The organism is Peribacillus sp. TH14, from assembly GCF_016651145.1.
GTDB classification, from domain to species: domain Bacteria; phylum Bacillota; class Bacilli; order Bacillales; family DSM-1321; genus Peribacillus; species Peribacillus butanolivorans.
The window spans coordinates 2035001-2092671 of sequence record NZ_JAEKEK010000001.1 but is presented as its reverse complement, the minus strand read 5'-3'; the positions used below and the strand labels follow the sequence as shown (position 1 = coordinate 2092671).

Below are 57671 nucleotides of genomic sequence, written 5' to 3'. Positions count from 1 at the left end.
TCCGTAGGGGATAACGGCTATGGAATTTATGACGGATACGATTTGGGTGAATTCGACCAAAAAGGATCCGTTCGAACCAAATACGGAACAAAAGAGGAATTGCTTCAAGCAATAGCTACATGTCATAACTACGGGCTTTGCGTGTATATCGATCTAGTTATGAACCATAAGGCTGGAGCTGATGGAACTGAAAAATTTGAAGTCATTGAAGTCAACCCGGACAACCGGATGGAAGACATTTCAGAACCGTTTGAAATTGAAGGTTGGACAACATTCGATTTTCCAGGCCGTAATAATCAATACTCTGATTTTAAATGGAATCATACTCATTTTAATGGAACGGACTATGATGCCGGAAACGACAAAATGGGTGTGTACCGGATAACAGGGGAAAATAAACATTGGAATAAGCATGTTATTGATGAATTTGGTAATTACGATTACTTAATGTTTGCGAACATCGATTACAGTCAGCCAAAAGTTCGCCAGGAGATGATTAGCTGGGGAAAATGGATGGTCGACACGTTAAAATGCGATGGTTTTCGATTGGACGCTGTAAAACATATTGATTATGATTTTATTAATGATTTTTTAAAGGAACTCCTCCCTTATACAAAGGAACATTTCTTCATGGTCGGAGAATTTTGGAAGGCCGATGTGAAGGCTTGCCAAACTTACTTAGAACAAACAAATCATGACCTCAGCTTGTTCGATGTTTCTCTGCATTATAAATTTCATGAAGCCTCAAAAGCAGGCTCTAAGTTCGACCTCTCAACCATCTTTGATCATACCCTCGTTAAAACCAATCCGGCACAGGCCGTTACTTTTGTCGACAACCATGACTCCCAGCCACATGAATCACTAGAATCTTGGGTAAAGGACTGGTTTAAACCATCAGCATATGCCCTTATCTTGCTGAGACTTTGCGGTTACCCCTGTGTCTTTTACGGAGACTATTACGGAATCGGCGGACCTTATCCAGTTCCTGGAAAAAAAGATATTTTAGACCGCCTCTTATTTGCTCGATATGAAAAAGCCTATGGAAAACAAGAAGACTATTTCGATGATCCAAACACGATAGGCTGGGTCCGACTTGGAGTCGAAGAACTAGAAGGGTCTGGATGTGCTGTCATTGTTTCCAATGGAGACCACAACAGTGAAAAAAGGATGTTCGTCGGTGAACATCGTGCTGGTGAAATCTGGATTGACCTGACCTTTCATAGAGATGATCATATCACCATTGAAGAAGATGGTTTCGCAACCTTTCCTGTTCATGGTAAAAGTGTATCTGTTTGGGCGTTGAATATGTAAAAGTACATGCCCTTAGACCATACCTTCAAAAAACAACAGCAAAGAAGAGCATGTGGGGTAATAACATGCTCTTCTTTGCTGTTTTATACAAAATCATATTTTAAAGTTCACACCCTAAAAACGATAGAAGGACGAATCATTCATCCACTAGAACAAAGTTGATTTTTTCATCCTAATCAAACATGGTAAGATAAGGGAAAAAGGAGCTGAGGGAAAAATGAAAAATGAAATTATTAAAAGATTTACTTCCTATGTAAAGGTGGATACGCAATCCAATGAGGAAAATCCCACATGTCCTTCTACAACCGGACAGTTAACTTTGGCAAATACATTAGTAGAGGAATTACAAGCAATCGGGATGACAGAAGTGACAATTGATAAAAATGGCTATGTTATGGCGACTTTGCCTGCCAATTCAGAAAAGAAAGTACCGACTATCGGATTTTTGGCTCATATTGATACGGCGACGGATTTTACTGGGAAAGATGTAAAACCGCAAATTGTTGAAAGTTATGATGGTAGTGATCTTACTTTACATGAAGAATTGAATGTCATCCTATCACCTAATGATTTTCCTTCGCTTAACGACTATAAAGGGCATACCTTAATCACAACGGATGGAACAACCCTACTCGGCGCAGATAATAAGGCTGGCATTGCCGAAATTATGACAGCTATGGATTATTTAATTCATCATCCAGAAATCAAACATGGAAAAGTCCGCGTGGCCTTTACTCCAGATGAAGAAATCGGCAGAGGACCACATAAGTTTGATGTAGCTGCTTTCGATGCTCAATTTGCCTATACAGTAGATGGCGGTCCACTTGGTGAACTTGAATATGAAAGCTTTAATGCGGCATCAGCCAAGATCACTATCAAAGGGACGAATATACACCCTGGTACTGCCAAAGGGAAGATGATCAACTCAGCTAAGATTGCCATGGAGCTCCACAGCAAACTCCCTCGAGAAGAAGCACCGGAATATACAGAAGGTTACGAAGGATTTTATCATCTCCTTTCATTTCACGGAGATGTTGAGGAAACCAAGCTTTCCTACATTATTCGAGATTTTGACCGCCAACAATTTAACAACCGTAAGAACTATATAGCGAAAGTCACCGAAGAATTAAGAGAAAAATATGGTCAAAATCAAATCCTTCTTGAATTGAATGATCAATACTACAACATGAAGGAAAAAATCAAGCCGGTCAAAGAAATCGTCGACATTGCCTATGAAGCGATGGAGAAACTCGGAATCAAACCAAAAATCTCACCAATCCGCGGTGGTACGGACGGTTCTCAACTATCGTATATGGGCCTACCAACACCAAATATTTTTACAGGCGGCGAGAACTTTCATGGCAAATACGAATTCATTTCCGTCGATAATATGATGAAGGCCACCAACGTGATTGTTGGAATTGTCTCTCTCTTTGAGGAAAAAGCATATTAAAGATGTGGAGAGTTATTACAATAATAATTTCTAAATCACACTAAAAACCCAGACTCCTTAAAGTCTGGGTTTTTACATTCAAGAATTAAGAACGTGCCCAATGACGGTGCTTAGCAATCGCATCGATAAAGGCAGCAGTAGATTCACTATTTGTATCCGAAACGGCTATAATGCCTCCGTTTGGATCAAGTGAAGTTATGCCTACCTTCGTTAGAATTTCGGCTCCTTCTTTTCCTGTTCCAATCGCTTTGAAATGGTTGTAAGCTTCTTCGACAAAGTAAATCGGATCCTTCAAAGTCTTTAATGAATCGACACTCTGCTGTCCTCCTGCCACATACACAGCATCGAATAAAACCGAGTCAGCTGTCAGGAATGTTTGATCGACCTCGAGTTGCTGGCCTTCAGCACTTGTAATCCAACCACGATTATTACTGATGATTTCTGCGATAATACTAGCCGATTTAAGTGATTCCAGGACTTGATAAACTTCAGATCCGTTAAATCCATCTGCAGCCAACACAGCCACTTTTCTTGTCGCCGCAGTGTTGGCTTTCATTTTCTCTTGGCTTAATGCTGAAGAAGACAGATCCATTTTGACCTCACGCGTATTTGTAGGAGGATCCACTCCGACTCCAATTGCAATTATTTTAGCCAGCTCCACATCTACATTGCTGAACATCTCTACGATCTGCTGCTGAACGTCCTTACTTTTCACTTTTCCCACTTCAAAGTGGAAAGCCTGAATAATATGCTCTTTCTCCACATCTGTCATACTATTCCAGAATAATTTTGCCTGACTGTAATGATCATTGAAGCTTTCACTGCGTTGACGCACCTTCCTGCCATCCACTTTTTCCTGATAATGAGCATAGCCGCCTTCTGCATTTGAGGCAGGTTCTGGAGAGTTATCGGCTAGTGAATTCTTATAGTAGCTTACAGGACCAGGGTTTATTGCCATACGGTGCATGCCATCCCGTTGATTATTGTTCACGGGTGCAACCGTTCGGTTAATCGGAAGCTCATGGAAGTTAGGACCACCTAATCTGGATAGCTGGGTATCTGTGTATGAGAATAATCGTCCCTGTAGCAACGGATCATTGGAAAAATCAATACCCGGTACGACATGCCCCGGATGGAAAGCTATCTGTTCCGTCTCTGCAAAAAAGTTATCCGTATTTTGATTCAAAACCATTTTCCCGATAATTTTCACTGGGATCTGTTCTTCTGGCCATAGTTTAGTAGGATCGAGGATATCAAAGTCAAATTTGAATTCGTCTTCCTCCTTAATCAATTGCACGCCAAATTCAAATTCCGGATAATTCCCTGTTTCAATGGCTTCCCATAGATCTTGACGGTGAAAATCGGGGTTTTTCCCAGCAATTTTCTGTGCTTCATCCCAGACAAGGGATTTAACACCAAGTACCGGCTTCCAATGGAATTTAACGAAATGGGCAACACCTTCATCATTAACAAAACGGAATGTGTGGACACCAAACCCTTCCATCATCCTGAAACTTCTTGGTATGGCTCTGTCCGACAGATGCCACATAATCATATGGGCAGTTTCTTCATTATTGGCAACAAAATCCCAAAATGTATCATGTGCAGACGCCGCTTGAGGTATTTCATTATGAGGTTCCGGCTTAACCGCATGAATTAAATCAGGAAATTTAATGGCATCTTGGATAAAAAATACTGGGATATTATTTCCGACCAAGTCATAGTTCCCTTCCTCAGTATAGAACTTAGTAGAAAATCCCCTAACATCACGGACCGAATCTGCTGATCCTCGGGAACCTGCTACGGTTGAGTATCGAACAAATACCGGTGTCTTAACTGATGGGTTTTGAAGAAACTTTGCCTTTGTATATTCAGCCATCGGCTCATGTACCTGAAAATATCCATGTGCCCCGAACCCGCGCGCATGTACAATCCGCTCGGGAATACGCTCATGGTCAAAATGGGTCATTTTTTCACGAAAATGAAAGTCCTCCATCAATGTTGGACCCCGGTCACCCGCCTTCAAGGAATGCTCATCCTCCGAAACACGCAAACCTTGGTTAGTAGTCATCTTTTTCCCGTTATCGTCCACTCGATATTGATCCAACTGTTGATTTTTGCTTTGTTCATTTACTTTTCCGTGTTCGTTTTCATTCGTCATCCTTGTCATTCCCCTCCATGTCTTTAAATTTCAGGCAAATTCATGGTGTATGTATTTTCTTTATCAAGCTTTTCACTTCTTTTATATTTCAAATAAGTTACTATCTTTCCTCATATACCACCCGATTTTGACAATTAAACAGATCCCGAAAAAGAATATTTGGTTTTATTTTTCAACTAGCCAGACAAAAATGGATTTCTTCCTTCTTTAATAACAAAAAATACCCAAGTAGATTCACTGGATGATTACTATAAATTATTGGAACAAAATGGTGTGGGGGAACTTTACTGTAGCAAACGCAGTACTTGCTATACAATCGGAGTAGAGTCCATTTAATCATTCTTGTAAATCCATAAAACTATAGCAACATGCTCTTTCCTGAACAGGAAGCCATCGAACTATCCTAAATAAGAAAAGGTAAGGGAGGACATGTTGATCTCCGTTACCTTTTGGAAGATTTTCAAATTACATCATTATACATCGCCTTCAGCAAGCCAAGGGAAGAATCCATTCAGAAACCTTTCCGTTGCTGGCATAAAATAAGAGCCATAATGGTAATCAGGGTCAAGAGTCATAACTACCCAAGTACCTTTTGTACTGACTTTATCAATATAAAGAACAGCTCCACCATCCTCAGTAGAAACAAGGATATCTGAACCTTTAGGCGGCCAATATACGCCATGCTGATGCCAAGTCGAATCAGCAAGTGTTAGATAGCGGCTGAATAAATCATGGTCAGGCTTTTGGAGGACTAAACCACTTTTAGGATCCTTTTCAAGCCACCACCAAAAATTCGTTTCCCTGAACTCCCAATTATGGCCTGGAATCCATTCATTCAGCTGTGGACCAAAGGACACAATGATCCCACCCCTATTAGCGAATTCATATATTTTATCCATGGACTTCATGAGAAGGCCCATATGTAGTTGGGAAGGAAGGAGCAGGACATCAAATTCATCAATTGACGTTTCAACTAGATCAGGAAGATAAATTAGTGTATCAATATATTTACGATATTTCGGCTCGGTATATGTCCGATGGTGTTGTGAACTACCACCGTCAATTACTGCAATTTTCCTCATTTCACTTCACTCTTCTCTTGAAGTATTTGGTATTCATTCCGTACCCACTGCATGAGTTGGAAGCTAATACGGACTGTTGTTTTTTTCACATTCATCGAACCAAATAAATCGTTTCCTGAATGAACAAGAATTGTTCCTTTTGTGCTGTGCCTATCAATATATGTGATTGGTTCTCCACCAGGCAACGTCAACAAAACCTCAGCTTTATCAGGAATTGGATGATGACCTCTTGCAAAAAAGCCTGAAACCCCTTTATTATAGGTCATATCATCCTCTTCCACCCCTTCAAAAATCGGGTGGGGTTGGTGGACTGATACAACATAGTCTTGAAAACTGTGTATCGTTTTAGGGATAAAGTTCGATCCCCCTGGTAGCCAATCCATAAATATGTTGCCACAAAAAACGATGACTTTTTTATCATTTAAAAATTCATGAATTAACTCTTTATGTTTATATAAAAATTTCTGATCTATTAAACCCTGGATGACCAGGCATTTAAAAGGTTTTAAATCAATATCTGGTAGTTCGTAAGTATCAATAAATGTAAAATCCTCCTGATACTTAGGGTCGTTCACCCTTGCTTTTCCAAAATAGCTTCCTGTATCAAGCATCAGAAAGTCGTTTTTTTTCTCATTCATTTTTTTCCTCCTCAACAATGCATCTATCAAACTTTGCATAAAACAGATGTTGGCGATATCTTCATAGCTTCCTTCTACATCCTTAATTATCAGAATCACCTTTGTGTAATCTCAAACTACCAAAATTGATAATGATTATCAATATCGATTATTCTGCTTTTTTAATGATAATCCTTAGTTTCATTGCCGCCATATTCCTTTTGTGATATTTATGAATGGCACTATTCATTTTCTTAATACAAAGGTTAGTTATACAAATAAAAAAAATCCTCTCGATGAGGATCTTAAACGAATTGAAGGAAATGTTGCTTTAACTTATTACAAAAATCCTGTTCATAATCTGTAAGCTGAGTATTCTTACGGATTACTAATCCGTTTTTCCGCTTAATTGATAGCCCTGATACCGGCCTTGAAACTAACTCTCCTTTACTTAATTCCTCCGCAACAGCAAAGCTAGGTAGAAAGGCAATCCCATGTCCAGCTTTTACAGCATTTTTGATTAATTCAAAGTTGCTCATTTGTAAATACCTCACCTTAACTTGTCGACTACGTAAATGACTCTTGATATATTGCTGTAAGTAATGACTCTTTGGCAAGAGGACGGTTTGGTTATGTAAATCACGGCAGTAAAGTGTTTTTCTTGTATCCCATAAATAATCGTTTGGGAAAATCAGGGATAGTTCATCCTCGAATAAAACTGACGTGTCATAGTGGTCCATTAAATAGTAGTCTTCAGGATAGATTGGCATGATTGCAAAATTGGTCAAGTTATCTTGAAGGCTTTTCTTTAAATCATCGTAACAAAAACTATTGATTTCAATGCACTTCTTTCGTGAAATCTCCTTGTATTGATGGAGAAGATCCGCAAAGAAGTAATCCGCAATATAATTGCTGACGAACACCGAGAGTGTCTGTTCAAAGTAGTCTACTTTTTTCATCGTTACTGAAGCCTCATCCACAAGACTCAGAATCTGTTTTGCATAAGTCAAGAGAACTTCCCCTTGCTTCGTTAACTCTACTTTCCTACCAGTACGATGAAAAAGTCTTGAATCAAAGTCTTGTTCTAAGTGATTGATATGATGACTAATAGTAGGTTGTGAGCAATAAAGTCGGCGGGCAGCCTCTGTGAAAGAGCGACACTCGGCAAGTACGATAAACGTCTCCATTTTCTCCAGTGTATTCATGTGTGTTTTCCCCCTCAAGACCGTCCTTTTGTGAAAATGATAATCATTATCATTTATATACTATCAGGACATGCTCATCCTGTCCATGTCAAAAATGCATCTATACTTTCTCTTTCATATGCTGTTCCTTAAAATTCAACTTAAAGGAATATTTCTATGTAGCTTCCTTTACACTCCTGTCGCTATGAGCCTTTGTATAATGAAAGATGTTAGACATCCCTTAAATGAAGTTACTTTTCTAGCATGTGATTGCCCTATCTACCGCTATATAACGGAGTAAAAATTTCTCATAAATAATCAATAACAAAAATAAAGAAGCGGCAAAGACCAATCATTCATCTTTACCGCTTCTTTATTTATCATTCCCTTTTAGTTCTTAAAGGCCTCTGAAACCTTTAAAAGCTTGCCTTTGACTTTCGTATTTTTCATCACTTTCAAAACAAGAGGTCCCTTTTCATTCAATATTTCCACATAGGAAACATTGTCCTGAATGGTGATAATTCCAATATCTTCGGCTTTAACACCATCAATTTTCGCAATTGTACCCACGAAATCAACGGCTCTGATTTTCTTTTTCTTACCGCCATTAAAATATAGCTTCATGATTTGTTTATTCAATTGTTCACTTTTATCTTTTTTTATTTTGGGACGAGCCTCTAGTTTCGCTTCAAAATCATTCATCTTATTCGAGACATCTTCTTCTGATGGAGGAGAGATTTTAGGGATGTCAAATCCGATATAGCTTTGAATCTCTTTAAGGAACTTATCTTCGTACGGTGTCACGAAAGTAATAGCTTTCCCTTTTTTACCAGCTCGACCTGTTCTTCCAGTTCGATGTACATAGCTTTCTTTTTCTAGTGGAAGATCATAATTAATAACATGAGTAATATTATCAATGTCAATTCCCCTTGCAGCTACATCTGTAGCAACTAAATAGCGGAATTCACCTCTTCTGTACTCGTTCATCACAGCAAGACGATCTTCTTGAAGCATACCTCCATGAATCATATCGCAAGGATAATCTAAATCCATTAACTTTTCACAGACTTCGTCCACCCGATCTTTCGTCCGACAAAAAATGATGCAGCTATCAGGATTCTCAGTGATTGTAACGTCTTTAAGCAAGGAAAACTTATCATCTTCCTTCACTTCGATTAGGGCATGTTCAATCTTTTCAGTCGTTATGCCCGTTGCCTTAATCTCAATATCTAAAGGATCGTTCATATATTTTTGACAAAGTTTCTTTATACTCTCTGGTAAAGTAGCAGAAAACAACATGGTAACTCGGTTTTTTGGAAGCTCTTTAATAATGGCTTCCACTTGTTCGATGAACCCCATATTTAACATTTCATCCGCCTCATCAATAACCAAATGTGTTAAGCGCTCCAAAACAAACGTACCTTTTTCAATATGATCGAGTACTCGTCCTGGCGTTCCTACAACTACATGACTTTTTTGTTTAAGTTCTGCTTTTTGTAGAGCAAATGGAGATTTTCCATAAACCGCTGTTGCTTTAATTCGTTTAAATCTACCTATATTCGTAATATCCTCTTTCACCTGTACAGCAAGCTCTCGCGTAGGTGTTAAAATAAGTGCCTGCGGCTTATTCTCCTGCCAATCAACCATATCGCAGATCGGAATGCCAAATGCTGCTGTCTTACCACTCCCTGTTTGCGACTTCACGACAAGATCCTTTCTTTTCAATGCAACAGGAATCACTTCACGTTGAACTTCCGTTGGTTGCTGATAACCCAGACTCTCCAATGCCCTTACAATTTCATCACTTAATGTATAATCAGTAAAACTTAATTCAGTCATATAATAGCCTCTTTTGTTGTTTATTATCTTACTTTATTGTTTCCACAATCGTTATTTCCTTATACTGATTTCTATTATACGCGATATGAAGTGATAAACCTCGTAATAACCAAACTACTAGATGCTTTTTTCATGTGATCTATTCTTCTATTTTTAAAAGACATGTCTTTTAAAAAATAATAAAATGAAGCTCCTTTACCTATTTTTTAGTGAAAGGTTGCCTTCCGAAAAATTTATTTCTTTCAAACTTCTTTAACCTTGCTTTGATTAATCAAAATATCCTGCTTATATGCTAAAATATGTATGATACAAGAGAGTTAAAAAAAGGTAAAAACCATTAAATTCTATCTAAAAGGAGCGTTGATTTATGATAATCGTAACGAATAGAATTAGAGTTAAAAAAGGGATGGGTGCAGTTATGGCCCCAGGATTTACTGCACCAGGCCCACTTGATACAACAGAAGGCTTCGTAAAAGTAGAAGTATTATTAACACAAAACTTAACAGATCATGATGAACTAAACGTAAATATGTACTGGGAAAACCTTGATAACTTTACTGCTTGGAGAAATAGTGATGCGTTTAAAGCTGCACATAAACGACCTGAACCTAGTTCCGATGAAGCAAAAAAAGAATCACCTATTCTAGGCAGTGAACTTACTACTTATGAAGTTGCCTCAGTAAAAGAAATAGCTAAATAGGAAACTTCAAAAAGAGTTTTATACGAAATTCGTCCGTTGGAGGTATTATTTCGACCGTGGCCAGGAATAATTCGACCTTCAAAGAGATTATTCGTCCGTCGACACAATTAAATCGACCTTCCATCATTTAATAAATCAGAAAAAACAGTATGTGTTCAATAACATACTGTTTTTTCTGTTGGATTTTGGCTTTTATTCATCAAATTATTATTGAACTTCAGCCTTTTTAATTTGTTTACTTCTTAACTGTCCGCAGGCCGCATCAATATCCGTTCCATGTTCTTGGCGGATTTTACAATTTACGCCTCTCTTTTTCAACGTATCATAAAACGAGAGAACTGACTCTTTCTCACTTCTTTGATATTGACTATGTTCATCTACAGGATTATATGGAATTAAGTTAACATAAAGCCGATGTTTTTTGTCATCAAGAAGATTGGCAAGTTGCTCGGCTTCTTCTTGATGATCATTTACATCTTTCAATAGGATATACTCAATAGTAATTCTTCTGTTTGTTTTTTCTAAATAATAATCAAGCGATTTCATTAATTTTTCTATTGGAATACCTCGGTTTATTTTCATTATCCGGGTTCTAAGTTCATTATTCGGTGCATGCAATGATATTGCCAGGTTTACCTGTAATTGAGTATCTGTGAATTCATAAATCTTGTTGGCAAGTCCACTAGTCGATACAGTGATACGCCTTGCAGCGATAGCAAGCCCTTTATGGTCCATAATTACCTTTAAAAAGTCTATCATATTTTCAAAGTTGTCAAACGGCTCGCCAATTCCCATTACAACTACATGACTAACAATGTCTTCTTGTTCCAATTTATCTAGATGCAGTTGAACGTTCATAATCTGTTCTACAATTTCCCCACTAGATAAATCACGACTTTTGGCTAATAGACCACTTGCACAGAAACTGCAACCAATATTACATCCTACCTGTGTGGTGACACAAACCGAAATCCCGTATTTATGCCTCATCATAACCGTTTCGATGAGGTTTCCATCCTGTAATTTAAACAAGAACTTAATCGTTCCATCCGCTGACTCTTGCTTAACATGCTCAGTTAAAGTTTGGATGAAAAAGTTATCTTTCAGTAATTGAATGCACTCTTTATTTACATCTGTCATTTCAGAGAAATCTGTTACGCGCTTCCTATAAAGCCACTCCCAGACTTGTGAAGCTCTAAACTTTTTATGACCATGTTCCAAAAGCCACGCTGTCAATTGATCGAATGTTAAACCATAAATGGACTCTTTATTCATACGTTACCCTCTTTTCATAACATTAAAATTTAATTCTACAACTCCAAAAACCTTATAAGCAATTCCTCTGAATTGGCAAATTTATTTATGATACGGTTCATTTCTATTTATTCTAAACGCTCGATATATTTGCTCCAACAGAACCAACTTCATTAGCTGATGCGGAAAGGTCATTTTAGAAAAGGAAAGTGCATAATCACTTCTTGAAATCACCTCTGAGCTAAGCCCCAGAGAACCACCAATAATAAAAGCAATTTTGCTTTTTCCATAAGTAGCTAGCTGGTCAATATGAGATGCTAGCTGCTCAGAGGTGAGCTGTTTTCCATTGATTTCAAGTGTAATAACGTAGGTGTCTTGGCTGATTTTAGCTAAGATTCGCTCACCTTCCTTTTGTTTTACAATGTCCATATCCGCTGCACTAAGGTTCTCCGGGGCTTTTTCATCTGGTACTTCAATAAGTTCTATATTAGCATAGGCACTTAAACGTTTTGTATATTCAGCAATTCCTTGCTTTAAGTATTTTTCTTTTAGCTTGCCAACAGTAATAATCGTTATTTTCATATATATCCTCTAACTTTCATTATGTTTTAGTATCATTTGTTGGATTTGCCTACCTATTATCATACCTTAGAGGGACCTATAAGCAAAACAAGCATATCCTTTCCAGTTTTGGATAAGTCCATTACATTTATAACCACTATAAATAATGATTCAACTATCATCTTTATATTAAAAAGCCGCTTCCTCCTTAAAAAAGTGGCAACGGCTTCCTTCATTCATAAGTGAATAATGTACATTTGTTTCTTTTCTAGAATAACTCAAGAGTAATGTAACCAAAAGTAGAACCAACAAAAAATGAAAATAAAAAACCAAACCTATTGAACTAGAATGCCTTAATATAACAGTAATCCAGTCATCATTATTCCAATAATGACTATTATTGATGCTTTATATAATTTTGTCCCTGATAAACTATGAAATTCCTTCATAATATAATCCCATTAAATCTTGATATGAATTTTATCGACAAATTTTGTATAAAACTAAGGTTGCCTAGATAGGCAGAGCTGATTACTTTAATAAGAATTCGCTACCCTAACTTTATTTTGCGACCTTAATACTCTTTTTTTTGTTCTAATGACCTTTATCTCATATAAAGCACCAACGGCTTAAATATACGGCAATTCCATGCTCTAGTTTCTACTTTATAAAATGTTAAGAACATGTTAAGAACAGGTTACAAACATGTTATCCACAAAAGTTATCCACATATCCACATTTTCTATCCACATCTTGTATGAGAATATTAGTTCCCTACTAGATATATTGCCACGTTTCGACAATATTCACAGGTTGTTGATAACTGTTTTTCTTCAGAAATGAATGTTAAAACAGGGTAGGTTTCACACTCATATACCACTTCATCCAACGCCATATCTACGTGTTCCTGACAGCAATATAATTCCATCATACATCCTCCTCTTCTTTATTCAGTTTTACTAATAATGATGTACCTATTTATCCACACTTTGATTGGTATCTTTATCTTTTAGCAAATATCCACAAGTAATCGTATCAAAAAACAAGAAAATCGCAAGCAAAATAAAAGACAGGAAGTAGTCGCTCCCTGTCCTTTTTTTCTTTAGATTTCGCTGTTTGAAAGCGTGACTTCCGTGGTTTCTTTCTTTCCATCACGGTAATAGATAATTTTAACCTTATCACCGATTTTCTTATCATTGTAAAGATACTTTCTTAATTCTACTACGTCATGGATTTCTTCATTATCCATTCCAACGATGACGTCAAATTCTGCTAGACCTGCTTTATCTGCTGGAGAGTTACTTTGAACACCTGTTATTGCCACACCTGCAGTAACCTTCTTAGGCAATTTCAATGTATTTTGTTGATGATATTGCGAAATTTCTTCTACAGATGCTAAATTCACACCTAAGAAAGCACGTTTAACTTCACCAAATTCCTCGATATCATTAATAATTGGAATAACCGAATCAATCGGAATGGAAAGTCCGATTCCTTCCACTGCATTTTCTGCTATCTTCATCGAATTGATTCCGATGACCTGCCCGGACATATTAACAAGTGCCCCTCCACTGTTTCCTGGGTTAATCGCCGCATCTGTTTGAATAACCTCTGCATTCCAATCCACCTGTCCGTCTTCATTGATATCCACTTCAATTGTACGTTCCAAACCGGAAATGATCCCTTGTGTAATGGATCCAGAGAATTGAAGACCTAGCGGATTACCAATGGCAATGACAGGCTCTCCAGGTTTCAATTTTCCAGATTTCCCGAACTCGGCAATGGTCTTAATTTTATCTCCATCTACTACAATGACGGCAAGGTCTGTCCATGGGTCGCTACCTTGTAGTTCAGCTGGTAATTTAGTTCCATCACTTAACGTGACTTCCAATTCATTTGCGCCTTCAATGACGTGATTGTTTGTAACAATATAGGCTTTACCGCCATCTTTCTTATAAACGACACCAGAACCAGTACCCGCTTCAGCAGAACTGCTCTCGTTTCTTCCCTGCTGGCCCCAGAAGGTTGTTTCCTGAATATTTGTGATGCCGACTACCGCGTCGCTGGCCTTATCAACAGCATCAGTGACGGCACTTGTCACATCTACAGACAGGCTTTGCTGTGTCTGCTTCATCGATTCACTATCAGTTGATTTCTCTGTTGTATTTTCGCTGCTTTCGTTAACCAACAGTCCACTTCCCGGAAAAGCTAATAAAATAAGTAATGCCCCAATGATGGCGCCTCCCAAGCCTGAAAGAAAATAGCTCGTATGGCTCCCCTTTCTCTTTTTGTTTTGGTTCTCATCATTCTGATCATAATAACCCAAGACAGCTCCATCCTCTCATTTTAGGAATGAATTATAGCAACTACTATTGTTTGGTATCCTCCCTTAATTATACTCATTTAACCGAATTTTTCTAAAAAAATGTACGCCCTTATTTAAGGGTAAACTTAAAATTGAATAATATGTAGCAACTTTTCTATTTTCCTATACAGTTCTAACCAAACGATACCCCTTTTAATCCGGTTAGTAACTTATATATTTTATAAATAAAAAGGAATGAACAAGGTTTCCCTCATCCATTCCCTTTATTTATAACGTTACAAGCTCTGTCGGTTTTTTCGGATCCGTATCATACAGAGAAAATTGTTCACCGACGATGATTCCTTTTGTCTTTAAAGTTTGTTCTACCGACATTCTTGCTAGGTCCTTCATATTGTTATCAAGGCTCAAGTGGGCCAGGTAAATCCGCTTTGTCTTATCTCCGGCCACTTCACTCATGGCAAGAGCAGCGTCTTCATTACAAACATGTCCAACATCACTTAAAATTCTGCGCTTAATGCTCCACGGATATTTTCCCATCCTCAACATAGATACATCATGATTACTTTCAAATACATAAGCATCAGCATTCGAGATAATACCTTTCATCCGATCACTTACGTATCCTGTATCAGTAATAACCACAAGCTTCTTATCTTCATGATGAAACACGTAAAACATTGGTTCTGCAGCATCATGCGATACACCAAAGGATTCTATATTAAGACTGCCGAACGTTTTGACTTGTTCCATTTCAAATGTGAATTTTTGTTCGACAGAAATTTCACCGATTGAACGCTCCATGGCACTCCATGTCTTTGCATTCGCATATATCGGGAGTTTATGTTTTCTAGCAACCACGCCAAGACCTTTAATATGGTCACTGTGTTCATGGGTAACAAGGATTCCGGATAGCTTCGACATATCACGGCCTATATCCTGAAACAACGCTTCTAAGGCTTTACCGCTTAAACCGGCATCGACAAGAAAAGATTGATCCTCCGTTTCCACGAAAAAGGCATTTCCTGTACTCCCGCTTGCGAGAACACTAAAATGCATAGTCATCTATACTCACTCCAGTATTTTTTCTTCTGTATTTAATTCAATGACCTCTCCATCAAAAGCATTCACAAATAGATCCGTTTCGTCATCCAAGACCACCCACCATGTTGGCACAAGTAAATGTGACACAGATGTCGTCTGCAGGGAATTATAAAAACCTAGTTGTACATTAGTCACTTTGCTTTTAGGATCAATATCACCATGATTATATAAAGCTCCAATAGCATTTAGGGCAGATTCCAACTCTTTTGGTTTGTTGAACTTCTCTATTCCCTCTAAATACATCTGTTCATAGGAGACAACTTCCCCCTTCTTGTTCAGATATAAAGTGACCTTTCCCTTACTATTATTATAAAACATCTTTTTGTCTGCTACTTGATAGCAGATAATGGTCTGGTTGATCTCGTCATAGCTCCAAAAACGATAATCATTACCATTCAAGATATACTCCTTCAAGAATATCTCAACATCGGCAGCCTGAATTTTATCATTCATACTTACCGGCGTTTTAAATGTACCGACAAGGTTCTTATCGTCTATAATTTTCGCTTTTTGATTTTTCAGGTACTGTAAATCTTTCTTCTCGAAATTTTTACTATTAGCAATCAAGAATTGATCCTTCACCTTTTGTTTTGGAAGTGGAACGGCTATTGTAATCTCATCTTCTTTTAAAAGTTCTTCCGTTGTGGACTCTGTGATATTTTCGTATGTGTAGTCATTTATTTTCTCCAAAAATTGATAAAGCAAAAAAATGTTCAAAATGAAGAAAACCATAATGAAAATTGACTTTGTATTATTCCAATCCACTTTGATCGCCTCCCGAGTCTTCATCAAAAGGCACAATAAACCATTTATCGCCGATACGATAATACCAAGTGGGTTCAAGTGTAACAAGAGTGACAAGCTTGGAATCTAACGACTTATGCAGCTTATAACCAACCGAGATGTCCTCCACACTCTTGAAATCAATACTTTCCTTAGATTTCAACTGATTCAGTACTTCCCTGCCACTTTGTAAAGTGGCTACCGATCCTTCTGAAGGAAGTACAGAAGCAAGTGAAAAGTAGGGACGCTCATAGCTATAAATTTCTTCTTTCCCCCAAATTTGTTCGATTTCGGTCATTCCATATTCATTGAAGGCCGGATATCCATTTACGAATAGGCGGAATACCACACGTTGCTCATTCTCCGACATATAAGCAAAGCGGTAATTGCTATCTTCCCAGCCGGCATGATCATTAATAAAATCAATGCTTTTTCCCAAAAGGTCACTGGAACTGCCCTTGCGCTTTTGTGCCGGATTAATATAGGAAATTATATAATTCTCTTTATTGATCGTCATCAGTCTTGTACCATCCGTGTATTCCTCACCGACTGAAACTGATTCCTGTCGTACATACTTGGGATAATTAAATAACGCATCTTTCAGATTTCCAATATCAAAGTAGTCAATATAATATTGAAATCTGTTAATCTTTATAGAATTTTCCGGAACAAACAGTGTCCTTTTACTGTTTATGGTTTGGGCTGTGTATTCAGGATATTTTTTGTGTGAATCATTATAAAAATCATCCATGAAATCTTTAAGTCTTTTAGAACTGACCATGCTTTGATAGATTTTCTCTTGTTCATAAGAGACAAAATAAACCGCAGATTCATTACCACTGATATCTTTTTGTTTAATGATGATGCGATCAAAAGAAAAGCTAGGCAATTCCTTATCCGAAATATCCAATACCGTTTTATAGAGAGAGATTGGAACATCATCGGAAAATTCGATTTCCATCGATCCCTCTTCATGAACAAAATCATCAAATTTCCTTTGAAGCCTTTTCATGGATAACTCTTTTACGCCGGTAAAACTCCATTGAGAAAATTCTTTCTCCATTTTATCTATTTCTACAGGATCGGAGGTTTGAAAATGTTGACCATTGCTGTGAAAAAGGATACTAACCGGTTTAATGACATCACTGACAATCTGCACATCACTTTTAATCCTTATAAGATCATCTGATTGGTCAAACTGATCATATTCAGGCTCGTACGTCCAAATACTCCAAGTCAAAAAAATACTAGTCCCAACTAAAATAATCAGTATTATACTTTTCGCACGTTCAAAATTCATGACCAATCATCCTCTTCTTCCTGTTCGTAAGGAAGTGTAAAGAACACCGTAGTTCCTTTTCCATCCACACTTTCCGCCCAAATTTTCCCGCCATGCGCCACGACCATTTCTTTCGCAATCGCTAAACCAAGTCCAGTCCCACCAAGGTTTCGTGACCTTGCTTTATCCACACGGTAAAATCGGTCAAATATTTTATCGATGACATTTTTCGGAATTCCCACTCCTTGATCAGTAATACTGACAACGATAAAGCTTTCAGCTGCCCTGACACGGAAGGTCACTTGACCACCTTCAGGAGAGTACTTTAATGAGTTGGATATTACATTATAGAGAACCTGGGTGATTTTATCTTCATCAATATCCACAAAATAAGCATCCTTAGGCAGATCACGCTTAAATGTGATATCATCATTTTTCGTCATTTCAAATCGATCGATAATATGGTCATAGAATTTATTGAAATTCACCCAGCCCGTTTTAAGCCGATAGTCTTTACTGTCCATTTTTGAAAGCTGTAACAGGTCATTTACAAGCCTGATCATTCGCTCTGTTTCATTTTGCGTGACACTTAAAAAGGCAGGAGCGATCTCCTCTTCCTTCCAAGCCCCATCCGCCAATGCCTCCAGGTAGCTCCTCATCGTTGTAAGCGGTGTTCTTAGCTCATGCGACACGTTGGCAACAAATTCCCTACGCTCACCCTCAATTTTCTCTTGCTCTGTGATATCATGCAAAACAGTGATCAATCCATTAACGAATCCCGTTTCCTTTTGAATAACTGAAAAGTTACCCCTCAAAATGAACGGCCTATCCTTTTTGCTGTAATCAAGGATTACGGACTCCCGTTCTTCCAGTAAATCCTCAAATTTATATTCTTCTTCAAGACCCAAAACCTCAATGATAGGTTGGTTCATGACGGTTTCATGTGAGACATTCAGTAATCGTGCAGCCGGTTCATTAATCAAGTTCACTCTACCGCGTCTATCAGTTGAAATAACACCGTCTGTCATATTGGTGAGGACAGATGAAAGTTTACGTCGTTCTCCCTCTGTGCTAGATTGCGATTCTTGAAGCTTTTTAGTCAAATTATTGAAAGTAACAGCAAGCTGACCTATTTCGTCATCGCCATATACTCTAACTTTTCTAGAGAAATTCCCTTTCGCCATCACCAATGCCTGTTTTCTCATATCCGACATGGGCCGAGTGATAGTCCGTGCCAGCAGAATTCCTAAGATAGCCGTAATGACCAGGGCAATAGCCGTACCCGTCATAAAGATACTATTGATTTCATCCATCTGTTCAAAGACGTTCTCCATCTCAGCTATGACATAGACAGCTCCAATGACCTCACCTTTTGCTTCAATGGGTGTCGAAAGAACCCAGACCCGTCTGCTGCCTGTTTTCGGATCCCGGTACACTTCACTATCTTCTTTCCCATAAATCAACGTATTCTTTATAAGGACCTGTGTCGTTTTCTTCCCTACGATTTCCTGGTTACCCGGGGCGGAGGTTCCAATTACCCGTCTGCTGCGTGTGTCGATAACACGTACTTCCGAAATATCGTTCGATGAATTATCGCGATCCTTCAGTATCGTATTAATCGCTTCTTCGAGGGTTGGGTCTTCCTCTCCCCTCTCTTTTTCCATTTCTTCGCCAATACTGTAGGTAAGCAGGTTAACGTGGCCTTTTATCGATTTCGTGAAGTTCCCGACAAGATTTTCTTCCAATTCCCCAACAAAATATACCCCGATTATTTGCATCGCTACGAAGATAAGCAACACATAAATCAGAACAAATTTAAAATGAATTGAGCGAAAAAAACCAACCTTTTTCATAAGAACTACTCCTGTTCAGGGTTACGCAGGTAATAACCGACCCCTCTTCTAGTTACAATCCAACCAGGATGGCTTGGATTATCTTCAATCTTCTCACGAAGACGTCTTACCGTTACATCGACTGTCCGTACATCTCCAAAGTAATCATATCCCCAAACGGTTTGTAATAAGTGCTCCCTTGTCATAACCTGGCCGATATGCTTTGCTAAATAATGGAGCAATTCGAATTCGCGATGAGTTAATTCAATCGTATCGCCACGCTTAGAAACGACATAGGCATCAGGATGGATAGTAAGAGTGCCTATTGTAATTTCCTTCGGTTCATTTTCTTGATCCGGAACCGGGACAGCTTGCTGGCGTCTTAAGTTCGCCTTAACACGGGCGATTATTTCCCGGGTACTAAATGGCTTTGTCACATAGTCATCTGCACCAAGCTCTAACCCTAATACTTTATCTATCTCAGAATCCTTAGCCGTTAACATGATGATTGGCGTTTCATATTTCTTTCTTACTTCTCTACAAACTTCCATCCCATCACGCTGTGGTAGCATTATATCAAGCAAAATCAAATCAGGCTGCCGTTCTTCTACCATTTTAAGAGCTTCGTTGCCATCATAAGCACAAAAAACCTCATAACCCTCTTTTTTCAAATTGAATTGTAAAATATCCGCGATTGGCTTTTCATCATCGACTACCAAAATTTTCTTATCCATGTACTTATCTCCTTTTTAATAACTAAACTAAATCTATTAAAAACCTTGTCCTTATCCGGGACCTTTTTTCATATTTTCCTACTGATTACACCGACCTATCATCTTAGTCCAACAAAGTTCACTATATATACCCTATTAAAAGGTCTAAACACCTAAATGTAAGCAAATTGTATCTATTATACTTTATCATTTTACAGGCATTAAATCACCTTTTTCCTATTATTCTCATCTATGTATGTAGCAGAAGAAGAAGTCTTCGAATATTTTTCGAAGACTTCTCTCAATTACTGACTTATATAATTTAGCGGATTTGCAAGAGACCCGTTTTTATATACTTCAAAATGAAGGTGGACACCGGTGGAATGGCCTGTTGAGCCCATCATCCCAATTTTCATTCCTTTTCCAACCTTTTGTCCTGCTTTTACATCTATTGAATCTAAATGGGCATACAACGTTTTAAATCCATTATTATGATTGATTATTATTTTATTACCATAACCTCCGGAATCTCCTGCGAATTCGACTATTCCATGATCGGCTGCCGTGATGGTCCTTGTTGTTGGTCGGGCAATATCTATTCCTTTATGTAGTTTCCCCCAGCGCTGGCCCTGCTTACTGGAAATATAGCCCCCGTCTGCAGGCCACGAATAGGTCCCGCTTCCGTTTGAAGGAATGACCTTTGTTCCTTTTCTAGTGATCTCTGTGATCGCTTTTTCCGTAACTTCTTTTTTTACGATAGTTTCACTGATTTTTTTACCATTTGTTTCTTCAACTGTATAGGTGAATGCCTGAACGCCATCGTTACCCTCTTGTTCAATAACGAGCTCGTCCTTCAGAAGATCATCATCCTTTTTTACTTTCTTTTCAAAAGGAATCCCCTCTTCTTTCAAAACTTCTCTTTCTACCATTACGTTCACATAGGGTGTAGCTTGGGTCACATAGACGCTCTCACCTGCTTTAAGCCCATTACCCTTATTAAGGTCCGGGTTTAGCTCCAACAGCTGAATTAGGTCCATATCATGATTATTAGCAACCTCTTCAAGTTCCTCATCTTCCTTTACCACATAGATAGCCTTTTCTTCTTTTCCTTCTTCTATCATGGAAAGGGTCTTGTTAACCGTCATAATCTTTTCAGGATCAACCGCGGTTTCATTAAACGTAATTGGATGCGAAAATTCGATATTTAGAATTCTGCTTCCTGGTTTTTTTAACGTTTCAACCGTATCCGATTCACTTTCTCTCTTGCTGGATTCATATTCAGCGTATTCTTCCTCATCTACATATAATAAGGTGATGTTTCTCACAACTTCCTCAGCATCTTCCTTAGAAGGAACATAAGCGACCACCTGATTATCAATGTTAATCTCATACGCGTCTGCCTTTACATCCAACTGATCGTCAATCTCCTTTAAGACTTGGTCCTCTTTTACTTCTTCACTAAATACTTCCTCGCCCACAAATGCTAACTGCGTCTCACTATCAAATGTATAGTCAGGATAATCCGCCTCTGCTTCTGCAATTTTATCCGCTACAATCTTTTCTATTTCCGCTTCATCCGTTACACTTCCCACGAATTCATTGTTGAGATAAACATGCTGAATGGTTTTAATTTCCGATACACCTGCTGCTGTTGCTCGATTTCCTGCAAGCAATAGCATTACGGATATCACGAACAGAAAGATTCCTTTATTTTTTGAGATAAACATATATTGTCCTCCTTAAACGGCCCAGTCACCAATTAAGAAACTAATCAAATTTATATGAGATATATTAGTTCAATTTCAATATTTCAATATTTACGCGTACATGACTAATTTCTATAACCATTTTTTCACTCATAACTCTATCATAATAATAAAAAAATCAAGAAATAGACTTCATAATGTAATAGAACTGTATAAATGGTGACAACAAGTACCAATAAATATGTTTTTAGAAAAGGTATCTTTCGAAATAAAAAAGGAGGTAGACGTAAGCCTGATAAGGAATAGCGAACCATTTATATAAATGGTTAAAATTGGATTGTTACAAATCAATAACAATCTATTAACAGGATTTAACCCGTTTGTAAATTAATATATAACAAAAAAAGCGCCCGAAAGGCGCTTTTCAAAAGGATGGCTCAGGACGGAATCGAACCGCCGACACAAGGATTTTCAGTCCTTTGCTCTACCGACTGAGCTACTGAGCCAAATATTCTATTTCAAATGAAAAAATCATGTAAAAAATAAAATGGCGGTCCCGACGGGAATCGAACCCGCGATCTCCTGCGTGACAGGCAGGCATGTTAACCGCTACACCACGGGACCAGCATATAAATTATATAAAGAAGTGACCCATACGGGATTCGAACCCGTGTTACCGCCGTGAAAGGGCGGTGTCTTAACCGCTTGACCAATGGGCCGGAAAAATGGTGAGCCATGAAGGATTCGAACCTTCGACCCTCTGATTAAAAGTCAGATGCTCTACCAACTGAGCTAATGGCTCGTTCTAATAAATTTTCGCCACATAATTTCCGGATTTTCCGTTTACCTTCTGCAAGATGTAAACTCCGCTACTCGCGCTACTCGTGGAAGCTTTGCTTGTTGCTCTACCGTGTTATTGGCTTGTTCTATTGTGACGACGCTTTTGATAATATCATAGTTTTTATTGTTTATGCAATAGTTTTTTAAAATAAAATTTATTTTATTTTATATTTTTTCCTTTTCACTACTGTTTTAAATAAAATTTACCCTTTAAAAACATCATTTCCTTGTTAGTATCTCAGTACATATTGTTTAATCATAATTGTACAAACTGACATACTAGCCACTTGTAAACCTTACACCACCAAGGAGTAGTTTTAAATAAAAAAGGAGCTGGCAAAAAAGCCAGCTCCTTTTTTCATGAATTACGCTAGACGCCAAGGGCTTCTTACGATGTTTGTTTGGTTACGGTCAGGACCGACAGAGAAAGTAGTCAAAGGAATGCCTACTAATTGAGATACGCGCTCTACATAGTGACGAGCGTTCTCTGGTAGTTCATCCAATGATTTGCATCCCGTGATGTCTTCTGGCCAGCCTGGCAGCTCTTCATAGACTGGTGTACATTCGCCAATCGCTTTCAAAGTCGCTGGAACCTCATGAATGATTTCGCCTTTGTATTCATAAGCCACACAAATTTTGACCGTATCAAGACCTGATAACACGTCAATTGAGTTTAAAGATAAATCGGTAATCCCGCTAACACGGCGTGCATGGCGAACAACAACAGCGTCAAACCAGCCGACACGGCGCGGTCTGCCTGTAGTAGTACCATATTCACGGCCTACTTCACGGATTTGATGACCGATTTCATCATGTAATTCTGTAGGGAAAGGACCATCACCCACACGGCTTGTATATGCTTTACATACTCCAACCACATGGTTAATTTTCGTAGGTCCAACACCTGAACCAATCGTTACGCCGCCTGCAACTGGGTTAGATGAAGTAACAAATGGGTATGTTCCTTGATCGATATCAAGCATAACCCCTTGAGCCCCTTCAAATAATACGCGTTTTCCTTCATCAAGTGCGTCATTCAATACAACGGATGTATCGCAAACATATTTCTGCACTTGTTGTCCGTACTCATAGTATTCTTCTAAGATATCTTCGATTTTAAAACCTTCTGTTTCATAAAAACGTTCAAACATGCGGTTTTTTTCGACAAGATTTTGGGACAATTTTTCTTCAAAAATTTCACGGTCCAAAAGATCTGCCATACGGATGCCGTTACGAGCAGCTTTGTCCATATAAGCAGGGCCGATTCCTTTTTTCGTCGTACCAATTTTATTAGCACCTTTACGATCTTCTTCAACTTCATCCAATTTAATATGGTAAGGAAGAATGACATGTGCACGGTTAGAGATACGAAGATTATCCGTGCTCACTCCGTGACTATGTAAATATGCAAGCTCTTCTACAAGCGCTTTTGGATCAACTACCATTCCATTTCCAATAACACAAATTTTATCACTATAAAAAATCCCTGACGGAATTAAATGCAGTTTATAAGTAACACCGTTAAATTTAATCGTATGCCCTGCATTATTCCCACCTTGATAACGAGCAATGGCTTCCGCATTCTGGGATAGAAAATCTGTTATTTTACCTTTACCTTCGTCTCCCCATTGTGTACCGACTACTACAACTGATGACATCTGAATAAAGCACCTCCAAAGGATCACGTAATACCGGTTATTAACCGGTTCTTATCAAACAAACCTATTTTATCAATAATTCAAAGAGGAAGTCAATACAAAATCCGAACATTATATAAATTAATAAATAATTCGTTCGTAAATATGCATTTTACCTACTTTCCTACAGTGTAAATATAAGGTATTAACCTTCTGTAGCGTTTTTCATACTGATAATTCTGAAAAATAAAAAGATTATCACTTGGTAATAATTGGATTATATTCTCACCTTTTTGCTGATAGGGAATGAAGCAACTAAGATGAAAATAGCGTTTTTAAGGTATTTATAGCGGCTTTCTTTTTCTCATTTCGATTTAGATTATTCTCTTCAATATTTCAATATCATATATTTTACCCATGGAAATCCTTTATTATTTACGGTGGCTTTTCTTTTTTATCATTTTCTCCATAAAAACGGCCCGCCACTTCAAAAGTGGCGGGCCGTTTTCTATGAATAACATTAAATCTATTTAAGCCCCGGGAGACATCGAGTCATCATCGAAGCGCCGTTCCAGGTTAACGAATTTATTGTATTCTTTAACGAATGCAAGCGAAACCGTCCCAACAGGGCCATTACGCTGTTTGGCAATAATGATTTCGATAATATTTTTATTCTCAGATTCTTTATCATAATAATCATCACGATATAAGAATGCCACGATATCAGCATCTTGCTCAATACTCCCTGATTCCCGGATATCTGACATCATGGGGCGCTTGTCTTGGCGCTGCTCCACTCCACGGGAGAGCTGGGAAAGGGCGATAACAGGTACTTCTAGTTCACGAGCAAGCGCTTTGAGTGAACGAGAAATTTCCGATACTTCTTGCTGACGATTGTCGCCTGAACGGCCATCTCCTTGAATCAATTGAAGGTAATCAATCAATATCATGCCAAGTCCATGTTCCTGCTTCAAACGACGGCATTTTGAACGAATTTCACCAATCCGGACTCCTGGCGTATCATCAATATAAATACCGGCATTCGACAAGCTTCCCATCGCCATTGTTAGCTTGCGCCAGTCCTCATCTGTTAAGGATCCTGTCCGCAAATTTTGAGCGTTAATGTTTCCTTCCGCGCAAAGCATACGCATAACAAGCTGCTCGGCACCCATCTCAAGACTAAAAATCGCAACGTTCTCTTCTGTTTTCGTTGCAACATTTTGAGCGATGTTCAAAGCAAAAGCGGTCTTACCAACAGAGGGACGAGCACCCACGATAATAAGGTCATTACGTTGAAAACCAGCTGTCATTCGGTCCAGTTCAGCAAATCCGGTCGGAATTCCTGTGACATCACCTTTACGGGTGGTCAATACCTCGATATTATCGTAAGTCCGTACTAATACATCCTTAATATTTTGAAAGGACCCGGAATTTTTCCGCTGGGCTACTTCCATGATCGTTTTTTCTGCTTCCCCGAGCAGCTCCTCGACCTCATCCTCGCGGCTGTATCCTTCCTGAGCAATATTCGTTGCTGTCCTGATCAATCGACGTAGTAACGACTTCTCTTCTACGATGCGGGCATAATATTCAATATTAGCTGCGGTAGGTACCGACCCGGCCAATTCACTTAAATATGAAACGCCACCCACTTCTTCAAGGTTCTTTGCAGCGGCTAGTTCTTCAGTCACCGTAATCAAATCGACAGCTTTTCCTTCGTCATTCAACTTAATCATCACATTAAAGATTTTTTGATGCGAGCTTCTGTAGAAATCCTCTGGAATCAAAACTTCCGATGTAACAGTTAGTGAAGAAGGCTCTAGAAAAATGGCCCCTAGCACAGCTTGTTCTGCTTCTATATTTTGAGGGGGAACTCTATCTTGAAATTGTTCTATCAAATCTTAAAACCTCCCATTCTAAGAGGATACTTTTTGCTTATTTATATGTTTCTAGTTAAAAAGAAAAAAGTGAAAGGACAACATGCCCAATCACATTTTTTTCGTCTATCTCTATTTTATCAATTTTTCACAGATATGAAACCACTAAAATTAGTTAATTTCTTTCACTTGCACTGTGAGTGTTGCTGTAACCTCAGGATGCAGCTTTACAGGGAGCTTCGTATGTCCTAAAGAACGAATTCCGTCAGCAAGCTCCATTTTACGTTTATCAATCTTAATGCCATGTTTTTTCTGAAGCTCTGAGGCAATTTGTTTCGTCGTGATAGAACCGAATAAACGCCCGCCTTCCCCAGCTTTAGCGGATAATTCAACAGTTAACTTCTCCAATTGTACTTTCAGTTCTTCTGCATGTTGAAGTTCTTCGGCAGCAAGCGATTCTTCTTTATTCTTCTGCGCTTCCAAAGTTTTCACATTTGTATTATTTGCTTCTACAGCCAATCCTTGTTTAATCAGGAAATTATGTGCATAACCATCTGCAACATTTTTGACTTCCCCTTTTTTTCCTTTACCTTTAACATCTTTTAGAAATATAACTCTCATTCTTTTTGTCCCCCTTCTAAATAATCATCAATTGCTGCTTTTAATCGACTTTCGGCTTCTTCAATGGAACATGCCTGTTGAGTAGCGGCATTTGTTAAATGTCCGCCTCCATTCAACATTTCCATTATCACCTGGACATTGATATCACCGAGAGAACGTGCACTTATGCCAACTGTATCATCAGATCTCTTAGCCATTACAAAGGAAGCGACAACGCCGTCCATGGTCAAAAGCGTGTCGGCTGCCTGAGCAATGAGCACCTGATTATGGACCTGATCAGTTTTTGCCGAAGCAATTGCAATACCCTTTTTATAGAAGACAACCTCTTCAATCAGCTTCGACCGTTTAATATAGGTGTCTACGTCTTCCTTTAAGAATTTCTGAACAAGTACCGTATCTGCTCCATGAGCCCTTAAATAAGAGGCTGCATCGAATGTTCGTGAACCAGTTCTTAAAGTAAAACTTTTCGTATCGACAATAATCCCGGCAAGCAGTGCCGTAGACTCAAGCATATCAATTTTGCTGCGTTTTGGCTGATATTCAAGCAATTCAGTTACAAGTTCAGCTGTTGAGGATGCATATGGCTCCATATAAACGAGCAATGAGTTTTTGATAAACTCCTCACCTCGGCGATGGTGGTCAATGACAACTACCTTATCAATCCTATTTAATAATCGCTCTTCAATCACCATTGAAGGTTTATGCGTATCAACTACAACGAGCAACGTTTCATCCGTAATCATTTCAAATGCTTCTTCGGGAGTTATAAACCGTGCATACAAATCCTCTTTATTTTTAATTTCTTCCATTAAACGAAGGACACTGCTATCAAGTTGCTGTGTGTTTATGACAATATATCCGTCACGTTCATTCATTTGAGCCACTTTTAAAATACCGATGGCTGAACCTATTGCATCCATATCCGGATTTTTATGGCCCATGACAATGACTTTATCGCTATCCAAGACTATATCCTTTAATGCATGCGAAATGACGCGTGCGCGGACCCTCGTGCGTTTTTCCATTGGATTGGTTTTACCACCATAAAATTTCACTTTTCCGTTTGCCTGCTTAATAGCAACTTGATCTCCGCCCCGTCCCAAAGCTAGATCTAAGCTAGACTGGGCAAGTGATCCCAATTCCGGTAAGGAAGATACAGCCGAGCCAACCCCAATGCTCAAGGTAAGTGGTACATTTTGCTTGGCTGTCGTTTCCCTAATTTCATCTAAAATAGTGAATTTACCCTTTTCAAGTTGATGAAGGATATGTTCATTAAACACAGCGATAAACCGTTCCGAGGAAACCCGTTTAAAGAAAACGCCATTATCCCTTGCCCATTTATCAAGAAGTGAGGTAACCAAACTGTTTATACTACTTTTACGCTGATCATCCATTCCCTGCGTCAAATCATCATAATTATCAAGCAGAATAATGGCGATTGCTGTCCGCTCATCTTCATATAATTTTTCAATTTCAACTTGCTCTGTTACATCAAAAAAGTAAAGAAGTCGTTCCTCACGCTTATGGACCACTTTAAATTTCCGGTCATGGAGTGTAAGCGTCTCTGTCTCAATCTCTTGCTTAATTAACGGTACAATCGAATCAGCGACATCGTAGAGAGATCTTCCTGCCAATGAATCTTCACTAAAACATGAAGCCAGAAATGGATTGGTCCATTCAATGTAAAAATCGTCATTAAAGAGCATAATCCCAATTGGCATTTCCAGTAACGCTTCTTCACCCACCTTCTTTAGACGGTAGGATAACGTTGTTATATATTCTTCTGTCTTACGCTGTTTTTTTTCTTCCACTTTTAATGTTAAATAAAATAAACCGGCAAGAATCAATAATCCAACAAGTGCAACAACCCAATTATAATAAGCCAGTACGCCCAAAAGTAACAAGCCTGCAGCCAGCACCCCATATAACGGGGACTTAATCGAGTACTCTTTCAAATAAGATGGCATAGTTTCAGCTCCTAAAAGCATCTGTTTTACAAGGACTATTCCTTTTTCTTGATTGTCTCCCTAAAAGGAAATCCTAAATCTATTATACCTAAAAATCGAATGATGGTTATGAAAATCGGATGTAAAAGCGAAGCAACCACGATTAAAATAAGTATAGCTTTAGTCCAAGACTTCACATGACTGATATAAAATACCAGCGAATATCCTTGTATCAAAATGAAAAACTGCAGGATAAAAAATAGGTTTGTTATGGCCATATATACAAAACTATTCTTGTCCGTATTCACAAAAAGAGCCAGAAGCATCGTAATTAAATAATACCATAAAAGGCTTTTCGGGAGTCGCAGATCTCGAAAATGTGGCCACTTTAAAGTTTTATCGCTGAACCTCTTCAAAATAGGATGGGCCGCAAAGAAAATCAGTAAAACCATGATGACAGAAGTGACAACGAACAAACTTGGCATAAGCGTGTTCAGCAAATCTATTGATTCATGCATTCTCTTTTCGATTCGCTCTGTCGGTGCCTGATCAAACGATTCCATGATCCCAACAGAAGAATCAATGGACTCCTCAAGCATGACCATCGATTTTTCTATGTAGTTTACATCTAATACCAATACCGTTGCCGCATATATTAATAATGTACCCCCTAGGAAAACAAGGACAGTGCTAATAAACATAGGTGCCATCGGTTTATCCTTTTTTAAAAAATAACCAATGGTAATACCCGTTGCCCCCATAAGTAAGGTCATCGGAACGGATAATATTGTTGAGATAAGTATCGACAATAATGAAGCAACAAATAAATACCCCAGAGCCCATGATATCTTTTGTTTGGTTGTCACCAGAATAAAAGGAATGGGTAAAAAGAAAAGAGTGAAGGTACCCACTATTGGGATATGAACTGTGATGAACAATAAAATGCAATATAGTGCCAAAAGGGCCCCGCCCTCAGCAATTCGTCTCCCGCTATTCATTTATTTTCACCCCCGTTTTTATAAAACTAAAAATAATGTCTCCAGTCTCCATCTTTATATTGTATCCGTTAAGCATAGGATATTTCAAACATCACAATCTTTTTTCATGATATAGAATTTTTTCTTTGGAAAGAGACTATTTTCGTTTATAAAAATCCTTTCAAAAAACAAAAAAAACCGCATTTTAGCGGATTTTTAATAAAAGGGCTATTTTTATACGTCACTCCTATTGCATAAAAAAAAGCACATTAAGGACTGCTCCTCAATGTGCCTATTAATTATTCACCAGATACGTATGGTAGTAATGCCATAGTACGTGAGCGTTTAATAGCAATCGTTAATTTACGTTGATATTTAGCGCTTGTGCCAGTTACACGACGTGGTAAAATTTTACCGCGTTCTGAGACGAATTTTTTAAGAAGATCTGTATCTTTGTAATCAATTTTAGTGATTCCGTTAGATGTGAAATAACAAACCTTTTTACGCTTACCGCGTCCTTTACGTCCACCCATTGCCATAATAAATTTCCCTCCCTGCTTGTTGAATTTTCATTTTAAACGGCTGTTTAAAACGGAAGATCATCATCTGAAATGTCGATTGTTTTACCGTCATTTGCAAATGGATCATCATCTACACGAGTGTAGTTGTTGTTGCTCCGTTGATTCTGATTAGGATTTTGTCCATACGAATTGTTGTCATTTCCGTTATTATTGTTGCTATAACTTTTTTGACCTCCACCGTAAGAACCGCCTTCATTTCTTTCACCCGCTGAACTGCTTCGTGGTTCAAGGAATTGAACGCTCTCAGCCAGAATCTCCGTCACATATACTCGTTTGCCGTCTTGTCCTTCATAATTACGTGTTTGGACACGTCCATCCACGCCAGCTAAACTGCCTTTTTTCAAGAAGTTAGCTACATTTTCTGCCGGTTTACGCCAAACTACACAGTTAATGAAATCTGCTTCACGTTCACCCGACTGATTCGTAAAACTACGGTTCACAGCCAAAGTAAAGGTAGCCACAGGAACTCCATTAGGTGTATATCGTAATTCAGGATCTTTAGTTAAGCGTCCTACCAAAACTACGCGATTCATCATCAGAATCAACCCCTAGGTTTCAAACTTGTTTCACGTGAAACAAGATTAGAATTTATATTAAATATCGGATTATACTTCTTCTCTAGTAGCCATGTGGCGAATAATGTCTTCACTGATTTTAGCAAGACGATCGAATTCTAGAATCGCAGCACTTTCAGCGTTAACTTTAAGAAGCATGTAGTAACCATCACGGAAATCATTGATTTCGTATGCAAGACGGCGTTTACCCCATTCTTTTGCTTCTACTTCCGCACCATTATCAGAAAGGATTGTGTTGAAACGTTCAACTAAAGCTTTTTTAGCTTCTTCCTCAATGTTTGGACGGATGATATACATAATTTCGTATTTTCTCATCACTGTCACCTCCTTTTGGTCTAAGCGGCCCAATTGGGCAAGGAGCAATTATTTATAATTACTCACAAGAAGAAATTATAGCATAGTTAAAGGGGCTTTGCAACGAACGGTTAGACATATTACAATTTATTGAAATCAAATGTTATAGACTTAAACTATACCGAGAAAAAAGACTCTACAGATTGGGTCTGTAGAGTCTCTCTATGCCTTATACGTTAAAACGGAAATGGATTACGTCGCCGTCGTTAACGATATATTCTTTACCTTCTAATCGTACTTTACCCGCGTCCTTTGCAGCGCTATGGCTTCCTGCTTCAAGTAGGTCATTATACGAAACGATTTCGGCACGGATGAAACCGCGTTCGAAGTCTGTGTGAATGACACCTGCACATTGAGGCGCTTTCATACCTTTACGGAACGTCCAAGCACGTACCTCCTGAACTCCAGCTGTAAAGTATGTTGCCAACCCGAGCAGGTTGTATGAAGCACGGATCAATTGATCAAGACCGGATTCCTCGATGCCGAGTTCAGATAGGAACATTTCCTTTTCTTCACCTTCAAGCTCCGCAATTTCTTCTTCAATTTTTGCACAAATTACGATAACTTCTGCGTTTTCTTTCGCAGCATATTCACGAACTTGTTGAACATATTCATTATCAGCAGCATTAGCCACTTCGTCCTCACTTACATTCGCTACATAAAGAGTCGGCTTCGCTGTAAGCAAGTGCATGCCCTTCACGATTTTTTGCTGTTCTTCAGTAAATTCAACTGAACGAGCTGGTTTTTCTTCTTCCAATGCTTCTTTCAAAGCGACAAGGATTTCATGCTCAGCCACTGCGCCTTTATCTTTCTGCTTGGCCATTTTTCCAACGCGGTCGATTCGTTTATCAACAGATTCCAAATCAGCAAGAATCAATTCAAGATTGATGACTTCAATATCATCTATTGGATTTACTTTTCCAGAAACGTGAGTAATGTTATCGTCAGAGAAGCAACGAACGACTTGACAAATTGCATCAACTTGACGAATATGAGAAAGGAATTTATTTCCAAGACCTTCCCCTTTACTAGCTCCTTTTACAATCCCGGCAATATCCGTGAATTCAAATGCTGTCGGAACTGTCTTTTTCGGCTGCACCAATTCAGTCAATTTTTGTAAACGATGATCAGGCACTTCTACAATCCCAACGTTTGGATCAATTGTACAAAAAGGATAGTTGGCAGATTCCGCACCTGCCTGAGTTATTGCATTAAATAAAGTGGATTTACCTACGTTAGGCAAACCAACTATACCAGCTGTTAAAGCCATTTATATTTCACTCCTTTAAGATAATTCGTACATATAGGAAAAAGACTGATCTTCTATAAAGACCATCCAATTACCTAAACCTTTCCCAATTATAGATTTCGCTTCCTAAAAAGACAAGTAAATCATTGAGATAGTAGGACCGCTTTCTTTCCATGAAAAAAGCATGATCATTCCTCATGCTTTTGTAGAACCTTTTTCATTTTCTTCGCAAACTCACGTCGGGGCAACATCACGCTATGACCGCACCCTTCACATTTTATCCGGATATCCATGCCCAGCCGGATAATTCTCCACTTATTCACTCCACATGGATGTGGTTTTTTCATTTCGACAATATCTTTAAGTGCAAATTCCTTTTCATCCATAACCATGAGCCCCCCTAGTTCCTACGACTCGCTGCCTTTGTATGTAGATGTAATTCCACTTAAATCAAGAGCAGCACTTAATTCTTTTCTTATTATTCTGCTCATTTCGACATGACGCATCGGTTTTGTTTCAGCTGTGACCCGAAAGACAACTTCATCAGGACTTATCATTTCAATTCCTAAAAATTCAGGTGCTTTGACTAAGAAGTCATATTTACCTTCCATATTATTCAAAGTTTGAATAAGTACCCTCTCAGCAAGTTCTACTGATCCATCATTAGGTATAGCTACATCCACCACTGCTTTACTGTTTAATATGGAGTAATTTGTAACTTGAACAATACTACCATTAGGTATGAGGTGCAATTCTCCTGAGCTACTTTTAATTTTTGTTGTACGAAGCCCAATTTCGAGAACTTCACCCTCAAATGTATTAATCTTAATATAGTCCCCAACCGAGAAGTGATCTTCAAAAATCACAAAGAATCCTGTGATAATATCTTTGACCAAACTTTGGGCACCAAACCCAACTGCCAAACCAAGAATCCCAGCTCCAGCCAGTAAAGCTTTTACATCGAATGAGAAAATTTCAAGAATCATTATCAAGGCAATGAAATTGATAACGTAAGTGATGATATTTTCCAGTAACTTAATGAGTGTCGTTTCCCTACGCTCCGAAACCCGAATAGGACTTCTTAATCGAGCTTTGAAGAATTTATTTATAATGGTCTTTCCTATTCTAATAATAATACGCGATAACAACAGAACAAGGAAGATTTTAATAATTCCCTCCCCCATCAGTAGCCATACTTTTTCATCCAATAATTCTTTTGTAACGTTATTATAAATGCTATCCATCTCTTCCTCCTGCCTATTGCAAAAACCTGCAAAACTTTTAGATTCCCTATGACCTTCCTATTTGGACGTATTCCATCTACCCCTCAAGCCGAAAGATAACCCTAAATAAGAAAAGTTTTCTCTATTTTATCAATAAATATGGGTTTCTGTACAAAAAAAATATGGGTAATAGGTAAGGTAATTAGAAGTTTTTTCTATTTCCATGAATGATTTTTTGCTAGAGAGTATATATAACGAAAATTGGTAGAGGAAGAAGCATCTTACGATTTCCCCTTCCCCCGTTTGCGTGTTCTTATCAAATAAATCCCCCACCAATTTTACATTAAATACCGTATATTTTTCCTTTTTTATCCGTATACTGTAATACCAAACGAAGTAAAGGAGTTGAGCCGATGAATCTGAATTCTAGTCTATTTAATAATAATAAAAATAGATTGAGCCGCATCCTACATGAAGATACGGATGCATCTAAACAAATTTCCCAAGAATTAATCAACCTTCTTCCAACTGGAAAGCTTCAACCTATCGTAATTGTCTGTATTGGCACAGACCGTTCTACTGGCGATTCCCTCGGTCCACTTGTCGGCACTCTGCTTAATGAAAAAACAGAAGACGGTGCCTCTTCCTTCCATGTTTATGGAACTCTCGATAATCCTATACATGCTATGAATTTACAGGAAAAATTAAGTGAAATTAACAAAATCCATACCGATCCCTTTATCGTCGGAATCGATGCTTGCTTAGGAAAATTGAAAAGCGTCGGCATTGTTCAAATTGGCCAAGGTCCGGTGAAACCTGGCGCTGGAGTCAATAAAGATCTACCTTCTGTTGGCAATGCCCATATTACTGGAATCGTGAATGTCAGTGGATTCATGGAGTTTATGGTCCTACAAAATACTCGTCTTAATCTAGTCTTAAAAATGGCCAAAACCATTGCAGAGGGTATTTATGAAGCACAAAATCATTATCCAGTTAAACCAACTTTCACTCCATTCTCCTGGTCATTCAAGCAGGAAAAAACCCTTTGATTCTAATGTTCCTGAAAAGTTTGGCCGAGTATAAAAATAAAGGAAGGGGTTCACCCCTTCCTTTATTTTTATACATAATACATGATTGTAACTAGAATTGCTGTAATCATTATTCCTGGAAGCAGGTTAGCCACCCTGATTTTGGTGACACCGATAATATTCAAGCCAATCGCTAAAATCATGACTCCTCCAGTTGCTGTCATTTCAAGAATGAAGGAATCCATTAACTCAGTTGGGATCAAAGTATTAATTTGCCTTGAAAAAATGGCAATGAATCCTTCATAAAGAATGATAGGGAATGCTGAAAAAAGTACACCAATGCCAAGAGTACTGGACAGAACTAGCGCTGTAAACCCATCAATAATCGATTTTGTTATTAAAACATCATGATCATTACGGATCCCACTATCCAAGGCACCGATAATGGCCATCGCTCCAATGCAAAATATGAGCGTGGCTGTTACGAATCCCTGTGATATCGAAGTTCCTTTTTTCGCTTTCATCCGACGTTCAATCCAATTGCCTAAAGAATTAAGCCTGGCTTCAAGATTCATCCATTCTCCAAGCACAGCGCCTCCCACAATACTTATAATGACCATGATAAAATTTTCACTCTTAAAACCCATCTGCAATCCTAAGACAATAACGGTCAAACCGATACCACTCATAACCGTTTCTTTTATCTTCTCAGGTATATGCTGTAAAAACATTCCCAAAATCGACCCGATTAAAATACAAGCCCCATTCACAAAAGTCCCCAATAAAACCATCTTATTCACCTAATTCTCTACAGTAAGATCCCCTTGTTGCATATCTGCATTCAAAAATCGTCTCTCAAAGAAGGGACTAAGAGGAAAGGTTTTCTTGATCAATCAAGTCTAATATTCTCTCTAAATCTTCTTTTGAAAAGAATTCGATTTCTATTTTCCCTTTTTTCTTGCTTTGTTTAATAGTCACGCTTGTTCCTAGTCTTTCACGTAGACTTGACTCCCGCTGCTTTATAAAAATATCTTTTTTCACTTGTTTCGCAGGTTTAGTTTCACGTGAAACCGTATCATTTAATTGATGAATATATTGCTCTAGCTTTCGGACATTCATTCCTTCTTTGAGAATTTTGTCTATAACTGGCTGAAGCAACTCTTTTTTCTTTAATCCTAGTAATGCACGACCATGCCCCATAGAAATTTCACCTTCAGAGATATAACTCCTTATCTTTTCAGGCAAAGATAGTAATCGAACATAGTTAGCAATATGCGGCCGACTTTTCCCCAAGCGAATAGCCAACTGTTCTTGAGTAATTTCTAATTTTTCAAGCAGGGTTTGATAAGCAGCCGCTTCCTCGATTGGGTTTAAATCTTCCCGTTGAAGGTTTTCCAAAATGGCCAGTTCCATCATCTGTTGTTCATTCAGTTCTCTCACAACAACCGGTACTGTCTTTAAACCAGCTTCTTTTGCGGCACGATAACGTCTCTCCCCAGCCACAATTTCATAGCCTTTAATACTTTTCCGGGCAATAATCGGCTGTAATATCCCGTGCTCTATGATTGATTGCTTAAGTTCTTCTATCGCTTCAGGTCGAAAACTTTTCCGGGGCTGATAAGGATTTGGCCTTAATTCCCTCAATTTAATTTCCCGCACGATTTCATCTTTACTGATTTCCCCATTGTTGAATAGTGCGTTTAGTCCTTTGCCAAGTCCCTTAGCCATTTGACACCACTTCCTTTGCCAGTTCTAGATAGACCTCCGCTCCTCGTGACTTTGGATCATAAATAATTATCGGTTCTCCATGGCTCGGCGCTTCACTCAATCGGACATTACGTGGAATGATGGTTTGATAAACTTTATCCTGAAAGTATTTTTTGACTTCCTCAATAACTTGAAGACCCAAATTTGTTCTAGCATCCAACATCGTCAATAGCACACCTTCGATTTTCAAATCATGGTTTAAATGCTTTTGCACGAGACGGACCGTATTTAAGAGCTGACTTAAGCCCTCCAATGCATAATATTCGCATTGTACAGGAATTAAAACAGCATCAGCAGCTGTTAATGCATTTAGGGTAAGCAGTCCTAATGATGGTGGACAATCGATTACAATGTAATCATACTGACTCTGCACCTCTTCTAACGCCCTTTTTAAACGGACTTCCCTAGAGATGGTTGGAACAAGTTCTATTTCAGCACCCGCAAGTTGAATTGTCGCAGGTATGACATATAAGTTTTCAACCTTTGTTTCCAAGATAACGGTACTGGCTTCGACATCATCAACCAATACATCATAAATACATTGTTCTACATCTGCTTTATCAATACCTGCACCGCTTGTCGCATTTCCCTGCGGATCGATATCGACCAATAAGACTTTCTGTCCTATGTATGCAAGACAAGCACTAAGGCTGACAGAAGTTGTCGTTTTTCCAACACCGCCTTTTTGATTGGCAATGGCGAGAATCTTACCCACGAATTCACCTGCTTTCAACTATCTTTATACTCTATATCTAAATGCATTTACCGTAATTTTCTTTCTTTCTATTTTATCATGAATAATCCTGGAAGAAATCGTTTTCTGAAATTCCTCTTAAAATTTGGAATTTCCCTAAAAATAACCAAAAGATACTGTTGAAAAGAGAGAATAAAAAAAGCTTGGTAATCGAAGACTACCAAGCGGGGCTAAGGAAAAGGGGATCAAGTTTTCTTCTTAGGAATTTTAATCGTAAATTGATAATATTCCTCGAATTCCTCTTCCTCTGCATCCAAATTTATTCCATTGTCTGTTACCATATTCAACGATTGACGGATGGTATTTACCGCAATCCTCATGTCTTTACTAAACGCCTTTCGTTTTGGCTTCGGCTTAAGTACCGTTCCGGTGAGGAGCTTGACGACCCGCTCTTCTGTCTGCTTAACGTTATAGCCTTTTTCGATGATTTCCAAAAGTAGTTTGATCTGCTTTTCCGGACTTTTTAAAGGAATTAACGAGCGGGCATGACGTTCCGTAATTTGCTTTTGAAGAAGTGCATCTTGGACCTCCTTCGGCAACTTAAGCAGCCGAAGCTTATTCGCCACGGTAGATTGGCCAATTCCGAGTCTTTGTGCCAGAGCCTCTTGAGTTAAACTATGAAGCTCTAATAGTTTCCCATAAGCTAATGCTTCTTCAATCGGTGTCAGCTCTTCACGCTGAAGGTTTTCTATCAGCGCAACTGAAGCCGTTTCAGTATCCGTAAAATCCTTAACAATAGCCGGTGCCAATTCCCAACCAAGCTTTTGCATAGCACGAAAACGACGCTCGCCTGCAATGATTTCGTATTTCCCCTGACCATACGCCCTTACTACAATCGGTTGAATGATTCCGTGTGTATGAATCGTTTGAGCCAATTCTGCAATTTTATCGTCATTAAAAACGGTCCTTGGTTGAAATCGATTAGGCACAATATCAGAAATGGAAATTTTTCTTATTTCTTCGTTATTATTATTGCTAGGTGTCTCCATCTCTAGTTGCTGTTCTTCTTTTTCGCCAAACCCAAAGAACCGCGAAAAAGGATGCTTCATCTTCCTACACCACCTTTTAAAACTCCCAAATAACATATTCTCTATTGAAAGGACAAGTCCTGCATACATTTCCCGACATGGTTATACATATGGCCCATCGTTGTAAAAAACATGTCGACTGTCGTCATTAAAGCAATAATGAGGCATAGACGCCCAGATATTATAGATATCTGCCGGCTTGCCCGAGATTATTTCCCTAATTTTTCAAAAAGATAAAACTCCGACTTTCTCGCTCTGTAGGAAAACGAGGCATATGGTTGTAAAGAACACTTTGTCGGATATTATCCTTCAGGTTTACTTATACATTTTTAAATGGATAAAAAAATCCTACATTTATAGTAAAAGAAAATTAGAACAAGTGCTAGCCAAAATCTATCTATCAGCCACAATGAATAGCCATAGTAAAAGGATTATTCAATGGGCTGTTTATTTGGTGTACCAGGTTTTCTAGGGTATTTTTTAGGAGTCTTCTTTACTTTTTTTACCGTAATGATGTTTCTTTCACTATTTTCTTCGGGCAATGTGAAGGGATAAATTTCTTCAATTTTTCCGCCTAATGTAAAAATCGCCTTCTTACCTGTATCCATTTCATCTTGTGCACTTGCCGCTTTCATGGCAATGAACGTCCCATCCGGTTTGACAAGCGGCAAACAAAGCTCACTTAAGACAGACATCCTCGCTACCGCTCTTGCCATAACAATATCATAGGATTCACGATGCTCTGGTTTTTGAGCGAAGGTTTCCGCCCGGTCATGGTAAAAGGAAACGCCCTTTAATTGTAACTCATCAGCAAGATGATTTAAAAAGGAGATCCGCTTATTCAAAGAATCCACGATAGATACGTGGATATTTGGGAAACAAATTTTCAAAGGAATGCTCGGAAATCCAGCTCCAGCTCCAACATCGCAAATCTGATAAGGCTTGTTAAAATCGAAATAGAATGCTGCACTGATTGAATCATAAAAATGCTTTAAATAAACTTCTTCTTTATTCGTGATGGCGGTTAGATTCATCTTTTCGTTCCATTCCACCAATAATCGATAATAGGTGTCAAACTGTTCAAGCTGACGAGGAGAAAGCTCGATACCCTTCTCCTGTAGCGCTTGTTGAAATTGTTCAATGTTCATGAATTCTTCAATCCTTTTCGGGTATTTCCGTTACTGAGAAACTCTGGCAATCTTACCTTGCTCCAAATAAACAAGCAAAATGGAGACATCAGCAGGATTTACACCGGAAATTCGTGAAGCCTGAGCTACTGATAGCGGGTGGACCTGTTTTAATTTTTGACGTGCTTCCGTTGCAAGACCGGAGATGGCATCATAGTCGATGTTCTCTGGAATTTTTTTATTCTCCATTTTTTTCAGACGATCGACCTGTTGCAGAGATTTTTCAATATATCCCTCATATTTAATCTGGATTTCGACTTGTTCCGTCACTTCGTCGCTTAGTTCGACATCACTTGGAGCCAGCTTCTGAATATGAGAATAATCCATTTCAGGACGTTTCAATAAATCAGACGCACGAATTCCATCCTTCAACTCACTGCCACCACTTGTGATAATAACGTCTTGCACTTCTTGCGTTGGTTTAATGAAGGTTGATTTCAGTCGTTCTTTTTCTACTTCAACTGCTTCCTTTTTCAAAAGAAAACGTTTGTAGCGGTCTTCTTTGATCATTCCAATATTGAAACCAATTTCCGTTAAACGTAAATCCGCATTGTCATGACGCAACAGTAAACGATATTCTGCACGTGAAGTCAGCAAGCGGTATGGTTCATTCGTACCTTTCGTAACAAGATCATCAATTAAAACTCCAATATAGGCATCCGAACGGCTTAAGATCAGTTCTTCTTTTCCTATCGCATTCAATCCTGCATTAATACCAGCCATCAACCCTTGGCCCGCCGCTTCTTCGTAGCCGGACGTTCCGTTAATTTGGCCTGCTGTATACAAGTTTTTAACTTTTTTCGTTTCTAGTGTAGGCCAAAGCTGTGTAGGAACGATTGCATCATATTCAATTGCATATCCCGCACGCATCATTTCCGCCTTCTCGAGCCCTGGAACCGTTTGAAGGATTTTTACTTGTACATCTTCAGGTAGACTTGTTGACAGCCCTTGCACATAGACTTCCTTTGTATTGCGCCCTTCAGGTTCAAGGAAAATTTGATGGCGCGGTTTATCATTAAAACGTACGACCTTATCTTCTATTGATGGGCAATAGCGTGGTCCAGTTCCCTTAATCATCCCAGAGTACATCGGTGAACGGTGTAAATTCTCATCGATGAGCTGGTGTGTTCCCTCATTCGTGTATGTTAACCAGCATGGCAATTGGTCAGTGATGAATTTCGTTGTTTCATAAGAAAAAGCACGTGGGACTTCATCACCAGGCTGTATTTCTGTTTTGCTGTAATCAATAGATGAACTATTGACGCGAGGAGGCGTTCCAGTTTTAAAACGAACTAAATCAAATCCTAATTGCTCCAAATGTTCAGAAAGTCTGATGGAAGGCTGCTGATTGTTAGGACCGCTTGAATATTTTAGTTCCCCTAAAATAATTTCTCCACGTAAATATGTTCCTGTCGTGATTACTACAGTTTTCGCACGATACACTGCACCTGTTTTAGTAATGACACCCGTACAAACATCATTTTCAACAATTAATTCCTCAACCATTCCTTGAATTAATGTCAAATTTTCTTGATCTTCTATCGTCTTTTTCATTTCTTGCTGATAGAGATATTTATCAGCCTGTGCCCTCAACGCACGGACTGCCGGACCTTTAGCTGTATTCAACATCCTCATTTGAATATGGGTTTTATCAATATTTTTCCCCATTTCACCGCCTAAAGCGTCAATTTCTCGGACAACTATCCCTTTTGCTGGTCCGCCAATAGACGGATTGCATGGCATAAAGGCGACCATATCTAAATTAATGGTAACCATCAAAGTTTTAGCTCCAACTCTTGCAGCTGCAAGGCCTGCTTCACTACCAGCATGTCCAGCTCCAATAACAATAACATCATAGCTTCCTGCTTCGTATTGCATGTTTTCTCCTCCTTTTACTGTTATTTTCCTAAACAAAATTGCGAGAACAATTGGTTGATCAAATTATCCTGAACACTTTCACCAATGATTTCGCCGAGAAGCTCCCAAGCCTTTGTGAAATCAATTTGAACTAAGTCAATCGGCGTCCCCATGTCAATCGCTTCAATTGCATCCTCAATTGACTGTAATGCTTGACCAAGTAAGGCTATATGACGAGCATTCGAAACATAGGTTAAGTCTCCTGATTCTAAAGAACCCTCAAAGAATAAAGAAGCAATCGCATCTTCCAACTCATTGACTCCTTGATCCTCAAGTAAAGACGTAGAAACAATTTTATGCGATGCTGCCTTTTCCTTAACCTGATCCAAATTGATTTTTTGCGGAAGATCAGTTTTATTGATAATAACGATAACATCCATTCCTTTAACGGCCTGGAATAGTTTTTCATCTTCAGGTGTAAAGTCATCGGAATAGTTTAAGACAAGTAATATTAAATCTGCCTCTTTTAATACCGCACGAGAGCGTTCAACACCAATTCGTTCAACAATGTCCTCTGTTTCCCGAATTCCTGCTGTATCGACAAGTTTAAGCGGTACTCCGCGAACATTGACATATTCCTCAATTACATCACGTGTTGTGCCGGGAATATCAGTAACGATGGCCTTATTTTCATGAACTAAGCTGTTAAGCAAAGAAGATTTTCCGACATTTGGGCGTCCGATGATAACCGTCGCCAGCCCATCTCGCAGAATTTTCCCTTGCTGTGCAGTATGCAGGAGTTTCTCTATCTCCGTCTTCACATAGCTGCCTTTTTCCAAAAATAAACGATGTGTCATTTCTTCGACATCATCATATTCCGGGTAATCTATGTTTACCTCGACTTGTGCGAGGGTCTGTAAAATTTCCTGACGTAACTTTTGAATTAATTTCGAAAGCCGCCCTTCCATTTGCCCTAAGGCTACATTCATCGCTTTATCTGTTTTTGCCCGAATTAAATCCATAACAGCTTCTGCTTGGGAAAGATCAATCCTTCCATTCAAAAAAGCTCGTTTCGTAAATTCACCAGGCTCTGCTAAACGAGCTCCCTGTGAGAGGATAAGCTGTAATACCCGATTGACCGAAACGATCCCGCCATGACAATTTATTTCGACTACATCTTCTCTTGTAAATGTCTTTGGGCCTTTCATAACAGAAACCATAACTTCTTCTATGATTTCACCTGTTTTCGGTTGAGTTAAGTGTCCGTAATGAATCGTATGTGATTTCACTTCGAGCAAACTTTTCCCGCCTGGTCCTTTAAAGATTCTATCGGCTATTTCTATGGCCTCATCACCGCTGATTCTTACGATGGCAATTGCCCCTTCCCCTAAGGGAGTAGAGATAGCGGTGATTGTATCGAATTCCATGCTTTCACCTCTTATATATTGATGTTTCTATATTTTTCCCATAATAAAATCGTCGAATTCCCTAAATAACTACAATACCACAGTATATTCATGAAAAAAAGTAGATACTCCTTCCTTTCAAGAGTTATCCACATGCATTAAAACCCATATTCTGTATCACTTATTTTAACTTATCCACATGTGAATAACAAATATTGCCCGCTTTCCTTCTTGCTCTTTTCTTAACTCTTTACCAAATTACGAATGGTCAAAACAGAAACATGTCGAATATTGTTGAATTTTTCTTTTATTTCTAGAGAATTCAACAGACAACCAAAAAAAGAACCTCCGCTTAATAGCAGAAGGTTCATCTGATTGGAGTAATGACCAAATGGCGATATGGCTCTGTACCATTGGAATTTGTTTTGATTTTTGGGTAATGCAGTAGAGCATTATGAATGACCTTCCGTTCAAAGGATGGCATTGGCTCCAGCGAAACAGATTTACCAGTTTTTATTGCTTTATTTGCCATTCTTTCAGCCAATTGGATTAAAGTATCATTGCGGCGATTTCGATAATCTTCTGCATCTACAGTTACATTCAAAAACTGCTTCGAATAGCGATTTGCAACCAGCTGCGTTAAATACTGAAGGGAATTTAATGTTTGCCCCCGTTTTCCAATTAATAAAGCAATCTTTTCACCTGATAAATGAAACGTTACATTCTTACCTTGACGACGGACATCAATTTCTGCATTAATTCCCATGTTTTCACTGACATTCTTCAAAAATTTCAGTGACTCTTCAATAGGGTCGGCTGGCAAAGTCACATGGACGATTGCCTTCCTTGCACCAAATAAACCAAGAAAACCTTTTTTGCCTTCATCTTCAATTTCAATCTCCACGCGATCCCTAGTGCTGTTCAGTTGAGCTAAAGCTAAATTTACTGCTTCTTCGACAGATTGTCCTGCAGCAGTTACTTTTTTCACTTTTTCTTTGCTCCTCCCGCGTTTTCCGCAGCTGCCTTTCTAAGATCTGGACCTTTAATGAAATACGTTTGAACGATACCGAAAATGTTACCTACTACCCAGTAAAGTGAAAGAGCAGCGGGAAATTTAATTGCAAAAACAACAATCATAATTGGCATGATGTAAAGCATCATTGTCATTTGTGCTGCCATTTGTGGATTAGAGTTCATTCCAACCATGGATAATTTTTGCTGAATAAAAGTCGTAATACCTGCAACAACCGGTAAAATATAATACGGATCCGGGGAACCTAAATCAAACCAAAGAAAGCTATGTAGAGCAATTTCTTCCGTACGGCTGATAGCATGGTAAAAACCGATCAAAATTGGCATTTGCACCAATATTGGTAAACATCCCGCCAATGGATTCACATTATATTTTGAAAATAAAGCCATCGTTTCTTGCTGTAGTTTTTGTTGTGTGGCAGCATCTTTTGAGCTGTATTTTGCTTGAAGTTCTTTCATCTCAGGCTGAATGGCCTGCATTGCTTTCGAGCTTTTCACCTGTTTGATCATAAGTGGAAGTAATGCTAAGCGAATGATTAAGGTAACACCAATAATCCCGAGACCATAGTTTTCCCCGAATGCTTCAGAGAGCCAAATAATCAGAGCTGATAATGGATAGACAATGTATTGATTCCAGAACCCTTCACTTTCTGCAGTTATAGGTTCCTTAATTTCCGTACACCCTGCTAACAACATCATTATAGAAGCTAGTCCAATAATGAGTAATATTCGTTTTTTCAACCGTAATTTCCTCCTAACTGCAATCAATCTTTTTTGAAACAATTTTGAACTGTTTACAAGCAGACTTCAAGGAAAAGTAATCCACTTTTTGTACAGTCCAATAAGGAATTTTCTATGTTATTTTTCTCAATGTTTACGACATTATCTGAGGAGTACTTAGTTTTCGATATAAAGGAGAACTTTATTGTTTTTTCATTATAAAGTTTAGTGATTTAGAACGTTTTAGGACATGGATCAAGCTGCTTTTCACTTGGGAAAAGTCCATTTCCGCCGCTGGCTTTCGAGCAATCACAATATAATCCTTACCATCTTCTATATCATCTTTCAATTCCAAAAACGCTTGCCGTATGTATCTTTTAATCTGATTCCGAACAACGGCATTCCCGATTTTTTTACTGACAGAAAGGCCTATCCGGAAATAATCCTGTTCGGGCTTTTCAAGGACATAGACAACGAATTGCCGATTAGCAGAGGATTCGCCCTTTTTAAACACAAGCTGAAACTCGTCCTCTTTCTTAATCCTTAACTTTTTTTTCATCTTTACACCTTCATTAAATGAATTGAGTCTCAGTAAATCCCTTATTTTGCGAAAAAAGACCACTGAGACTTTTCAGTGGTCTATGCAGATAATACTTTTCTGCCCTTACGGCGACGTGCAGCAATTACTCTACGTCCGTTTTTCGTGCTCATACGTGCACGGAAACCGTGAACTTTACTATGCTTACGATTATTCGGTTGATAAGTTCTTTTCATTATATGACACCTCCCTGAGGAATAACAGTTAAAGACAGTCTTTACAATTATATAGATGATGGTTTCTACTTGTCAACCTCATCCAAAAAAATATATTTCTTTTTATGCTCAATGTCCAGTAGGTCTTTTTTTACTACCTAGCCTATTGTAAATGATTTTGCCTCGAACTGATATAGAAATTTTTGGTGAGAGGGAAATTTCCGTGAATTTTTCCCTTAAACACATTTAAGCGGATCTCTTAGTTTACACGCTCCACTCTGAAAAGGAATCAGCAAATATTAAGGGAAGGCCTGGTTGTTTTTAAATGAACCATTGGGTTTGCCAGGAATAGGTTTTAATATTTACCGTTTTTGACAGCTATAACAACATGTTTTTCTGTCCTATTCGTTTTAAAGAAGCAGAGAAATAAATTTATATAATTCGTGCCAAAACTTCAGTCTGTGGATAAAATTCGACATGATTTTCCCTATCCACAACCTGTTTTATAGACTTTTGCACATAACAATAGCCTGTGGAAAAGTTTTTCCCACAGGCTCGGTAAGTTGTGGATAAAGTTTTCTAACCCATTGCAAGACGCCTGAATTTCTGATATTATATTTGTGTTTTCACTCTGAATAACTTTATCAACAGGTAAGGTTTATCCACAGACTGTGCATAACATGTGGATAGCTTATTCGACCTGTGTATATTAATCTGTCCACAAACGGTGGATATTGTCGAAAACCCTTTTTTCTTCTTTATTATATATTTCTCAAAATACCTGTTGATGAATAATCATCCAAACCTACATCACCTTACAAGATGTAGTCTGTACAAAGGTTGTACAGCGCAAGATATAGTAATAGGGACATCACATTACAGAACACTCCCTTATACAGCTCACCGAACTTTTGCTGTCAAAATTTATATTAAGACGGCAATCGATGAGTTTATTTGTGCCTATACATTTTAGATATTATTAAAAATATTTTGCAAAGGAGGGATAAGTTTGGATAACATCGATAGCCTCTGGAACCAGGCGCTCGGAAAAATTGAAAAAAAGATCAGTAAACCAAGCTTTGAAACTTGGCTTAAATCAACCAAGGCTTATTTACTACAAGGTGATACATTAACAGTCACCGCTCCCAATGAATTTGCCAGGGACTGGCTTGAAGAACGCTATTCACATCTTATTTCTGATGTATTGTTTGAACTTACCGGTGAGGAATTGGAAGCAAAATTCATCATTCCTCCCAATCAAGAAGATGGTGATTTTACTGTTCCTGTTCAGCCTAAAAAGATTAAAAAACAGGATAAAGAACATAATGCATTTCCTCAGCATATGTTAAACGCGAAAAATACCTTTGATACGTTTGTCATCGGCTCCGGCAATCGTTTTGCCCATGCCGCGTCTCTCGCTGTCGCAGAAGCTCCTGCTAAAGCCTATAACCCATTATTTATTTATGGAGGCGTAGGACTAGGTAAAACCCATTTAATGCATGCAATTGGGCATTACGTACTTGAGCATAATCCGAAGGCAAAGGTCGTTTATTTATCTTCTGAAAAATTCACGAACGAATTTATCAATTCAATCCGAGATAATAAAGCAGGAGAATTCCGTGATAGATACCGAAGTGTAGATGTTTTATTAATTGATGATATTCAATTTCTAGCAGGAAAAGAACAAACTCAAGAAGAGTTTTTCCATACATTCAATGCACTACATGAAGAAAGTAAACAGATTGTCATCTCGAGTGACCGTCCTCCAAAAGAGATCCCAACACTCGAAGATCGCCTCCGTTCCCGCTTTGAATGGGGTTTAATTACGGATATCACACCGCCTGATTTAGAAACGCGAATTGCTATTTTACGTAAGAAGGCAAAAGCAGAAGGTCTTGATATCCCAAATGAAGTTATGCTTTATATTGCCAATCAAATTGACTCGAATATTCGTGAACTTGAAGGTGCACTTATACGTGTTGTTGCTTATTCTTCGTTAATTAATAAGGATATTAATGCTGATTTAGCAGCCGAAGCATTAAAAGACATTATTCCAAGCTCGAAACCTAAAATAATCACCATCTTAGAAATCCAAAAAACAGTTGGTGAGCATTATAGTGTTAAATTGGAAGATTTCAAAGCAAAAAAACGGACTAAATCTGTAGCCTTTCCAAGGCAGATCGCCATGTATCTTTCCAGGGAGTTAACGGATTCATCTCTGCCAAAGATAGGGGATGAATTTGGTGGTCGCGATCATACGACCGTTATTCATGCGCATGAAAAAATTTCTAAACTCATGCAAACAGATACCCAGCTTCAACGTCAGGTCAAAGAAATACAGGATCAGTTGAAGGTATAGATGATTCTGGATAATGTGTATAACTGATGACTACTTACACACAGTCTGTCCACATGTGGATAGACTGTTTTTCCTTAGGTTGAGTCGACTTATCCACATATCAACAGGCCCTACTACTATTACTACTATCTTTTTTAATAAAAATTATTAATAAATATGCCTATTCGGCAATTAAAAATTTGGAGGATGAAACATGAGATTTATAATTCAAAGAGATCGATTAGTTCATAGTGTCCAAGAAGTAATGAAAGCAGTCACATCAAGAACAACGATTCCTATTTTAACGGGGATAAAAATAAGTGTTACAACTGAAGGGGTTACTTTGACAGGTAGTGATTCCGATATTTCCATTCAATCATTTATTCCAGCTGAAGTAGACGGTGATGAAATTGTTGAAGTGAAAAATAGCGGGGGAATTGTCCTAAATGCTCGTTTTTTCAGTGAAATTGTCAAAAAATTACCGATGGATACTGTAGAAATTGAAGTCGAAAACAACTTTCAAACAATTATTCGCTCAGGTAAAGCTGAATTTAACTTAAATGGACTGGATCCTGAAGAATACCCTCATCTTCCAATCATTGAGGAAGAAAATATTTTCAAGCTTCCAACAGACCTATTAAAAACTCTTATTCGTCAAACTGGCTTTGCAGTGTCCACCTCAGAAACACGCCCTATCTTAACAGGTGTAAACTTAAAGGTTCAAGATGACGAATTGACCTGTATTGCAACAGATAGTCACAGGCTAGCAATGCGCACAGCAAAAATTGAAAATAAAATTACTGGGACCTATAGCGTTGTGATTCCAGGCAAAAGTCTAAATGAATTAAGTAAAATCCTTGATGATACAAACGAACTCATAGAAATTGTCATTACCGATAATCAAGTCTTATTCAAAGCAGAAAATTTATTATTCTTCTCCCGCCTACTTGAGGGGAATTATCCAGATACGTCCCGCTTGATTCCTTCAGATAGCAAAACGGATGTAACTGTTCACACAAAAGATTTTCTGCAAGCAATCGACCGAGCATCTTTATTGGCCAGAGAAGGCAGAAATAATGTGGTCAAACTGACAACTTTAGAAGGCCGCATTATCGAAGTCTCTTCTAATACACCTGAAATTGGTAAAGTAATTGAGGAAGTTCAAGCAGAAGCCATTGAAGGTGAGGATTTGAAAATCTCCTTCAGTGCTAAATTTGTTATGGATGCCTTAAAAGTTTTAGAAGGATCGGATATTAAAATCAACTTTACAGGTGCGATGCGTCCATTTGTAATTCGTCCGCTTCATGATGATTCTATGCTTCAATTAATTCTGCCTGTAAGAACTTATTAAGCTAAAATAATATTTCAAAAAAATTAAAGGCTTGTTTAGCAAGCCTTTAATTTTTTTATACTTAAATATAGGCCCCATAAGGTTTTTTACAGCTTTTTTAATTCTGAATAAAACCTAGAAATATAAAAAACAAGAGCGGAAAAAGCTATACTTTGTCTTAATGGGATTTATTTAGTAAAATGAAGTATTAAAGACTACTTAGAAATGAGTGAGGCATGAAATGGACTCCATAAAAATCAGCACAGAATTTATTACGCTTGGACAATTCTTAAAATTAGCCGATTTGATTCAAAGCGGCGGAATGTCAAAATGGTTCTTAAGTGAATACGAGGTTTTCATTAATGGCGAATTAGACGTGAGAAGAGGCAGAAAGTTAAGATCAGGTGATAAAATAGAGATTCCTGGATTTGGCGTCTTCACAATTACAAGCTAAAACATAAGGGAAGAGCGGAATATGTATATTGAAAATATAAGTTTGAGAAATTACCGCAACTATACCGAATTGAACCTGACTTTTGAGAATAAGGTCAATGTAATCCTTGGCGAAAATGCTCAAGGAAAAACAAATGTCATGGAATCTATTTTTGTTTTAGCAATGGCAAAATCTCACCGGACCTCAAATGATAAAGAACTTATTCGCTGGGATGAAGAGTATGCTAAAATAGAAGGAAGAGTTAGAAAGAGAAATACCTCAATACCACTTGAGCTGACCATTTCAAAAAAAGGGAAAAAGGCGAAGTGCAACCATATTGAACAAAGAAAATTAAGTCAATATGTTGGAAATATGAATGTGGTCATGTTTGCGCCTGAGGATCTTAACCTTGTAAAGGGAAGTCCTCTAGTCAGACGCCGTTTTATAGATATGGAAATTGGCCAGGTTTCTCCCGTATACCTTCATGATATGAGCCAATATCATAAAATACTTCAACAAAGAAATCATTACTTAAAGCTTCTGCAGACCCGGAAACAAACGGATACGACGATGCTTGACGTGCTAACTGATCAATTTATTCAGTATGCAGCGAAAATTGTCGAAAGAAGATACGAGTTTCTTTTAAAGCTCCAGCAGTGGGCAGAGCCAATTCACTCGGGGATCTCCAGAAATCTAGAAGTATTGAAAATCCAATATAAACCGTCGCTTGATGTATCAGAATCTATGGATTTGACGAAAATGATAGAAGTATACACAGAAAAATTTGATAAAATAAAAACAAGGGAAATTGAACGGGGTGTAACACTGGTAGGTCCTCATCGTGACGACCTGGTTTTTTTTGTGAATGACCGTGATGTCCAGACATATGGTTCACAAGGACAACAACGTACGACTGCCCTGTCTTTGAAACTTGCCGAAATTGAGCTGATTCATGAAGAAATCGGCGAGTATCCCATTTTATTATTGGATGATGTGTTATCGGAACTTGACGATTTCCGTCAATCTCATTTACTGAATACGATACAAGGGAAAGTGCAAACATTCGTGACGACACCCTCTGTTGATGGAATCGATCATCAAACCCTTAGAGAAGCGTCCACCTTTTATGTTAGTCAAGGAAGTATAAAAAAGGTTAAATGATGAGGTGAATGTATGTATCTCCATATTGGTGAAGACATTCTTGTGAAAACGGACGATGTCATAGCCATTTTAGATAAGAAGCTGCTCCAGGCCTCTCCAATCATGAGTGAGTTTTTGGAGAAAAAGTCTGATGTAACTTACCATTTAGCCAAAAACTCGGTTAAATCGATTGTAGTGACGGATAAACAGGTCTATTATTCACCGCTTGCGTCGTCCACTTTGAAAAAGCGTTCACTGCAGCCATCGTTATTAATCGATGATATAGATTCTCTTTGAATTTAAGCGATAACGTAATAATTACTCCTGAAAAATTGATAAATGCCAAAAGAAAAGTGTAGGTGATACGTATGACAATGGAACAAAAAGAAGTACAAGCTCAGGCATACGATGAGAATCAGATACAGGTTTTAGAAGGCTTAGAAGCAGTTCGTAAACGTCCGGGGATGTATATCGGTACTACCTCTGCAAAAGGACTTCACCATCTTGTTTGGGAAATTGTCGATAATAGTATTGATGAGGCACTAGCAGGTTTCTGTACTGAAATCAAAGTGACGATCGAAGAAGACAATAGCATAACAGTAGTCGATAATGGTCGGGGAATTCCAGTAGGTATCCATGAAAAAATGGGACGGCCAGCAGTAGAAGTAATCATGACGGTCCTTCATGCGGGCGGTAAATTTGGCGGCGGAGGTTATAAGGTCTCCGGTGGTCTGCATGGTGTAGGTGCTTCAGTAGTTAATGCCCTATCCACGGTATTGGAAGTGTATGTACATCGTGAAGGTAAAATCCACTATCAGCAATTTAACCGAGGGGTCCCTAGAGAAGATTTGAAAATTATTGGGGAGACCGATCATACAGGGACAACAGTACACTTTATTCCGGATCCTGAAATTTTCAAGGAATCCGTGGAATATGATTTCGATACATTAGCCACACGTATCCGTGAGCTTGCATTCTTGAATAAAGGCTTGAAGCTCATCATTGAAGATAAACGTGAAGAAGAAGAGAAAATCAAGGAATACCACTACGAGGGCGGTATCAAATCTTATGTTGAGCATTTGAATCGTTCAAAAGAAGTCCTTCATGAGGAACCGATTTTCATGGAAGGCGAGAAAGAAGGTATATCTGTCGAATTAGCTTTGCAATATAATGACAGCTATATCAGTAACGTTTTTTCCTTTGCCAATAATATTCATACGTATGAAGGCGGTACACATGAATCAGGATTCAAGACTGCGTTGACACGGGTCATCAATGATTATGCACGGAAAAACGGGCTCTTAAAAGAGGCCGACACCAATTTCTCTGGTGAAGATGTTCGTGAAGGGTTAACGGCAATTATTTCTATTAAGCATCCTGAACCGCAATTTGAGGGGCAAACCAAAACCAAACTTGGAAACTCAGAAGTAAGAACGGTTACTGATTCCATTCTTTCGGAAAGGTTGGATTCCTTCTTATACGAAAATCCTTCAGTGGCTAGAAAAATTGTTGATAAAGGGCAAATGGCGGCAAGAGCTCGTTTGGCGGCCAAGAAAGCACGTGAGTTAACTCGAAGAAAAAGTGCCTTGGAAGTCTCCAGTCTACCTGGTAAACTGGCAGATTGTTCGTCGAAGGATCCGTCTATCAGCGAATTGTACATTGTAGAAGGAAACTCGGCTGGTGGCTCAGCTAAACAGGGACGTGACCGCCATTTCCAAGCTATTCTGCCGCTAAGGGGTAAAATCCTAAATGTGGAAAAGGCGCGATTGGATAGAATCCTTCATAATATAGAAATTGGTACAATTATTACTGCACTCGGAACAGGTATTGGCGATGAATTCAATATTGAAAAAGCTAGATACCATAAAATTGTTATCATGACCGATGCGGATGTAGACGGTGCCCACATTAGAACTTTAATGTTGACATTCTTCTATCGCTATATGCGGAAAATTATAGAGTATGGTTATATTTATATTGCCCAACCACCTCTTTTCAAAATTCAGCAGGGTAAACGAGTGGAATATGCCTATAATGACCGCGAACTAGAACAAATCATGGCGGGTCTGCCAAGCACTCCTAAGCCTAACTTACAGCGCTATAAAGGGTTGGGTGAAATGAACCCAGAGCAACTATGGGAAACAACAATGAACCCTGATACGAGAACGCTACTTCAAGTTAGTTTGAAAGATGCCATTGAGGCAGATGAAACTTTCGAAATGTTGATGGGAGATAAAGTAGAGCCGCGTCGTAACTTTATTGAGGAAAATGCGATTTATGTAAAAAACCTCGATATCTGATTTTTTTGACAGGATGAATTTACATCCTGTTCTTTACATAATGCAAGATCAGTTAAAAAAATGAGAGTAAAAGCTTTATAAAGGAGGTTGGCTCCATGTCAGAAAATGAAAGATCAGGTGTAAAAGAAATAAATATAAGTACCGAGATGCGTACATCTTTTTTGGATTACGCGATGAGCGTTATCGTATCCCGGGCGTTGCCTGATGTAAGGGACGGCTTGAAACCGGTACACAGAAGAATTCTTTATGCGATGAATGATCTTGGTATGACGTCGGATAAACCATTTAAAAAATCAGCCCGTATTGTCGGAGAAGTAATCGGTAAATATCACCCGCATGGTGACTCTGCTGTTTATGAAACGATGGTCAGGATGGCTCAGCCATTTAACTATCGTTATATGCTCGTTGATGGACACGGGAATTTCGGTTCGGTCGATGGTGACCAAGCGGCCGCCATGAGGTATACAGAAGCGAGAATGTCAAAGATTTCGATGGAATTGCTTCGTGATTTGAATAAGGATACGGTTAACTATCAGGATAACTATGATGGTTCAGAAAGAGAACCAGCTGTTATGCCAGCCCGTTTCCCAAACTTATTAGTGAATGGTTCGTCAGGGATAGCAGTCGGAATGGCTACCAATATTCCGCCCCATCAATTAGGTGAGGTAATTGACGGTGTATTGGCTTTAAGTAAGAATCCTGATATAACGATTCCAGAATTGATGGAATTTATCCCTGGTCCAGATTTTCCAACTGCGGGGTTAATTTTAGGGCGCAGTGGAATTAGAAAAGCCTATGAAACTGGAAAAGGGTCAATCATTCAGAGGGCGAGAGTCGAAATTGAAGAGAAGTCCAATGGAAAACAGGTTATTCTAGTTAAAGAAATCCCTTATCAAGTGAACAAAGCAAGATTAATTGAAAAAATTGCAGAACTTGCTCGTGATAAGAAAATTGAAGGTATTACCGATTTACGGGATGAATCAGATCGTAACGGTATGCGTATTGTTATGGAACTACGAAAGGACGTAAATGCAAATGTCCTTTTAAACAACTTGTATAAGCACACTGCAATGCAAACAACCTTCGGAATCAACTTGCTTGCACTGGTGGATGGACAGCCTAAAGTATTGAACTTAAAGCAATGTCTGCACTATTACTTAGAGCATCAACAGGTAGTTATACGTCGTAGAACTGAATTTGAACTACGTAAAGCGGAAGCGCGTGCTCATATTTTAGAAGGTTTGCGAATTGCCCTTGATAATTTGGATGCGGTCATTACATTAATCCGTGGTTCCCAAACTACAGACATTGCCCGAGAAGGGTTAATGACACAATTTTCACTTTCCGAAAAACAGGCGCAAGCAATTTTAGATATGCGTTTACAACGCTTGACCGGTTTGGAACGGGAAAAAATTGAAGATGAATATCAAGCGTTAATGGCATTAATCGCAGAATATAAAGCTATCCTTGCTGATGAGGAAAAGGTTCTTGAAATTATCCGTGAAGAGCTTCTTGAAATTAAAGAACGCTTTAATGATAAAAGAAGAACTGAAATTACATTAGTCGGTTTTGAGAGCTTAGAAGATGAAGATTTGATTCCAGAGGAAAATATAATCGTGACATTGACTCATAACGGTTATATTAAACGTTTGCCTGCAACCACGTACCGCAGCCAAAAACGCGGAGGCCGAGGTATACAGGGAATGGGTACGAATGCAGATGACTTTGTGGGTCACTTGTTAACAACTTCGACTCATGACACACTATTATTCTTTACTAATAAAGGTAAAGTTTATCGTTCCAAAGGATACGAAATTCCTGAATATGGTCGGACGGCAAAAGGACTGCCACTTATTAATTTGCTAGAAGTTGATAAAGGTGAGTGGGTCAATGCAATCATACCGGTGAAGGAATTTGTCGATGATTGGTATTTATTCTTCACTACCAGACACGGTATATCAAAGCGTACACCACTGTCATCCTTTGCAAATATCCGCAATAACGGTTTAATTGCTCTAGGGCTACGAGAAGATGATGAATTGATCTCTGTACGTCTTACGAATGGAGAGAAACAGATTATTATCGGAACAAAAGCCGGAATGATGATTCGTTTCCCTGAAACGGATGTACGCACAATGGGACGTACCGCAGCTGGAGTAAAAGGGATTTCCTTAAGGGCAGATGACGAAGTTGTCGGTATGGAAATTCTTGAAGAAAATGAAGAAGTCCTGATTGTTACGAAAAATGGATATGGAAAACGGACATCTGCTGAGGAATACCGTATTCAAAGCCGTGGTGGTAAAGGGATAAAAACATGTAATGTCACAGAGAAAAATGGTGAACTTATTGCCGTGAAAACAGTGACAGGAGAAGATGAGGACTTGATGCTGATTACAGCAGCTGGTGTGCTAATCCGAATGGAAGTCGAAGGCATTTCTAAAACGGGTCGTAATACACAGGGTGTTAAGCTCATTCGTCTCGAATCTGCAGACAATGAATATGTTTCAACGGTGGCCATCGTTGGAAGAGAAGAAGAAGAAAAAGAAGAATTCGTTGAACAAGAAGAAGGAATAGAACAGAATCCAACGAGTATTGATTTAGATTCTGATTCTAACGAAGTAGTCGAAAACGAAGAACCTGAAAAAGATACGGAAGAATAATCGTTTAATAATAGAGACCCAGCCATTTGAACTGTGCCCCATTTTACGGACAGTATAAAAAAGTGCCTAAGCGGCTAATAAGTGGTCCCGGTATTGTACCGGGGCCATTTTCTTTAGCCCCCATTGATAACGATGTTCATTATATTCTTCAATAACTCGATCAATTTCTTCCTTCACATCCGTTAAATTAGTACATGTTTTATATTCTGCCAAATCCTTAAAGTGGCCAAAGAAACTTTCCATTGGCGCATTATCCCAACAGTTTCCCTTGCGGGACATGGATTGGGTTATCCCAAGTTCCTTCACTTTGCGTTGAAATAGCGGATGGGTGTAATGGAACCCCTGGTCAGAATGAAGGATTGCACTCGGGTGGAACTCGTGACACACAGCCTGCTTTAGCTTATTTAAAGTCTCGTAAGCGATATCCATTTCTAATGAAGTAGATAAATGGTACGTAACGATTTCTTTTGTGGCGGCATCTTTTACGCAGGATAAATACGCTTTTTGGCCTTTCCCATAATAAAGATAGGTAATGTCAGTAAGCAGGACCTTCCCTGGCACCTCCTGATTGAATTCACGATTAAGGAGGTTTGGACAAGTAAGGTGCTCCTTGGTTGCCTTGGCCATCTTCCGATACGGGTTGGCCCTTCTGATTTTCGCTAGGAGATTATATTTTGTCATCAACCGTCTGATTTTCTTATGATTCATTACGGCCGAGTAGTCATTCTCCATAATCATTTTGATTTGGAGGGCGCCTACTTTTTCCTTTTTACTGATGAAGATATTTCTGATCAATTTTATGTCCAATTCATCCTGTTCTTCACGAAGCTCACGGTAAGGAGCTGCCTTTAACCAATCATAGTAGCCACTTCGACTTACACCAGCCAATTTGCATAGATAAGAAACAGCCTTCTTTAATTGGTGTATTCTGATCGTCCTTTCAATCAGATAGAACTTCTCAGCAGCAGTTAGAATCATTTCTTTTTCAGAGCCTGCCTTTCTAGCTCTTCCAGCTTTTTTAGGAAGTCATTTTCTGCTTCAAGGAATTTGATTCTCGCCTCGGCCTTCCTAAGTTGATCCTCTACAGACTGTGGCTTGGAAGTGGGGCGTCCTGTACTTCCTTTTCCACGGCGTTCCGTAAGGAAGCCTTCCTCACCAAACCTTTCAAAGGTACTACGCCAGCGCTGTAGACAACGTTTGGGTTGTTTCTTTCCAATTATTTCGAGATTAATTCCCTGGTCAATGAAAATTTGAGAGGGGGCTTTCCCCTTTTATATTCCTTAACAGCTTTTGTCTTAAATTCAGGACTATAGGAAATAGATCGCTCGGAAGCACTAATGATATTTGGATTCTTTTCAAGTTCTTTAATCTGAAATTCAGTATATATATTCTTACTCATAGAAACCCTCCGTCCATACTCATTACATCTATTGAAACATAAAAAAACCCGGATAAGGGACACTTTTTTATGTGTGTCCGTTATCCGGGGTATAGTTCAATTATGCTGGGTCTTTTTTTATGAAGTAATTGAGGGTTTTCAGGCGAAGTCTCTCTAAAAGATAAAGTAAATGGCGGGTATATAGTCATGTTTTTTTGAGGGAAGATAAAGGTATCATACTAGTGAAAAGCTTTTTTTAGGTATTTAATCACGAAAAATATAGTTTGTTCCATGTTTTTCTAGTAAAATGATATTCATTAAATAACTGTTACAGAGGTGAACAGTTTTGCTAGTGAAAACTCACTATTTAGCTGAAGGATGTATTCTTTCAAAAGATATTAAAGGTCTTACGGACCGCCCTATCATGTATGAAAAAACAATATTGACTAAGGAATTAATAAAGACCTTGCAAGCCTTTTTAATAACAGAGGTTAGCGTTGAAAAAACATTAATTGATGGAAAAAAATTTTTACCGAAAGAAGTTATAGATAATGAACTGGATGAAATAGAAGGATTTTCAAATTTTACTAATTTATATCTAAAATCGGTTCAAACGTATAAGAGTTTATTTAAAAATTGGCAGGCTGGGAGCAAGGTAGAGGTAGCCATGATTCGTTCAATTCTTATTCCTTTAGTTGATAAAGTCTTGGAGAAACCAGGAAACATTCTGATATTGCACCATTATTCCAATAAAGAAGATTACATGTATCATCATGCTATT

49 protein-coding genes, 4 tRNA genes and 1 pseudogene (2 of these 54 running past the window's edge) are annotated in these 57671 nt (G+C 38.5%); 12 read left to right on the top strand and 42 right to left on the bottom strand.

The annotated features are described in order from the left end of the window. Together JFU50_RS10175 and pepT are read left to right on the top strand one after the other, a co-directional pair. A protein-coding gene (locus JFU50_RS10175; protein ID WP_201222500.1) for an alpha-amylase crosses the window boundary here: on the top strand, positions 1-1311 show its 3' portion. Its footprint begins 147 nt before the window's first position; the window shows 1311 of its 1458 coding nt (coding positions 148-1458); the start codon falls outside the window, past its left edge; its stop codon occupies positions 1309-1311. A 217-nt stretch (positions 1312-1528) separates the two neighbouring features. Further along, on the top strand, positions 1529-2764 hold the full coding sequence (gene pepT / locus JFU50_RS10170) for a peptidase T (protein WP_201222498.1): 1236 nt from the start codon (positions 1529-1531) through the stop codon (positions 2762-2764). 85 nt (positions 2765-2849) lie between these two features. Here the strand turns inward: pepT and JFU50_RS10165 are convergent, their stop codons facing one another. From JFU50_RS10165 to JFU50_RS10145, 5 genes are all read right to left on the bottom strand, one after another. Continuing rightward, on the bottom strand, positions 2850-4925 hold the full coding sequence (locus JFU50_RS10165; RefSeq protein ID WP_201222496.1) for a catalase: 2076 nt from the start codon (positions 4923-4925) through the stop codon (positions 2850-2852). Positions 4926-5398: 473 nt separating this feature from the next. Continuing rightward, positions 5399-6007, bottom strand: coding sequence for a hypothetical protein (locus JFU50_RS10160; protein ID WP_098177059.1), 609 nt, complete (start codon positions 6005-6007; stop codon positions 5399-5401). Then, positions 6004-6645, bottom strand: coding sequence for a phosphate starvation-inducible protein PhoH (locus tag JFU50_RS10155; RefSeq protein WP_201187724.1), 642 nt, complete (start codon positions 6643-6645; stop codon positions 6004-6006). The genes JFU50_RS10160 and JFU50_RS10155 overlap by 4 nt, the downstream gene beginning before the upstream one ends. Positions 6646-6929: 284 nt before the next feature. Further along, on the bottom strand, positions 6930-7829 hold the full coding sequence (locus tag JFU50_RS10150) for a LysR family transcriptional regulator (RefSeq protein ID WP_201222494.1): 900 nt from the start codon (positions 7827-7829) through the stop codon (positions 6930-6932). A gap of 369 nt (positions 7830-8198) precedes the next feature. Then, positions 8199-9647 (bottom strand): DEAD/DEAH box helicase, encoded by a 1449-nt coding sequence (locus JFU50_RS10145; protein WP_053348338.1) that lies wholly within the window; start codon positions 9645-9647, stop codon positions 8199-8201. Between the two features lie 367 nt (positions 9648-10014). On the opposite strand from JFU50_RS10145, the gene JFU50_RS10140 reads away from it, so the two are divergent. After that, positions 10015-10347, top strand: a complete 333-nt coding sequence (locus JFU50_RS10140) for a heme oxygenase (RefSeq protein WP_053348337.1) — start codon at positions 10015-10017, stop codon at positions 10345-10347. A 207-nt stretch (positions 10348-10554) separates the two neighbouring features. Here the strand turns inward: JFU50_RS10140 and rlmN are convergent, their stop codons facing one another. The 25 genes from rlmN to JFU50_RS10015 all read right to left on the bottom strand — a co-directional run bounded on the left by rlmN (position 10555) and on the right by JFU50_RS10015 (position 33800). Next, a complete protein-coding gene (gene rlmN, locus JFU50_RS10135) occupies positions 10555-11622 on the bottom strand; it encodes a 23S rRNA (adenine(2503)-C(2))-methyltransferase RlmN (protein WP_201187729.1) in 1068 nt (355 codons plus the stop codon). A gap of 81 nt (positions 11623-11703) precedes the next feature. Further along, positions 11704-12183: a 23S rRNA (pseudouridine(1915)-N(3))-methyltransferase RlmH gene (gene rlmH, locus JFU50_RS10130; RefSeq protein WP_056522008.1), complete on the bottom strand. Its 480-nt coding sequence runs from the start codon at positions 12181-12183 to the stop codon at positions 11704-11706. A gap of 745 nt (positions 12184-12928) precedes the next feature. Further along, the gene (locus JFU50_RS10125; RefSeq protein WP_376182820.1) at positions 12929-13093 is read right to left on the bottom strand and encodes a CxxH/CxxC protein; all 165 of its coding nucleotides are present in this window, start codon (positions 13091-13093) and stop codon (positions 12929-12931) included. Between the two features lie 171 nt (positions 13094-13264). Next, positions 13265-14488: a S1C family serine protease gene (locus JFU50_RS10120; protein WP_201187731.1), complete on the bottom strand. Its 1224-nt coding sequence runs from the start codon at positions 14486-14488 to the stop codon at positions 13265-13267. Between the two features lie 267 nt (positions 14489-14755). After that, entirely contained in the window at positions 14756-15550 is a 795-nt protein-coding gene (locus JFU50_RS10115) for an MBL fold metallo-hydrolase (RefSeq protein ID WP_056522003.1), read from the bottom strand. Between the two features lie 6 nt (positions 15551-15556). Then, positions 15557-16354 carry a two-component system regulatory protein YycI gene (locus JFU50_RS10110; protein WP_201187733.1) on the bottom strand — a complete coding sequence of 266 codons (798 nt, stop codon included), beginning with the start codon at positions 16352-16354 and terminating at the stop codon, positions 15557-15559. Continuing rightward, entirely contained in the window at positions 16341-17672 is a 1332-nt protein-coding gene (locus tag JFU50_RS10105) for a YycH family regulatory protein (protein WP_201222492.1), read from the bottom strand. The genes JFU50_RS10110 and JFU50_RS10105 overlap by 14 nt, the downstream gene beginning before the upstream one ends. Further along, positions 17669-19504 carry a cell wall metabolism sensor histidine kinase WalK gene (gene walK, locus JFU50_RS10100; RefSeq protein ID WP_201222490.1) on the bottom strand — a complete coding sequence of 612 codons (1836 nt, stop codon included), beginning with the start codon at positions 19502-19504 and terminating at the stop codon, positions 17669-17671. Before walK ends, JFU50_RS10105 begins: the two co-directional genes overlap by 4 nt. A gap of 5 nt (positions 19505-19509) precedes the next feature. Further along, positions 19510-20217: a response regulator YycF gene (yycF, locus tag JFU50_RS10095; protein WP_034316131.1), complete on the bottom strand. Its 708-nt coding sequence runs from the start codon at positions 20215-20217 to the stop codon at positions 19510-19512. Positions 20218-20501: 284 nt separating this feature from the next. Continuing rightward, positions 20502-21923, bottom strand: a complete 1422-nt coding sequence (locus tag JFU50_RS10090) for a M23 family metallopeptidase (protein ID WP_201222488.1) — start codon at positions 21921-21923, stop codon at positions 20502-20504. A 412-nt stretch (positions 21924-22335) separates the two neighbouring features. Continuing rightward, positions 22336-22408: transfer RNA gene (locus JFU50_RS10085), tRNA-Phe, on the bottom strand. Positions 22409-22450: 42 nt separating this feature from the next. Continuing rightward, positions 22451-22526 (bottom strand) — tRNA-Asp (locus tag JFU50_RS10080). Positions 22527-22549: 23 nt separating this feature from the next. Beyond that, positions 22550-22621 (bottom strand) — tRNA-Glu (locus JFU50_RS10075). Between the two features lie 7 nt (positions 22622-22628). Beyond that, positions 22629-22704: transfer RNA gene (locus JFU50_RS10070), tRNA-Lys, on the bottom strand. Between the two features lie 403 nt (positions 22705-23107). Further along, on the bottom strand, positions 23108-24400 hold the full coding sequence (locus JFU50_RS10065; protein WP_053348328.1) for an adenylosuccinate synthase: 1293 nt from the start codon (positions 24398-24400) through the stop codon (positions 23108-23110). A gap of 509 nt (positions 24401-24909) precedes the next feature. Next, a complete protein-coding gene (dnaB, locus tag JFU50_RS10060; protein ID WP_098177049.1) occupies positions 24910-26274 on the bottom strand; it encodes a replicative DNA helicase in 1365 nt (454 codons plus the stop codon). A gap of 150 nt (positions 26275-26424) precedes the next feature. Next, positions 26425-26874 carry a 50S ribosomal protein L9 gene (gene rplI, locus JFU50_RS10055; RefSeq protein ID WP_098177048.1) on the bottom strand — a complete coding sequence of 150 codons (450 nt, stop codon included), beginning with the start codon at positions 26872-26874 and terminating at the stop codon, positions 26425-26427. Beyond that, a complete protein-coding gene (locus JFU50_RS10050) occupies positions 26871-28841 on the bottom strand; it encodes a DHH family phosphoesterase (protein WP_056521986.1) in 1971 nt (656 codons plus the stop codon). The genes rplI and JFU50_RS10050 overlap by 4 nt, the downstream gene beginning before the upstream one ends. Positions 28842-28876: 35 nt before the next feature. Next, positions 28877-29818: a YybS family protein gene (locus tag JFU50_RS10045; protein WP_201187741.1), complete on the bottom strand. Its 942-nt coding sequence runs from the start codon at positions 29816-29818 to the stop codon at positions 28877-28879. Between the two features lie 278 nt (positions 29819-30096). Then, positions 30097-30336, bottom strand: coding sequence for a 30S ribosomal protein S18 (gene rpsR, locus JFU50_RS10040; protein ID WP_053348323.1), 240 nt, complete (start codon positions 30334-30336; stop codon positions 30097-30099). A gap of 47 nt (positions 30337-30383) precedes the next feature. Next, positions 30384-30914, bottom strand: a complete 531-nt coding sequence (gene ssb / locus JFU50_RS10035; RefSeq protein WP_201187743.1) for a single-stranded DNA-binding protein — start codon at positions 30912-30914, stop codon at positions 30384-30386. A 69-nt stretch (positions 30915-30983) separates the two neighbouring features. After that, complete coding sequence (gene rpsF / locus JFU50_RS10030) at positions 30984-31268, bottom strand: 30S ribosomal protein S6 (protein WP_056521977.1); 285 nt, start codon at positions 31266-31268, stop codon at positions 30984-30986. 208 nt (positions 31269-31476) lie between these two features. Next, on the bottom strand, positions 31477-32577 hold the full coding sequence (ychF, locus tag JFU50_RS10025; RefSeq protein WP_201187745.1) for a redox-regulated ATPase YchF: 1101 nt from the start codon (positions 32575-32577) through the stop codon (positions 31477-31479). A gap of 167 nt (positions 32578-32744) precedes the next feature. Beyond that, the gene (locus tag JFU50_RS10020) at positions 32745-32942 is read right to left on the bottom strand and encodes a DUF951 domain-containing protein (protein ID WP_201187747.1); all 198 of its coding nucleotides are present in this window, start codon (positions 32940-32942) and stop codon (positions 32745-32747) included. 21 nt (positions 32943-32963) lie between these two features. Then, entirely contained in the window at positions 32964-33800 is an 837-nt protein-coding gene (locus JFU50_RS10015) for a mechanosensitive ion channel family protein (RefSeq protein ID WP_056521973.1), read from the bottom strand. A 392-nt stretch (positions 33801-34192) separates the two neighbouring features. On the opposite strand from JFU50_RS10015, the gene yyaC reads away from it, so the two are divergent. Further along, positions 34193-34828 carry a spore protease YyaC gene (gene yyaC, locus JFU50_RS10010; RefSeq protein ID WP_201187749.1) on the top strand — a complete coding sequence of 212 codons (636 nt, stop codon included), beginning with the start codon at positions 34193-34195 and terminating at the stop codon, positions 34826-34828. 68 nt (positions 34829-34896) lie between these two features. Here yyaC and JFU50_RS10005 read toward each other — a convergent pair whose 3' ends face one another. From JFU50_RS10005 to rpmH, 11 genes are all read right to left on the bottom strand, one after another. Continuing rightward, positions 34897-35598, bottom strand: coding sequence for a DUF554 domain-containing protein (locus tag JFU50_RS10005; protein ID WP_201188162.1), 702 nt, complete (start codon positions 35596-35598; stop codon positions 34897-34899). 76 nt (positions 35599-35674) lie between these two features. Next, positions 35675-36535, bottom strand: a complete 861-nt coding sequence (locus JFU50_RS10000; RefSeq protein ID WP_053348315.1) for a ParB/RepB/Spo0J family partition protein — start codon at positions 36533-36535, stop codon at positions 35675-35677. Next, entirely contained in the window at positions 36528-37289 is a 762-nt protein-coding gene (locus tag JFU50_RS09995) for a ParA family protein (RefSeq protein WP_053348844.1), read from the bottom strand. Before JFU50_RS09995 ends, JFU50_RS10000 begins: the two co-directional genes overlap by 8 nt. Positions 37290-37513: 224 nt before the next feature. Next, on the bottom strand, positions 37514-38377 hold the full coding sequence (gene noc / locus JFU50_RS09990; protein WP_201187758.1) for a nucleoid occlusion protein: 864 nt from the start codon (positions 38375-38377) through the stop codon (positions 37514-37516). 410 nt (positions 38378-38787) lie between these two features. After that, positions 38788-39504, bottom strand: coding sequence for a 16S rRNA (guanine(527)-N(7))-methyltransferase RsmG (gene rsmG, locus JFU50_RS09985; protein ID WP_056521964.1), 717 nt, complete (start codon positions 39502-39504; stop codon positions 38788-38790). A gap of 30 nt (positions 39505-39534) precedes the next feature. After that, positions 39535-41421 carry a tRNA uridine-5-carboxymethylaminomethyl(34) synthesis enzyme MnmG gene (mnmG, locus tag JFU50_RS09980; protein ID WP_053348312.1) on the bottom strand — a complete coding sequence of 629 codons (1887 nt, stop codon included), beginning with the start codon at positions 41419-41421 and terminating at the stop codon, positions 39535-39537. Between the two features lie 20 nt (positions 41422-41441). Continuing rightward, positions 41442-42827, bottom strand: coding sequence for a tRNA uridine-5-carboxymethylaminomethyl(34) synthesis GTPase MnmE (mnmE, locus tag JFU50_RS09975; protein ID WP_053348311.1), 1386 nt, complete (start codon positions 42825-42827; stop codon positions 41442-41444). 346 nt (positions 42828-43173) lie between these two features. After that, complete coding sequence (gene jag, locus JFU50_RS09970; RefSeq protein WP_201222487.1) at positions 43174-43794, bottom strand: RNA-binding cell elongation regulator Jag/EloR; 621 nt, start codon at positions 43792-43794, stop codon at positions 43174-43176. Next, a complete protein-coding gene (spoIIIJ, locus tag JFU50_RS09965) occupies positions 43791-44579 on the bottom strand; it encodes a YidC family membrane integrase SpoIIIJ (protein ID WP_053348309.1) in 789 nt (262 codons plus the stop codon). The genes jag and spoIIIJ overlap by 4 nt, the downstream gene beginning before the upstream one ends. A 181-nt stretch (positions 44580-44760) precedes the next feature. Further along, the gene (gene rnpA / locus JFU50_RS09960) at positions 44761-45117 is read right to left on the bottom strand and encodes a ribonuclease P protein component (RefSeq protein ID WP_053348308.1); all 357 of its coding nucleotides are present in this window, start codon (positions 45115-45117) and stop codon (positions 44761-44763) included. A gap of 80 nt (positions 45118-45197) precedes the next feature. Continuing rightward, positions 45198-45332 (bottom strand): 50S ribosomal protein L34, encoded by a 135-nt coding sequence (rpmH, locus tag JFU50_RS09955; RefSeq protein ID WP_034316183.1) that lies wholly within the window; start codon positions 45330-45332, stop codon positions 45198-45200. Between the two features lie 988 nt (positions 45333-46320). Here rpmH and dnaA point away from each other — a divergent pair. From dnaA to gyrA, 7 genes are all read left to right on the top strand, one after another. Continuing rightward, complete coding sequence (dnaA, locus tag JFU50_RS09950; RefSeq protein WP_053348307.1) at positions 46321-47670, top strand: chromosomal replication initiator protein DnaA; 1350 nt, start codon at positions 46321-46323, stop codon at positions 47668-47670. Between the two features lie 193 nt (positions 47671-47863). After that, entirely contained in the window at positions 47864-49000 is a 1137-nt protein-coding gene (gene dnaN / locus JFU50_RS09945) for a DNA polymerase III subunit beta (protein ID WP_056521949.1), read from the top strand. A 220-nt stretch (positions 49001-49220) separates the two neighbouring features. Then, complete coding sequence (gene yaaA / locus JFU50_RS09940; RefSeq protein WP_201222486.1) at positions 49221-49433, top strand: S4 domain-containing protein YaaA; 213 nt, start codon at positions 49221-49223, stop codon at positions 49431-49433. Between the two features lie 21 nt (positions 49434-49454). After that, positions 49455-50573: a DNA replication/repair protein RecF gene (gene recF, locus JFU50_RS09935; protein WP_053348304.1), complete on the top strand. Its 1119-nt coding sequence runs from the start codon at positions 49455-49457 to the stop codon at positions 50571-50573. 12 nt (positions 50574-50585) lie between these two features. Beyond that, positions 50586-50849, top strand: a complete 264-nt coding sequence (gene remB, locus JFU50_RS09930) for an extracellular matrix regulator RemB (RefSeq protein ID WP_053348303.1) — start codon at positions 50586-50588, stop codon at positions 50847-50849. A gap of 77 nt (positions 50850-50926) precedes the next feature. Then, positions 50927-52852, top strand: coding sequence for a DNA topoisomerase (ATP-hydrolyzing) subunit B (gene gyrB / locus JFU50_RS09925; protein WP_201225048.1), 1926 nt, complete (start codon positions 50927-50929; stop codon positions 52850-52852). 95 nt (positions 52853-52947) lie between these two features. Beyond that, a complete protein-coding gene (gene gyrA, locus JFU50_RS09920; protein WP_201187764.1) occupies positions 52948-55512 on the top strand; it encodes a DNA gyrase subunit A in 2565 nt (854 codons plus the stop codon). Between the two features lie 66 nt (positions 55513-55578). Here the strand turns inward: gyrA and JFU50_RS09915 are convergent. Continuing rightward, positions 55579-56911: pseudogene (locus tag JFU50_RS09915) on the bottom strand (IS3 family transposase). A gap of 403 nt (positions 56912-57314) precedes the next feature. Between JFU50_RS09915 and JFU50_RS09910 the strand changes: the two are divergent. After that, positions 57315-57671: the beginning of an HD-GYP domain-containing protein gene (locus JFU50_RS09910; protein WP_201222485.1), read on the top strand. 639 nt of this gene lie beyond the right edge of the window; the window shows 357 of its 996 coding nt (coding positions 1-357); the start codon lies at positions 57315-57317; its stop codon lies beyond the right edge, outside the window.

What these genes read in the sequence shown, in the direction of transcription:
- pepT (WP_201222498.1), top strand. Translation starts at nt 1,529, where the DNA reads ATGAAAAATGAAATTATTAAAAGATTTACTTCCTATGTAAAGGTGGAT.
- JFU50_RS10165 (WP_201222496.1), bottom strand. Translation starts at nt 4,925, where the DNA reads ATGACGAATGAAAACGAACACGGAAAAGTAAATGAACAAAGCAAAAAT.
- JFU50_RS10160 (WP_098177059.1), bottom strand. Translation starts at nt 6,007, where the DNA reads ATGAGGAAAATTGCAGTAATTGACGGTGGTAGTTCACAACACCATCGG.
- JFU50_RS10155 (WP_201187724.1), bottom strand. Translation starts at nt 6,645, where the DNA reads ATGAATGAGAAAAAAAACGACTTTCTGATGCTTGATACAGGAAGCTAT.
- JFU50_RS10150 (WP_201222494.1), bottom strand. Translation starts at nt 7,829, where the DNA reads ATGAATACACTGGAGAAAATGGAGACGTTTATCGTACTTGCCGAGTGT.
- JFU50_RS10145 (WP_053348338.1), bottom strand. Translation starts at nt 9,647, where the DNA reads ATGACTGAATTAAGTTTTACTGATTATACATTAAGTGATGAAATTGTA.
- JFU50_RS10140 (WP_053348337.1), top strand. Translation starts at nt 10,015, where the DNA reads ATGATAATCGTAACGAATAGAATTAGAGTTAAAAAAGGGATGGGTGCA.
- rlmN (WP_201187729.1), bottom strand. Translation starts at nt 11,622, where the DNA reads ATGAATAAAGAGTCCATTTATGGTTTAACATTCGATCAATTGACAGCG.
- rlmH (WP_056522008.1), bottom strand. Translation starts at nt 12,183, where the DNA reads ATGAAAATAACGATTATTACTGTTGGCAAGCTAAAAGAAAAATACTTA.
- JFU50_RS10125 (WP_376182820.1), bottom strand. Translation starts at nt 13,093, where the DNA reads ATGATGGAATTATATTGCTGTCAGGAACACGTAGATATGGCGTTGGAT.
- JFU50_RS10115 (WP_056522003.1), bottom strand. Translation starts at nt 15,550, where the DNA reads ATGACTATGCATTTTAGTGTTCTCGCAAGCGGGAGTACAGGAAATGCC.
- JFU50_RS10105 (WP_201222492.1), bottom strand. Translation starts at nt 17,672, where the DNA reads ATGAATTTTGAACGTGCGAAAAGTATAATACTGATTATTTTAGTTGGG.
- walK (WP_201222490.1), bottom strand. Translation starts at nt 19,504, where the DNA reads ATGAAAAAGGTTGGTTTTTTTCGCTCAATTCATTTTAAATTTGTTCTG.
- yycF (WP_034316131.1), bottom strand. Translation starts at nt 20,217, where the DNA reads ATGGATAAGAAAATTTTGGTAGTCGATGATGAAAAGCCAATCGCGGAT.
- JFU50_RS10090 (WP_201222488.1), bottom strand. Translation starts at nt 21,923, where the DNA reads ATGTTTATCTCAAAAAATAAAGGAATCTTTCTGTTCGTGATATCCGTA.
- JFU50_RS10065 (WP_053348328.1), bottom strand. Translation starts at nt 24,400, where the DNA reads ATGTCATCAGTTGTAGTAGTCGGTACACAATGGGGAGACGAAGGTAAA.
- rplI (WP_098177048.1), bottom strand. Translation starts at nt 26,874, where the DNA reads ATGAGAGTTATATTTCTAAAAGATGTTAAAGGTAAAGGAAAAAAAGGG.
- JFU50_RS10050 (WP_056521986.1), bottom strand. Translation starts at nt 28,841, where the DNA reads ATGCCATCTTATTTGAAAGAGTACTCGATTAAGTCCCCGTTATATGGG.
- JFU50_RS10045 (WP_201187741.1), bottom strand. Translation starts at nt 29,818, where the DNA reads ATGAATAGCGGGAGACGAATTGCTGAGGGCGGGGCCCTTTTGGCACTA.
- rpsR (WP_053348323.1), bottom strand. Translation starts at nt 30,336, where the DNA reads ATGGCAATGGGTGGACGTAAAGGACGCGGTAAGCGTAAAAAGGTTTGT.
- ssb (WP_201187743.1), bottom strand. Translation starts at nt 30,914, where the DNA reads ATGATGAATCGCGTAGTTTTGGTAGGACGCTTAACTAAAGATCCTGAA.
- rpsF (WP_056521977.1), bottom strand. Translation starts at nt 31,268, where the DNA reads ATGAGAAAATACGAAATTATGTATATCATCCGTCCAAACATTGAGGAA.
- ychF (WP_201187745.1), bottom strand. Translation starts at nt 32,577, where the DNA reads ATGGCTTTAACAGCTGGTATAGTTGGTTTGCCTAACGTAGGTAAATCC.
- JFU50_RS10020 (WP_201187747.1), bottom strand. Translation starts at nt 32,942, where the DNA reads ATGGATGAAAAGGAATTTGCACTTAAAGATATTGTCGAAATGAAAAAA.
- JFU50_RS10015 (WP_056521973.1), bottom strand. Translation starts at nt 33,800, where the DNA reads ATGGATAGCATTTATAATAACGTTACAAAAGAATTATTGGATGAAAAA.
- yyaC (WP_201187749.1), top strand. Translation starts at nt 34,193, where the DNA reads ATGAATCTGAATTCTAGTCTATTTAATAATAATAAAAATAGATTGAGC.
- JFU50_RS10005 (WP_201188162.1), bottom strand. Translation starts at nt 35,598, where the DNA reads ATGGTTTTATTGGGGACTTTTGTGAATGGGGCTTGTATTTTAATCGGG.
- JFU50_RS10000 (WP_053348315.1), bottom strand. Translation starts at nt 36,535, where the DNA reads ATGGCTAAGGGACTTGGCAAAGGACTAAACGCACTATTCAACAATGGG.
- noc (WP_201187758.1), bottom strand. Translation starts at nt 38,377, where the DNA reads ATGAAGCATCCTTTTTCGCGGTTCTTTGGGTTTGGCGAAAAAGAAGAA.
- rsmG (WP_056521964.1), bottom strand. Translation starts at nt 39,504, where the DNA reads ATGAACATTGAACAATTTCAACAAGCGCTACAGGAGAAGGGTATCGAG.
- mnmG (WP_053348312.1), bottom strand. Translation starts at nt 41,421, where the DNA reads ATGCAATACGAAGCAGGAAGCTATGATGTTATTGTTATTGGAGCTGGA.
- mnmE (WP_053348311.1), bottom strand. Translation starts at nt 42,827, where the DNA reads ATGGAATTCGATACAATCACCGCTATCTCTACTCCCTTAGGGGAAGGG.
- rnpA (WP_053348308.1), bottom strand. Translation starts at nt 45,117, where the DNA reads ATGAAAAAAAAGTTAAGGATTAAGAAAGAGGACGAGTTTCAGCTTGTG.
- rpmH (WP_034316183.1), bottom strand. Translation starts at nt 45,332, where the DNA reads ATGAAAAGAACTTATCAACCGAATAATCGTAAGCATAGTAAAGTTCAC.
- dnaN (WP_056521949.1), top strand. Translation starts at nt 47,864, where the DNA reads ATGAGATTTATAATTCAAAGAGATCGATTAGTTCATAGTGTCCAAGAA.
- yaaA (WP_201222486.1), top strand. Translation starts at nt 49,221, where the DNA reads ATGGACTCCATAAAAATCAGCACAGAATTTATTACGCTTGGACAATTC.
- recF (WP_053348304.1), top strand. Translation starts at nt 49,455, where the DNA reads ATGTATATTGAAAATATAAGTTTGAGAAATTACCGCAACTATACCGAA.
- remB (WP_053348303.1), top strand. Translation starts at nt 50,586, where the DNA reads ATGTATCTCCATATTGGTGAAGACATTCTTGTGAAAACGGACGATGTC.
- gyrB (WP_201225048.1), top strand. Translation starts at nt 50,927, where the DNA reads ATGGAACAAAAAGAAGTACAAGCTCAGGCATACGATGAGAATCAGATA.
- gyrA (WP_201187764.1), top strand. Translation starts at nt 52,948, where the DNA reads ATGTCAGAAAATGAAAGATCAGGTGTAAAAGAAATAAATATAAGTACC.